Source organism: Actinoplanes palleronii (genome assembly GCF_016862315.1).
Lineage (GTDB): Bacteria > Actinomycetota > Actinomycetes > Mycobacteriales > Micromonosporaceae > Actinoplanes > Actinoplanes palleronii.
This window is the reverse complement of record NZ_BOMS01000083.1, coordinates 1-56,517: the sequence shown is the minus strand read 5'-3', so window position 1 is coordinate 56,517 and position 56,517 is coordinate 1. Positions and strand designations below refer to the sequence as shown.

The following is a 56,517-nucleotide window of genomic DNA, read 5'->3' as shown; positions in this document are numbered from 1 at the left end:
GCTCATTGTTGAAAACCGACAAATCCGGCAGCTGTCACACCGCCGTGACCGGTCTGCTCCGGGCCAGCTTCGGCCTCGGCAGCACCACCGGCGACGTCGACCGCTTCGTCGCCGGGCTCGCCGCGGTGCTTCGCTCCTGAGTAGCTACCGGCCTCACGCTATGGCCGTGTGCGGTTCAGGCCGATCTAGCAGGCGTGGGTACCTGGCTGACGTGGCTGCGGGACCGGCTTCCGGCCGGTGGCGGCCTCCGTGATGAGGACTGGGCGGCGCGGCATCGTCTGCTGACGCTGCTGCTCGCCGTCGTCGTGGTCGGCGTGACCGTGTTCGGGGCGCTGCGCCCGGATCAGGGTTCGACCCTGCTCTGGACCGACCTGCTGGTGCTGCCGTGCGTGGTGGCCGGCACCCTGGTGCGCCACCGGCGGCTGCAGTCGGTCTGCGTGGCGATCGGCTTCACGGTCGCCTGCGGCGGGTTCGTCTCGCTCAGCAACGGCCTGACCGAGGCGCACTTCTCGTTCTTCATCGCGGTCGCCGCGCTCGCGCTGTACCGGGACTGGGCGCCGTTCGGCGCGTTCCTGGTCGCCACCACCCTGCACCACGCGGTGTTCGGGGTGCTGATGAGCTCGCACACCTACGACCACCACCAGGCGATGTCGCACCCGCTGGTCTGGGCGGTGCTGCACGGCGTCGCGGTGCTGCTCGCGGCCGGTTTCCAGGTGGTCGCCTGGGGCCTCACCGAGTCCGAGGAGCGGCGGGCCCAGGACAACCTCGAGGAGAGCCAGGCCCAGCTCAGCGTCGCCTTCGACGAGACACCCGTACCGATGGCGATGTTCGCCCCGGACGGCCGGGTGCTGCGCACCAACGCCGCCTACCGGCACTGGCTGCGGCTGCCGGACCAGCTTCCGGCCGACTTCTCGGTCCGCGACGTGCCGCTCGTCGCGGTGAACGAGGAGATGACGGCGTTCGACCGGGCGGTCGCGTCCCGGGACCCGATCACCATGACCCGCCAGTACCGGCGCACCGACGACGGCACGCTGATCTGGGTCGAGCTGCACAGCACCCCGCTCTACGACAAGCAGGACAAGCTGCGGTTCATCTTCGCGCACTGCATGGACATCACCAGCGCGCGTAACCACCAGGACGAGCTGCGCCGGCAGGTCCGCCACGACACGCTGACCGGGCTGCTGTCCCGCAAGGCGTTCGAGAACGACCTGGCCGGGATGCTGGCCCGCAAGGAGCCGGTCAGCGTGATCTACCTGGACGTGGACCGGTTCAAGTCGGTGAACGACGGCTCCGGGCACGCGGCCGGCGACGACGTGCTGCGCGCGCTCTCCGCCCGGCTGGCCCGTACCGTGCCGTCCGGCGCGCTGCTGGCCCGGCTCGGCGGCGACGAGTTCGTGGTGGCCCTGGCCGGCCCGCCGGCCGACGGGCTGCGCACCGGGCAGGAGATCCTGGCGTCGATGGGTCAGCCGCTCGACGTGAGCGGCAACCAGCTGCCGGTCACGGTCAGCATCGGCGTGGCGTCCGTCTACGGCGCCGAGCACACCGACGACGTGGTGCTGGCCGCGGACACCGCGATGTACGCGGCCAAGCGGGCCGGCGGCAACCGGCTCGAGGTGTTCGCCGAGGGCATGCGGGTGTCGGTGCACGAGCGGATCGCCGCCGAGGCCCGGCTGCGCCAGGCGCTGGCCGGTAACCTGCCGTGGACGCTGCCGCTCTGGTTCCAGCCGGTGGTCTCCACGGTCACCGGCCAGATCGTCGGCGCCGAGGCGCTGTGCCGGATGCGGACCCCGGACGGGCGGATCCTCAGCCCGTACCACTTCATCGGCGCGGCCGAGGAGACCGGCATGATCGTGCCGCTCGGCGAGCACGTGCTGCGCTCCGCGGTCGATCACCTGCTCTACTGGTCCGGGCACCTGGGCTACGTGTCGGTGAACGTCAGCCCTCGGCAGCTGGCCGAGCCGGACTTCGTGCCGAAGCTGGCCGACCTGCTCGCCGCGCACCCCGGGCTGGACCCGGCCCGGCTGGTCCTGGAGATCACCGAGACCGCGCTGCTGGCCTCGACGGTCGACGTCAGTGAGCGGCTGGCCACCATCAAGCGGCTCGGCGTACGGATCGCGCTCGACGACTTCGGCACCGGGTACAGCTCGCTGACCTGGCTCAAGTCGGTTCCGGCCGACATCGTGAAGCTGGACCGCTCGTTCGTGGCCGGCCTGGCCGAGGACCAGCGCAAGGCGTCGATCATCTCGGCGGTGCTCTGGCTGGCCCGGTCGCTGGGCATGTCCACGATCGCCGAGGGGGTCGAGGAGACCGCCGACTGGGAGGCGCTGAAGGCGGCCGGCTGCCCGGCCGTACAGGGATTTTTCTTCAGCCCGCCGAAGCCCCCGGAAGAGTTCCAGGAGATGTTGTTGAGCGGGGCATGTGTCACTCCTATGGAGCAGTTCACCTGATTGAAACCACAGGAGGGTTCGCGGCCGGTTAGAGTCCCGAAATCCTCGACAACGTTGATCCATTCATCGGCACCGCGGCGACCGACCTGCCCAGGGCACACGGTCTGGCCGCCACTTGGTGGTGGCCCAAGCCGCAGGTGGGTAACACCCACCCCGGCGCGACCTCGCCTTTCGGCATGGTCTCCGCCTGCGCCTACTCCGGCGCCTACCCGACCGGTTACGGCCGGTACGCGAAGAACACCGAGGGCGTGCCCGAGGAGATGTTCGAGCGGACCCAGGCCTCCGGCTTCACCCACTTCCAGCAGTCCGGCACCGGTGCGATCCGCAAGTACTACAACTACGTGCGGGTCACCCCGATGGTCCAGCCGCTGGACGATCTCGGCCAGTCCTGGGCGCTGCACGACGAGCGCGCCGAGCCCGGCTACTACGCCGCGAACCTCGACACCGGGGTGCGCAGCGAGATCACCGTGGGCGAGAAGGTCGCCGTGCACCGGTACACGTTCCCCGACCACCACAGCGCCCGGGTCGTCCTCGACCTGTCCTGCGGCGGCCTGGCGATCGACCTGGGGCGCACGGTTCCGCTGCGCGCCCAGGTGGAGAGCATGGGCCACGGCTGCGCGCAGGGCACCGTGGTCATGGAGGGCGTGCCGCTCTCGGTCTACATCGAGGCGGACACCCCCGGCTGGCGCCAGATGCTCTGGTACGACCGGCGCCTGATCCCGGGCGGCACCCGGCTCGACTTCGACAGCATCCGGCACACCACGCTGCGCCCGTTCGGCCTGCTCTTCATGGGCTCGGCCCGGGCCGGGCAGACCATCGAGGTGCGGATGGGGTTCTCGCTGCGCGGCTGCGAGCAGGCCAAGGAGAACCTGCGGCGCGAGTGCGGCACCGCCGAGCCGGCGTTCGAGAAGGTCCGCTCCGGCACCAGGGCCCGCTGGGGTGACCACATCGGCCGGGTCAAGGTCGAAGGCGGCACCCCGGCCCGGCGCACGGTGATGGCGACCGCGCTCTACCACTCGCTGATCAAGCCGTGCGTCGCCGACGACGAGAGCCCGTTCTGGCCGAACTCCGGGCCGTACGCGTTCGACATCTGCACCATGTGGGACATCTACAAGACGCAGATCCCGCTGCTGCAGGCGATCGCGCCGGACCGGGCCATGGACCTGCTCGAGTCGCTCATCCGGGTCTGCGAGGAGGAGGGCAACTTCCCGATCGGGTACCGGATGGCCCGGGGCGCCGACCGGTTCTTCCGGCAGGCGTCCGCGCTCGCGCACACCGCGATCGCCGACGCGCACGCCCTGGGCCGCAACGGCATCGACTGGGGCTGGGCGCTCGTGCACATGGCCGACGACCTGCGCCGGATGTACGGCGAGGACTTCTTCGAGCACGGCCTGGTGCACCCGATCACCCACACCCTCGACCTGGCCTACGCCCACCACTGCACCGCCAAGCTGGCCCGCGCGCTCAACGACCGGCGCCTCGCCGACGACCTGGAGCGCCGCAGCCACCAGTGGGTGAACGCGTTCGAGCCGACCACCGGCCTGCTGCGCGACTCGGAGTTCTACGAGGGCGGCAAGTGGAACTACTCGTTCCGGCTGCTGCACGACATGGCCGCCCGGATCGAGCTGTCCGGCGGCGACAAGGGTTTCATCGACCAGCTGGACCGGTTCTTCGGCTACGGCGCCGAGCCGGTCAAGCAGCCCGGTGTCGGCCCGCAACCGGCCGAGATGGCGCTCGGCTACGCGCTGAACCGGTTCGAGGGACTGAACAACGAGCCGGACATGGAAGCGCCTTGGGCGTACCACTACGCCGGCCGACCAGATCGCACCGCCGAGATCGTGCACTCCACGCTGACCTGGCAGTTCGGCACCGGCCCCGGTGGCCTGCCGGGCAACGACGACTCCGGCGGCCTGAGCTCCTGGTACGTCTGGGCGTCCCTGGGCCTGTTCCCGGTCGCCGGGCAGAACCTCTTCCTGGTGAACGCCCCCGCTTTCGAGCGGGCCACGATGCGCGTGGGCGACGAGGAGTTCATCATCGAGACGAGCGGGCACCGCGAGACGCCGATCGGCGTCGACGGTCTCGACCACGACCCGCCGGCCCAGTACGTCCAGTCCGCCACCCTCAACGGCAAACCGCTGCACGCGGGTCATCTGGCCGCCACCGACGTGCACCGCGGCGGCCGGCTGCACCTGAAGCTCGGCCCCGAGCCCTCGACCTGGGCGCACGGGATCCGCCCGCCGTCCCATTCCTTCACCCTCTCCAACCCCCCTGCGAACACCTAAGGAATGACCATGAGCCGTCCTACACGGAGACTCGTGATCGCGGTCCGCGCCGACCCGGTGATCTGCGGACACTCGGGTGAGGCGCGCAACCTCGCCGAAGTGGCCCTGACCCGGGGCTTCGACGACGTCCGCCTGCTCACCTGGCCGATCCCGACGCTGCAGGCCGCCGGTCTGCCGCTGAAGCCGCTCGACCGCCTGCTCCCGTACAGCGAGGGCATCACCGTCGAACGCCCGGAAGCGGTCGGCGACTACCGCGTGCCGGACGGCCGCCATCTGGCCGGCCTCACCGGGCGCCTGGTCGAGTTGCTCAGCGACGGCGTGCCCACGGTGTGCCTGTCGATGTACCTGGTCCCGCACACCCAGGTGATCAACGACGCGGTGACCGCGGCCCGGGCCGCCGGCTTCAACCCGCAGGTGCACACGATCGCGAAGGCGGTCGGCTCGGACGTCACCAACGTGATCCGCTCCTGCCTGCGCGAGGGCCGCTTCGGCGCCGCCACCGTCCTGCTCACCACGTTCCTGGCCAGCGACGAGGTGGTCGCGGTCTCGGAGTACACCAAGGACGAGATCATCGCCTCGGCCGAGGAGGTCGACGCGCACTGCGGCACGTCCTTCGCCCAGGCGTGCCAGGACCGGGTCACGGTCAGTTACCCGCCGATCGACTCGTCCGCGTTCCTCGGCTTGGAGCAGGACGCGGTCGACGAGGCGCTGAAGAAGCGCGGCCTGGAACGCGGCAAGTACATCCTGTTCCTGTCCCGCGTCGCCCGGGCCAAGGGCATCTACGACCTGGTCATCGCGTATGGCCAGATGGCCGCCCGGGACGAGTATCCGCTGGTCATCGCGGGCAACGGCCCGGCCCTGGACCACGTCCGCGCGATGACCAAGGAAGACGACCGGATCATCTTCCTCAACGACGTCGACGACGACGAGAAGCCGCTGCTGATGGCCGGGTGCGCCGCCTACGCGCTGCCCACCAAGCCGGAACCGGACTTCGTCGAGACGTTCGGCATCGCCCTGGCCGAGAAGATGCTGGCCGGCGGCGGCCCGATCGTCACCACCCTGACCGGCGGCACCGGCGAGGCGGTCGGCGACACCGCCATCATCATCGAGGCCGGCGACATCAACGCCCTCGGCGACGCCCTGGACCGTGTCGTCCTCGACATGCCGGAATCCGAGAAACGCGCCATGGAGACCCGGGCCCGCGACTTCGCCATGCAGTTCGACCGCGTAGCCGTCTTCGACGACCTCTTCCCCACCCCATAACGCTTCTGCCGGAAAGGAGGCGGCCGCTCCAGGCCGTCTCCTTTCCTGGTACGACCTGTGCACAGCCCCCACCGGTCAGACGCGACGCCGCCCACCACCAGACCACCCCGCGCCTCCCGGGCGGTGCCTGTGGTCACCGCCCGCACCCCCCGGATCAGCAGCGCCCACCCAACGCGGCCGCCACCGCCAGCGGCACGGTCCCGGCTGGTCGTGGGGGCCGTTATGGGGGTGGGGTAGGGGCCGTGAGGGCCAGCTGGGTGGTCTCGGCTGGTCGTGGGGGCCGTTATGGGGGTCGGATAGGGGCCGTGAGGGCCAGCTGGGTGGTCTCGGCTGGTCGTGGCGGCCCTTAACCAGATCGATCGCGGGGTCAGCGGTGCTTGGCCAGCTCGGTCGCTACCGCCAGGACCGTCTCCCGGGGCAGCCGGAGGACGTCGTTCGCGGTGAACCGCAGGATCGTCCAGCCCTGCCGCTGTATCGTCTGTGCCCGGCTGATGTCGCGCCGGAACTGTTCGCGTTCCCGGTGATGATCACCCTCGTACTCGACTGCCAGCCGCGCCGCCGGCCAGCCGAGGTCCACCCGCGCGATCAGGCGTCCGAGGCTGTCCCGGATCTCGTACTGCGGCTGGGGCGCCGGCAACCCGCCGTCGTGCAGCAGCAGCCGCAGGCGGGATTCCATCGGCGATTCGGCTCGCCCGTCGGCGAGGCTCAGCACCGTCTTGAGCAGTGGGATCCCCGGCCACCGGCTGCGCAGCCGGGCCAGCTCCATCACGGCGCCGGCGTCGAGCGTCCCCTGCTGGAGCAGCGCGTCGAACAGCACGACGGCGTGGACGCGGGGCAGCCGTCGCCCGACATCGAAGGCGGTGCGTTCCGGCGTCGTCACCGGTGTCCCGTCGAGCTCGGTGAGGTCGTCGAGGCCGAGCACGGTGTGATGGACCGCGACCCGGGGAAATCTGTTCATCCACCGGTCGCGGGGTGCCACCACGGACACCGGCGGATCGGGGCGCACCAGGGGCGCGCCCCAGAGATGGGCGGCGCTGGCGCCACCGATCGCGGTCCCGGCCGGCATGACGAGTCCCACGGCTGTGCACCGGAGCCGATGGTCGACGGGCAGGTCCCGGTGCACATACACGTCGGGTAGCAGCCGCTGCCATGCCCGGCTGCGCAGCATCTTGCGGCTGAGCGTGCCGTCGCGGATCGCGGCCGATCCCCGGAACGGGGCCTTGGTCAGTGATGTGGGTACCTGGGCGACGCGTGACATCAGGACAGGGTCCCGAAATCCCGCGCCGCCCGCTCGGCCCTGTGGACAACCGGTCTACACGGCGCCCTTGGTCAGGAGGGTGTCCAGTTTGGTGTAGCCCTCGTTCACGCCGGTCTCCATGCCGCTCTGCAGCCAGGCGTCCCGGCCGGCGATGCTGTCCACCAGGGACTGGGCGTGCAGGCGGGTCCGGCCGTCGCCGAGGTCCTCGAAGGTCAGCGTCTCCAGGGACACCCCCTCGGGCATGCCCTCGAACGTGAACGTCTGGACGATCCGCTCCGGGCCGACCTCGTGGAACGAGCCGTGGAACCCGTACTCCTCGGTGCCCTGCACCGCGACGTAGCGCCAGGCGCCGCCGGTGGTGGCGTCCCAGCGGGCGATCCGGGTGACTGTCGAGTCCGGGCCGCACCACTGGGCGAACAGCTCCGGGTCGGTGTGCGCCCGGAAGAGCTGCTCCGGGGTGGCCGTGAAGTCCCTGGTGATCCGGATGATCGGCAGGTCCTTGTCGGCTTCGATACGTGCCTCGCTCATCGTCCTTCTCCCTCTCGCTCGTTCGGGTCCTGGGCGGGCAGGGCGCGCAGCACCGCGTCCAGGCGCTGGTAACGCGCCTCGGCCCGGCGCCGGTACTGCTCGATCCAGCCACCGACCTCGTCGAAGACGTCCCGCTCCAGCCGCACCGACCGGGGTTGCGGCCCCGGCGGCCGGCTGACCAGCCCGGCCTCCTCGAGCACCTTGAGGTGCTTGTAGACCGCCTGCAGCGACATCGGGTAAGGCTCGGCGATCTGGTTCACCGTCGCGTCACCGGCCGACAGCCGCGCCACCATGTCGCGCCGCGTCGGATCGGCCAGCGCGGCGAAGACCCGGTTCAGCTCATCCGCCGCCATGCCGTCCCTCGTTTCAACTTATCGGTTGAAAGGCAACCTAGCACAATCAACCGATGAGTTGAAAGACCAGTTCCCGATATGCGTCCTTGATCGGCAACTCCCGTTCGACGCAGATCCGCCGGCGTTTCGTCAGGGCGTGGATCCACCACAGCCCGACACCCCGCCGCTGCCAGGCCGGCACCCGTCCCCGGCCGACGTGCCGAGCCGCACCCGCTCGTCGAGCCCTACGGGCGCAGAACGATCTTCCCGCGGTTGTGCCCGGTCGCGCTCTGGTCCTGGGCCCGCCCAGCCTCCGACAGGGGGAACGTCGCGGCCACCGTGACCCGCAACGTCCCGGCCGCCGCGAGCCGGGCGTGCTCGGCGAGCAGTGCGGCGCTGCGTTGCCCGTCGCCGGAGAACACCACGCCGAGGTCCCGGGCGGCCGGATCGGCGATCGTGACGACCCGCTCGGCGGTGCCGCCGCGCAGCTCGATCGAGTCCGGCAGCACGCCGTACCCGGCCGCGTCGAACACCGCGTCCACGCCCTGCGGCGCCAGCGCGCGGACCCGGTCCACCAGCCCCGCCCCGTACGCCAGGGGTGTCACCCCCAGTGACCGCAAGTGATCGTGGTTGGCCGGTGACGAGGTTCCGATGACGGTCACGCCGGCGGCGACCGCGAGCTGGACGGCGATCCCGCCGACCGCGCCGGCCGCGCCGTGCACCAGCAGGGTCTCGCCCTCCTTCACGGCGAGCAGGTCCAGCACCCGCTGCGCGGTCTCCCCGGCGACCGGCAGCGCCACCGCCTCGTCCCAGCCCAGGCCGGCCGGCTTGCGGGCGACCACGGTGGCCAGGGCGTACTCCGCGTACGACCCGGTGTCGGTGAACGCGATCACCTCGTCGCCGACGGCCAGGCCGGTGACGTCCGGGCCGAGTTCGTCGATCACCCCAGCCGCCTCCGCGCCCGGGACGGCCGGGAACGTGGTCGGGAACACCTGCTGCATGACCCCACTACGGATCTTGAAGTCGAGCTGGTTCAGGCCGGCCGCCCGTACCCTGATCCGCACCTGACCCGGGGCGGGCCGCGGCGTGGCCACCTCCCGTACCGAAAGAACCTCCGGACCACCGAACTGCTCGAACATGATCGCCTTCATGGCGCACCCGCCTCTCTCGAAGTCGTCCGCCAGGCTGCCGCCCGCGGACGGCGTTGAGGAGCGGACGGCTCTGGCTAGGATCAGCAGTCCTTGGCTGCTCGCCGGCGATTGCGCCACGATGAGGGCATGGACCGACCAGGGCTCGCCGACTTCATCCGCCGCTGCCGGCACCGCCTGCGGCCGCAGGACGTCGGGATGACGGCCGGCCCGCGCCGGCGCACCCCAGGCATGCGCCGCGAGGAGGTGGCCCTGCTGGCCGGGATGTCCGCGGACTATCTGATGCGTCTGGAACAGGCCAGGAGTCCGCAGCCGTCCACTCAGATGCTCCGCGCTCTGGCGCACGCGCTGCGGCTCGACGAGGACGAGCGCGATCACCTGTACCTGCTGGCCGGGCACCGTCCGCCGGCTGGGCGACTGGCCGGCAGCCACGTCCGCCCGGGCCTGCTGACCCTGCTCGACCAGCTGACCGCGTCCCCGGCCCAGATCGTCAGCGACCTCGGCGACCTCCTCGCTCAGAACGCGCTGGCCGAGACCCTGTTCGGCGACATCTGCGCGACCGGCCCGCACGACCACGAGCAGGACCACAACATCGTCTGGCGCTGGTTCCACGATGACCGGATGCGATCAGCGGTCCCGCCCGAGGACCACGACGAGGCCAGCCGCTTCCACGTCGCCGACCTGCGCGCCGCGGTCACCCGCCGGGGCAACGACGCGGTGTCCGCCGCCCTGGTGCAGCGGCTACGCGACGGCAGCGCCGAGTTCGCCGAGATCTGGGACCGGCACGAGGTCGCGGTGCGCCGCACCAGCCGGCTGCGGCTGCAGCACGCGACCGTGGGCCTGCTCGAACTCGACTTCGAGATGCTGCTGACGCCCAGCGAGGACCAGCGCCTGATCCTGCTGACCGCGCCTCCGGGCACGCCGTCCGCGGAACATCTGGCGCTGCTGCGGGTCGTCGGCCAGGAGTCGTTCACCGGCGCCTGACCGCAAAAGATCAAGATCAAGATGTCGTGCGTCCGCTGTGGTGCAGATCGTCGCTCCCGCCGGGACCCCTGCGGGCTTCGCTGGCCGCTGGCGCGTCCAGAACGCGAAGCCCTCCGGGGCGACGCCCGTGGGTGGTCGCGGAAACCCCCTGGTGGCGCCGATGCCACCACCGACAGCCGTTTCCACAGTCAGCGCCCGTCCACAGGCCGCCCATCACCCCCACCCCCTCCCCGCCACACTGTCCAAGGGGGAGCCCCCAGGGAGGGCGGGCTCTGCGCGAACGTGTGAAGAAATGGTGCACTACGCGCAAAACATCCCCTACAGGAGGGGCTCGCCACCTTGCGTGTTGAGCTGTGGCGCACTCCGCACCAAAAGTCCCCACGCAGCGGGCTGTTGCCAGCTTGTGTGTGAACTTTTGGTGCGGAGCGCGCCGAAAGTCCCCATGCAGCGGCTGTTGCCGGCTTGTGTGTGAAGTTGAGGTGCGGAGCGCGCCGAAAGTCCCCACGTAGTGGCTGTTGCCGGCTTGCGTGTGAAGTTGAGGTGCGGAGCGCGCCCAAACTTCACACGCGTAGTGGTTTTGCGCCCGTTCGTGAGCATTGCTGGTTTTGCCGGGAGTGCGTTTACCTGTGGAAACATCGCGAGTTGGCCGCGAGCTCGCTCGCTGCGGCTGAACCCTGCGGCGACGTTCGCCTGCGGGGCCCGTCCCGGATGGTGACGGTGCCTCGACGGGCATCGAGGGCGGTAGGAACGGATAAGCGATGGCTGGTCAGGTGCGTGTGGCCGGTCGGGGCGGGCGGTGGGCATCCGCGATGCGGGAACGCGTGCAGTTGCCGCCCCCATGAGGGCGGTGGCCGCACGCGATCTGGCATTGCGTGCGGCCACCGCCTCGAACTCGACCGATCGCGTGTTCCTGCCGCCCTGTCAGCGCCGAGCGCGTGCTTCTACCGCCCTGTCAGCGCCGAGCGCGTGCTTCTACCGCCCTACGACCGCCGAGCGCGTGCTCCTACCGCCCAGCCGCACCGCGCCGCGCCGCACCGCGCCGCACCGCGCCGCACCGCACCGCACCGCACCGGGCCGGGGCGGGCCGGGGCGGGCCGGAACGCTGGCTCCGCGGCGACTGCGGCCACCACACCCGGACCGGCTCGGCGGGGTTCGGGTAGGACCGGATTGTTAGGGTGATGGCAGGTCATGAGCGCCAGCATTGAGCCCCGGCTTGCTGGCCGGCAACCCTCCGTTCGTGGGTGGGGTGCCCCGGGTGATGACCGGGCCCGGCGCGCGGTGCGCTGGGCAAGCCGCGAAGGGAGCCATGCTGTGCTGCTCAATAACCTGCTCAAGAACCTCGACGCACCGACCCTCGAGGGACGTCTGGTCCGCCTCGAGCCCCTGGCCGAGCGGCACGCCGCCGACCTGGCCGTCGCCGCCGAGGAGGATCGCGGGTCGTACCGGTACACCTGGGTGCCGGCCGCCGACGAGATCGACGGATATCTCGATGCCCAGCTCGCGCGGGCCGAGGCGGGTGTGTTGAAGCCGTACGCGCAGGTCGAGACGACCACCGGCCGGGCCGTCGGCGTGACCGGACTCTGGGACCCGCGGCCCTGGCCGGACCGGGACGAGCTGTGCGCCATCGAGATCGGGTTCACCTGGCTGGCCGCGTCGGCGCAGGGGTCCGGTATCAACACCGAGGCCAAGTACCTGCTGTTTCAGCACGCGTTCGAACAGTGGAACGCCGTCCGGGTCGACCTGAAGACCGATGCCCGCAATCTCCGCTCCCGCGCCGCGATCGAGCGGGTCGGCGCCCATTTCGAAGGCGTCCTCCGCTCCTGGTCGAAGTCCTGGGCTCCCGGCGAGGAGGGCCGCCTGCGCGACTCCGCGATGTACTCGCTCCTGGCCTCCGAATGGCCCCACTGCCGAGCCCGCCTGAAAGCCCGCCTCACCACTCCCTGACCCCAACGGACCCTCAGCCCCCGCTGGCGGCAAACACCGACCTCGCGCTACAGCGGCTTCGTGTAGACCCGGTAGTCCGCCGGGCCGGCCAGCAGCGGCGCCAACTGCGGATAGTGCTCCTCCAGCTGACCGACCCGCTCCACCCGATACCCGAGCCGTGAATACCACGAGTGCAGGAACTCCTTGGACTCCAGCACCCACTCCCGCGGCACCAGCAACTCCAAGCGCATCGTGGTGTCGCCCCGGGACCGGCAGTACGACTCGGCCCATCGGATCAGCCCACCCCCGACGCCGTTCCCCCGCAGCGACGGAGAAGCCGCCAGCATCCCGAACTCGCCCACCCCACCGCCCGTCCGGCGTACCCGGACCACTCCCGCGAGCTGCCCGTCCCGCTCGTCCCAGGCCAACTCCCCGGCCTGGGCCAACGCGGTCACCTCGGCCAGGCTGGTCCGCTCGGCGCCGTCCACCCACAACCCCTTCTCCGACTCCCGGTAGACGAGGTTGACCAGGTCGGTGGCGGCCGCAAGGAGGGCCGGTTCGGTGACGGTGAGCTGCGAGATCACACCCTGCACCGTACGGGGTGACCTCGACCCGCCGCACCACCCCGGCGGTCGCGCAGCGATCTCGAGCGGGATCACCTCGCGGTGTCCGGCGGGGGCTGTGCCCAGGTCGTACCAGATAGGTTTTCGGTTATGCGAATCTCGATCTGGCCGGGCGCCGGGCAACCCTGGGCCGACATCCTCGCCGCGGCCCGTCACGCGGAGCAGACCGGCTGGGACGGCGTCTGGATCGCCGATCACTTCATGCCCAACGACGGCCCCGGCCGTGATCCGCACCAGCCGACCCTGGAGGCCGGCTCGCTGGTCGCGGCGCTCGGCGCGGTGACCGAGCGGGTGCGGATCGGGACGCTGGTGTACGGCAACACCTACCGGCACCCGGCCGTGCTGGCCAACATGGCGGCCACCGTCGACCGGATCACCGGCGGCCGGTTCACGCTCGGTGTCGGCGCCGGCTGGCAGATCAACGAGCACGAGCAGTACGGCATCGAGCTGCCCGCCGTGAAGCAGCGGCTGGACCGGTTCGTCGAGGCGCTGCGAGTGCTGCACGGCCTGCTCCGCGATCCGGTGACCACTCTGGACGGCGAGTACTACCGGCTCACCGACGCGATCAGCGAGCCGAAGCCGGTGCAGGACCCGCTGCCCATCATGATCGGCGGCGGTGGTGAGAAGCGGATGCTCGGTGTCGTCGCCGAGTACGCCGACCTGTGGAACACCTGGGGCCTGCCCGAGCTGATCGCGCACAAGTCCGCGGTCCTGGACCGGTTCTGCGCCGAGCGCGGCCGTGACCCGAAGTCGATCGCCCGCACCGCGCAGGCGCTCACCGTGGTGGACGGCCCGCTGCCGGAGGGCCTGCCGGTGCCGGTCATCGGCGGCAGCCCGGAGAAGCTGGCCGACGCGTTCGCGGAGTACCGCGCGGTGGGCCTGGACGAGCTGATCATCCCGGACGGCTTCCTCGGTGCCGGCGCGGAGAAGCTCAAGGCCATGGACACGATCCTGGAGCTGGTCAACAGATGACGGCCTGACTTCTTATGTCGCCTCGGCCGCCGCCGACTAATCAGGGCGCGACCCGCACGGTGCGCGCCGAGGCGACACGAAAGGCCGGACACTGATGGAGCTGCCCGAGATCGGAACCCCGATTTTCCTGTCCCTCGGGGAGGGCGTGAACTTCCGCTCCCGGTTGGAGTCGGTTGACGAGAACACCTTCAGCGTGGCCGCCCCGCTGGAGACCAGCGGGCCGGAGGGTTTCCTGCCCGGCTACGAGTTCGAGGTGTTCTGGGTGCCGCCGCGCACCCGGGTGGTGATGCCGGTCCTGTTGAAGAGCGTCACCGACGCCGCGCCGTACCGCTGGAACCTGTTCTCCACCGCGGAACCGGAGATCAGCAACCGCCGTGAGTACGCCCGGGGCGGTGGCGGCGCGCCGCTGCGCCTGTTCGGCGAGTGGGGCCCGCAGTACCTGCAGGGCCGGATGCTGGACATCAGCGAGGGCGGCCTGCGGTTCTGGGTCGCCGAGAACAAGCAGATCAAGGAGGGCGACACGATGCGCGCCCTGGTCTGGCTCGGCAACGGTGAGACCGAGGTGTCCGGCAAGGTGTACGCGGTCCGTCCGTCCGAGGACGGCGCCGGCCTGGACGTGGTGCTGATCTTCAAGACCGTCGACCCGCTCGCCCAGATGATCCGGCAGTACGTGATGGCCTGGGAGATCGGTGAGCGCCGCCGGGCGAGCATGGAAGCGTGACCGCGGCGGGGGCGGGACCGTTCACAACTGTCTGACCACCCCGGCCTGGACCGACGCGAGTTTGTCCGGGTTGGCGGTGTTGAGGATCGCGGTGACCCGCCCCTGAGCGTCCAGGTCCAGCGTGATGGTGCCGAGCACCCGCCCGGCGCCGCTGATCACCAGGCCGGGGCTGCCGTTCAGCTCGGCCAGCACCGCCGACATCTGGTCGATCCGCACCCCCTCGTAGGGCCGGCCGCCGACCCCGGCCAGCCACGCCGCGACCCGTGCGGCGCCGGTCACCGGGCGCATCGCCTGGCGGACCTTGCCGCCGCCGTCGGTCCACAGCGCCACGTCCGGCGCGAGCAGTTCCATCAGCGTGTTGATGTCCCCGCCCGCGGCGGCGGCGAAGAAGCGTTCGGTCACCGCCCGCTGCCGGTCACGGTCCGCGGGGAAACGAGGGCGGTTCTCCCGTACGTGCTCGCGCGCCCGGTGCGCGGCCTGCCGCACGGCCTCCGGTGACCGGTCCACGGCGTCCGCGATCTCCTGATAGGTGAACGCGAACGCCTCCTTCAGCACGAAGACCGCCCGCTCCAGCGGTGTCAGGTTCTCCAGCACGAGCAGCAGCGCGGGCGCCACGTCCGGCGCCTCGCCGGTGGTCAGCACGGGTTCGGGCAGCCACGGCCCGACGTACGTCTCGTGCCGCGCCGACCGGAGCCGGTCCATCGCCAGGTTCGACACGATCCGCACCAGGTACGCCTTCGGGTCGGCGACCTGGGAACGATCCGCCGCCGACCAGCGCAGCCAGGTGTCCTGCACCGCGTCCTCGGCGTCGGCGGCGCTGCCGAGCAGCCGGTACGCGACCGAGAACAGCAGGTTCCGGTACTCGTCGAAAACGGTCACCGGCGCCATCCCAGCATGGTGTGGCGGGGGAACCGCAGGGTGCGGCGGAACGTCGGCCACGGCGCGGAGCTCACCGTCTCCTTGTACCAGACCGCGGCCCGCCCGGTCAGCCGCGCCCGCGCCGGGGACTCGTCGCCGTGCACGAACTGGATCACCGCGTCGTGCCGGCCCAGGCTGATCGGCACGTGCAGGTAGCCGAAGCGGAAGCGCCTGACCGGCTTCCCGTCCAGCTGCCGGACGATCTGCTGGGCGGTGTGCGCGCCGGTGGGCATCCCGCTTTGACAGGTGCCGTGCATGAGGCCGTACTTCTGGCGGATCGCGGCGGCGTCGCCCACCGCGTACACCTCAGGGTGTGACACCGACCGCAGCGCACCGTCGGTGACGATGCGGCCGTGACCGTCGGTGGTCAATCCGGCGGCGGCGGCCAGCGGTGACACCCGCACCCCGCTGGTCCAGAGCACGGCATCGGCCGGCGCGGTCGCGCCGCCGGCCAGGTCGACACCGTCGGCGCGCACCTTGACGATCTCGCCGAGCCGGACGGTCACCCCGAGCCGGCGCAGGGCGGCGTCCAGGTAGGCCCTGGCCTGCGGGCCGAGCATGGCGCCGGGTCGCTCGCGGCCGAGCAGGGTGACCACGAGGTACGGGAAGCGTTCGGCGATCTCGGTGGCCGCCTCGATGCCGGTCAGGCCGCTGCCGCAGATCACCACGCTGCCGCTGCTCATCTCGGCCAGGCGGCGCGCGAACGACTCCGCGTCGTCCAGGCTGTACGCGTTCTCCGCTGCGCCCGGCACCGCCCCGGTGTCCGCGCTCGCTCCCAGCGCGTAGACCAGCGTGTCGTACCCGATCTCCCGCTCGTCGTCGATCCGGACCGTCCGCCCGACCGGATCGATGCCGGTCACCCAGCCCTGCTGGAACTCGGCCTTCGAGCCGGCCAGCAACTCCGGCAGATTCAGCTCGGCGAGGTGCTGACCGGTGGCGACCTGGTGCAGCCGGAGCCGCTCGGTGAACCGCTCGCCGGCGTTCACAACGGTGATCGACACGTCGTCCCGGCGGCGGGTCCGCCCGGCCAGCGAGGTCACCGTCAGCATGCCGGCGTAACCGGCGCCGAGCACCACGATCCTCTTGGCTTCCCTGGTCATCGTCCTGTCCCTCTCCTCGGTGTTCACCGGGGGACGGACAGGACGACGCCGGCGTGAGCCGCAGTGACCTAGGTCACTTGATCATGGATCCGGTCCACTTGCCGCTGTCCGGGGCGACGGCGATGCAGGTGACCGTGCGGTCCACCTTCCAGGACTGGCTGGACGGGTAGACGTAGTAGATCTCGGCGTCGGTGAACGTGCCGATCGCGTACGGCTCGATCTCCTTGTCGCAGCGCTTCTCCGCCTCGGCCTCGACCTTCGCCTCGCCGGGGAAGACACCGGAGGCCAGGGTGAAGACCGTGTAGACCTCACCCTCGTGCGACTGGGTGCAGGCCACCACCGGCAGGTCGTAGACCGTCTCGGAGTCGGTGAGCGTGGCGATGCAGTCGCCGGCCGCGAGCTTGTCGGTCCGTACGTCGGCCGGCTCGGTCGTCACGGCGGTCGGCCGGGTCGCGGTCGTCGTCGAGGTGTCCTTGCCGTTGTCGACGGCGTTACCGACCGCGACGATGCCGACGATCAGCACGATCCAGGCGATCGACAGGCTCAGCCCGGCGATCGCCAGGCCCTTGCCGCGGTCGCCGCGCTTCGGGATCTGGCCCAGGGCGATCAGGCCGAAGACGATGCCGAGCAGGCCACCGAGGATGCCGAAGATCAGCGACGCGATGGCGAACCCGTTGGTCCGGCCGGAGTCGGGCTGCTGCCCGTACATCGGGTAGGGCTGGCCGGGGTAGCCGGGCTGCGGATACGCCTGGCCCGGGTAGGGCTGCTGGGGGTAGCCGCCGTACGGAGGGGGCGGCGCCGGCGTCTCGTAACTCGGCGCGGCATAGCTGGGCGCGGCGTTGTACATCGGCGTCGTCGGCGGTGCACCGAACGCCGCCGTCGGATCACTGCCCGGCTGATACCCGGCCAGCGGGTCCGGCTGCTGCGGAATGGGTGACAGACCGGGCGCCTGGTTCGGCTGTCCGGGGATTTCCTCGTTCACGCCGGGACGCTAACCCACGAACGGATCATCCCCGGGATCACGACGGTGAAGATTGGGTATCGACCCTGCTGGGACCGGCGTTCGGCCGGCCCCAGCGGCCGATCACTTCAGCAGCCGCTTGTCCGCGCGCAGCGACCGCGGCAGCTCGATGGTGATCCACTCGTTGTTGTCCGCCTGGCCCGGGGTGCGGCCGCTGGAGAACGGGAAGTTGTTGTCGTTCAGCACCGCGAGGTGGGTGTCGTCCAGGATCACGACGTCCTCGATGGTCTGGAACGGGAAGGTGAACGTGGTGCCGAACCCGGCGAGCTTCTTCGGGTTCGCGACGTTCATCAGGTCGACCAGCAGGGTCTTGTCCAGCAGGCCGTCGTGGTTCCGGTCCCGCTTGTCGGCCAGGTAGAGCCGCTTGACCACGGCGGTCGCGCCCTGCCCGCCGTCCCGCTCGATGATCAGGAACCGGTTGTCGTCCACCGCGATGGCGTCACCGATCGCGTTCGCCGTCGACTCCAGCCGGTAGGCGTACCGCTTGCCGGTGTACTTCTGGGCGCGGGTGTCGAACTCGTTGAGCCGCAGCTGCCCCGGGGTATCGCCGGCGACGGTGCCCTCGAGCAGGCCGTAGACGTACCGGCCGCCCGGCGAGGAGGCCAGGCCTTCGAAGCCCTTGCTGCTGCCGGTGGTCGCCGGGACGCCGGTGCGGGTCGCGGTCTCCGGCGCGATCACGCCGTCGAGCGGGATCGGCGCGGTGAGTAGCCGTCCGGCCCGGTCGGCGTGCAGCAGGTAGGGGCCGAACTCGTCACCGAGCCAGAACGTGCCGTCCTTCGCCTTGACGATCGACTCCACGTCGAAGTCCGCGCCGGTCAGCACCCGGTCGGTGCGGGTCAGCTGCCACGGCACCTTGCCGTTCGGGTCGGTCAGGTTGATCCCGCCGACCACGTCGACCGTGCCGGTGGCGAAGGCCGGTGCGAGCCGCTGGATCCGCAGCAGGAAGTCGGCGGAGTTGGCCTGGTTGCCGTACCCGTTGTCGGAGAGCACGTCGTAGGTGCCGTCGTGGTTGTCGACGATGCCGGAGAAACCCTGCACCGGCTGGTCCGCGAACGGCGCGGTGAACCCGTGCAGGTCACCGGTGGCCAGCGCGCCGGACGGCTCGCTGCCGGGGACGAACGTGCCGGCCGGCAGCGAGGCCCAGCCGGTCAGCGTCGGCGTGCTGACCTTCGGGTGGCCGCCCGCGTAGGACGAGGTGCCGGTCAGGGCCATGGCGAGCACCAGCGCGCCGGCGCCGGCGAACGTGCGATTGGCGATCTTTCCCATGGGACCGGACGGTAGGCACACCGGATGAACCACCAGCGACATCAACCACGTTCACATTCAAATTCACGATGTCGTGCGTCCGCCGGGGTACAGATCGCCGCTCCCGCCGGGACCCCTGCGGGCTTCGCTGGCCGCTGGCGCGTCCAGAACGCGAAGCCCTCCGGGGCGACGTCCGTGGGTGGGCACGGAAACCCCTGGTGGCGCCGCCGCCGAGCGGGAGAGCCGTTTCCACAGCCAGCCGCAGTCCACAGGCCGCCCATCACCCCCACCCCCTCCCCGCCACACTGTCCAAGGGGGAGCCCCCAGGGAGGGCGGGCTCTGCGCGGCCGGCGGTGATCACACCCGGCCGGTGGCGCGGTCCAGCAGATCGTCGGCGGGGCAGCGGCCCCGGTGCACGTAGGTCTCGGTGAAGTCGGCCACCGCGTCACGCAGCTCCCGGGTCGCGCCGTTGCGGGCCAGCGACGCGTAGGCGGCCAGGAAGCAGGCCCGCGCCGCGTCGGCGAGAACCGGATCGGTGAGCGCGTCCCGGGCCGCGCGTTCCCACAGCCGCGGCTCGCCGGCCAGGTGCGCGGTCGCCGCGTACGCCTCCTCGGCGGCCCGCGGGTCGTCGAGGAGCGCGGTGACCACCGCGGCCGGAACCCGCCACCCGTCGCCGGGCTGCCGATCAGCGACGTCGATCTCCAGGTGCCCGCGGGCGGCCACCGGCGGGTGCAGGCTCAGCAGGTGGCGTTCCAGATCGGCCTCGGTCAGCCGGGCACCGCCGCGCAGCCGGTCCCGCAGGCTGCGCCCGGTGACGGTGGGGGAGTCCAGCACATAGGCGGCCCACGCCAAGCGCGGATCCACCACCCGCCTCGGCTCCAGCACCTCCGCGAGACTGTCCGGCACCCGAGGCCCCGGAAGCCACCCACCCGTCCCGCTCCCGTGCCGTCCCCCGCCGCTCCCGTCCCGCCCGCCGGTGCCGCTGCCCCGTTCCCCGCCGCTTCCGTGCTGTCCCTCGTTGCCACCGTGTCGGGGGCCGACCGTGCCGGGCTGATACCCGGTGCTTTCCTGCCCCGCGCCCTCTTGCCCGGCGCCGGCACTGCGGTGCGGGTCCGGCAGGACCGGGAGGTCGCGGCGCAACGCCTGCCGCACGCTGCGCCACCCGCTCGGCCGCCCGTCCCGCAGCGGCGCGTTCGCGAACGCGGCGGCCAGCACCGGCGCGAGCGTGTGCGCGAGCACCCACCGCCGTTCCAGACCGAGCGGTCCTCCGCCGTCCAGCCCGGCCTCCAGACCGATCCGGATCCCGGCAGTGGTGCTGTCGGAGACGTGCGCCGGCCCGTCCGGGTTGGCGGTGTCGGCCGCGACCGGCAGCACGGTGAGCCCGTACCCGTCCATCACCCGCCCGGCCGCCGCGAGATCGTCGGACATCCGGCGGAGCGCGACGTCGAAGCCCGGCGACGGGGGACCGCTGACCACGGCAACCCGGGGTGACCGCGCGTCCAGGAACCCGTGCCGCAGCGTGCGCCGGCCGGCGGGCACACACGCCGGATCCAGGAGCAGATCCACCGCCACCCCGACGAATCCCGGCATCCCGGGATCAAAAGCCCGCGCCGCGAGGAACTCCTCAGCAGCCTGCTCGGTCAGGGTGGTCACGCGATGCCTCCGCTTGCGTCCGAGGGGGTGGAGCTTCCTGATCGACATCCGTCGTCCGTCGATGAACGATTGCCGGCCAGCTTTTCGCCCGGCGTCGCCCACCGGCCGTCCGCGGGCCGATCCATCGGTCCGCCGGGCAGCTTCCGGCGAGCCGGAGCCGGGAGCGGTCGGCGCGCCCTGGGACGTCTCCGCTGCTCCCGGCCTACCGGTCGCCGTGCCAACGAGCATAGCATTCCTATCTGTCCGATAGGAATAGCGCCGCCAGGTGGAATCCGCCTCCTTGGCCGAATCCCGCCTTCCTCGCCTTGCCTCGCCTCCCTCTCCTGGCCTCCCTCTCCTCTCCTTGCCTCGCCGCGTCCCGTCTCGGCCTTCCCTGCCTCGTCCCGTCTCAGCCCTCCTTGCCCTGACCTGCAGTCAGCGGGATAGCCTCCTAGGAAGCCCTAGGGGTCCTGGCCCGCACCCCCGAGAACGGAATCAGGGCGCTCTCCGGGAAACCGCCGGTCCTCCCGGGCCATCCCGCGGCCATAGCGTCAGCTCATGTCATCGAACCTGGTCACCGTCCGCCGGGCCGCGCTCGCCGCCCCCGCGCTGCTGCTGCTCTACGGGATCCTGCGCTTCGCCGACGGCCTCGACGGCCACCGGGGCTCCGGCCCGCTCTGGAATCTCGGCCACCTGGCCTTCTTCGCCGGCATGGTGCTGTTCGGGTTCCTCGCGGTGGGCCTGCGCGGGCTGGTCCCGCCGTCCGGTCACCGGCTCGCCACGGTGGCCACCGTCGCCGCCCTGGCCGGCGTGGCCTGCTTCCTCTGGGTGATCACCGGTGACCTCTCCGCCGGGTTCCGGACGGCCGCCCCGCTCCCGGCCGAGCTCGAGATGGCCGGCCCGATGCTGTTCCCGCTCGGCGTACTGGTGCTCTTCGGCCTGCTGGTCGCCGCCCGCCGCCTCCCGGTCTGGACCCCGCTGCTGTTCGGCGCGGGTATCGCCGCGATCACCGTCGACCTGGACCTGCTCCCGTTCGCGGCCCTGGTCATCCTGGCCGCGCTGACCCCGCTGCGCCGCGTCGCGGGCCCCCGGCACCTGCGGCCCGGCCTGGCGACCGTCCTGCACTGACCCGTGAGCGGTCCTCCGATCGTCCACAGTGTTGTTCCTCAACCGGGAAAATGTCGGTGGGTACTGGCAGGATTCGAGGCATGGAGATTCTGCCCGGCGAGGGCGTTGGTTTGGTGAAGGTCGGCGAGACCCGAGACGTGGTGGAGTCCAGGCTGGGCCCGCCGGTGCACCCCGGCATCTCGGCCCGCTCGGTCTACGCCACCGAGCCGATGCTCGTCGTCGACTACGACGGCGACACCGTCGAGGTGGTCGAGCTGGGCTATTCCGGCGAGGGCGGCGAGGAGGCCACGCTCGACGGCGTCCAGCTGACCTATCGCTTCATGGACGACGTGCTCGCCGAGCTGACCGCTCTCGGTCACCGAGCCGAGCGCTACGACATCGGTTACATGTTCCGCGCCGGCTTCTACCTCTACTCGATGGCCTCGCTGAGCGCCCAGTCCCTCGACCCGGAGGCCTCACCCGACGACCCCCGCGCCGTCGTCGAGGGCGTCGGCATAGCCCCGGTCGCCCACCTGCTGGGCTCCGCCACCGAACCCCACTGACCCCACCCGCGCGTGTGACGTTGTGGCGCGCTCCGCACCCAAACTTCACACGCGAGGCCCGTTCGGCCCCCGGTGTGGTCAGAAGTTGATGGTGACGCCGACCGACTGGCAGGCCGTGGTCAGGTCGGTGCTGAGCTTCTCGAAGCCGGAGTCCGCGGCGGTGCCGATCGGGTCCGGGTCGGCGGCGGCCTTGGAGACCTCGTCGGCGACCGCCCGGGCCGCGCTCGTCACCTTGCTGTCGGTGGCGAACAGCAGCGCCTCGTCCACCGCCTTGTGGAACTTGGCGAAGGCGTTCTGCACGTCGGCCGGCTCTACGTGACCGTCGGCCTTCTGCCCGTTCGCGATGGTGTTCTTCATGGTCGAGGCGGTCTTGTTGAGCATCTCGCAGAGCGCTTTGTCGTTCGCCGGGGCAGCGCCGGCCGGTGCGGAAGCCGCGCCAGTGGTCGCGGCCGGTGCTGAAGCGGCGCCGGTCGATGCCACGGCGCTCGGTGCGGCACTCGGTGCCGAGCCGGCCTCGGTGTCCGCATCGTCGCAGGCGGCGAGGCCTGCCAGGGCGGCGCAGAGCAGAACGGCGGGAACGATCCGGGAACGCATCACGGGCACGGACGGTAGCCGACGTTCCTGAGAGGGTCCACCAGGGGACCGGCGCGGACCTTCCTATCCTGGGCGGATGACTGATCGGGATCTGAGCGGCGAGCTGCTGGCCGCGGAGCAGCGTCTGCAGCACGCGCAGCGGGCCGGCGACGTCGACGAGTTGGATCGGCTGCTGGACGACCGGCTGGTGGCGATCGGCCCGGACGGCGCCACGCTCGGCAAGAACGACGACCTGGACGCGTACCGGGCCGGCACCTCGGTGATCGACGAGCTGACCCAGGTGAGTCTTGACTCGCTGGTGGTGGACACCACCGGGGTCACGTTCGTGGTGTGCGACGTGGCGGGCACGCTCGGCGGCGCGCCGTTCCGGGCCCGGCTGCGATACACGCGGACATGGTCGTACCAAAAAGAATGGGGTTGGCGGATCGTGGCCGCGCACATCGTGGTCCTCTGATCCGGACCGCTCGCGGGCCGCAATTGGCGCGGCACCTCTGGTATACAACTCGATACACCGCGTGACGGGCCTCGCTCGACTTTGTCGCACACGATGACTGGTTGAAATGTTTCATTCACGGTGCGATGCTGACGTGACCGGGTGGGAGCGTTCACCCTTAGAATGCGTTTCAATCCGCCGTTCAAGTGAGGGGGCACGGGGTTGGCTCAGCAGTCGCGCAACGGCCGCGCGCCGTCGGTCAAGGACGTCGCGGCAGCCGCCGGCGTCTCCCTCGGCACGGTGTCCAACGTGCTCAACCGGCCGGCCGTGGTCAGCACCGGCACCCGCGAGCGGGTCGAGCGGGCGATGGCCGAGCTCGGCTTCGTCCGCAACGAGTCGGCGCGCCAGCTGCGCGCCGGCACCAGTCGCGCGCTGGCCTACGTGATGCTCGACGGCGGCAACCCGTTCTTCCAGGACGTGGCCGAGGGCATCGAGAACGCCGCGGACGCCGCCGACCTCTCGCTGTTCGTCTGCAACAGCGGCGGCCGCGCCGAGCGGGAGTCCAAGCACCTCGACCGCCTCGTCCAGCAGCGGGTCCAGGGCATCCTGATCACCCCGGTCGACCCGGACGCCCCGCACCTGGCCGAGATCGCCCAGCGTGGCATCCCGTTCGTGATGGTCGACCGGCTCAGCACCGCCGGAGACCACTGCTCGGTCGCGGTCGACGACGTGCTGGGCGGCCGGATCGCGGTCGAGCACCTGATCGATCGCGGACATGAGCGGGTGGCGTTTGTCGGCGGCCCGGACAGCATCGGCCAGGTCCGCGAGCGTTTCCAGGGCGCCCGCGAGGTGTGGGCGGAGTTCGGCCGCCCCGCCGAGGACCTGATCCACCTGCCCACCGAGGCGCTCACCGTCAGCGAGGGCCGCTCCGCCGGCGAACGCCTGGCCGGCCTGCCGTCCCGCCGCCGCCCGACCGCCGCATTCTGCGCCAACGACCTGCTCGCCCTGGGCCTGCTGCAGCACGCGGTGACCGCCGGCCTGCGCGTCCCGGACGACCTGGCCATCGTCGGCTTCGACGACATCGACTTCGCCGCGGCCGCCGCGGTCCCGCTGACCTCGGTCCGCCAGCCCCGCCAGGAGCTGGGCCGCACCGCCGCCCGCCTGGTGCTCGACGAGGCCACCAACCCGGACCACGTCCACGAACAGGCAACCTTCGTCCCAGCCCTGGTCGCCCGCTCCTCAACGGGCACCATCCGCCGCTGACTCTCGGCCCGCGGTCGCCTCAAGCCCGCCGACGCACCTTCCAGCCCCAGCCACCGGTCCTCGGCTGGCCGTGAGCGGTGTCTCGGTGCCGTTGAGGCACCTCCCGGCGCCAGCCGCTGGCCTTCGGCTGGTGGTGAGGGGTGTCTCGGTGCTGTTGAGGCACCTCCTGGCGCCAGCCGGCTGGTGGTGGCGGTCGTTTGAACGACGTTCAGGCAGCCGCTAGCGCCAGCCGTCGGGCTTGGGCTGATGGTGATGGCTGCTTCGGGTGGGTTGAGGCAGCCGCTGGTGCCAGCTGCTTCGCGTTCGGTGTTCGAGCCGGGTCAAGGGAATGCTGGGCTGGGGGTGAGTCTGGATTGATCGGGTGTTCGGTTTGCTGGCAAGCTGTCCGGCTGTGGAAGCACTCCGGTTGATCCTGCTGTTCGTGCACCTTGTCGGCTTCGCTCTGCTGCTCGGCGGGGGGATAGCGCAGCTCCTGTCCGGAAAGATCCGGATCAGTCCGGCGGTTCTGTGGGGGTCGATCATTCAGCTGGTCAGCGGCCTGGGGCTGGCCGCGCCGCTGCGAGGCGGCGGTGATCACGAGCCGGACCCGGCCAAGCTTGCCGTCAAGCTCGTCATCGCCGTAATGATCTTCATTATGGTGTTCATCCCGCGCAAGCGGGACGAGGTCAACAAGGGGCACTTCATCGGCATCATCACGTTGACTCTGGTCAATGCCGCGGTCGCCGTTTTCTGGCGCTGAGCTACAACGCCACCGGATTCCGGAGGGCGCTGAACCGCAGGGCCACCGGATTCCGGAGGGCGCTGAACCACGGCGCCACCGGATTCTGGAAGGCGCTGAACCGCAGCGCCGCCGGCAGTGCCGGACGGCGACGGGCTCGTGACGCCGGCGGCCTCCGGAAGGGGAGGCCGCCGGCGTTCTTCACGCGTGCGGGCAGGTGTCGCGGTACTCCTGAATGGCCGTGCCGGACGGCGCCGGGCAGAGGAACTGGTCGTAGCGGGTGTCGTTGTCGATGAAGCGCTTGAGCCAGGAGATGCTGTACTTCGCGATCGTCACGTTCGCCGAGGTCGGGGCGGAGTGGGTGGCGTTGTTCAGCTCCAGGTAGGCCTTGTCGATGGTGCTCGGCAGGCTGGTGTAGAACGGCTCGGCGTGTGACGCGACCGGTGCGGTCGTGTCGTTCTCCCCGCCGAAGATCAGGGTCGGGACCTTGTCGGTGGACCAGCTCTTGGTGCTGTGCCACGGTGCGAGCGGCACCGCCGCCTGCAGGGACGATCGGGTACGGGAGGCCGACAGCGCCCCGCCGCCGCCCATCGAGTAGCCCATCACGCCCAGCCGGGTGGCGTCGATGCGCGTCCGCACCGAGCTCGTGCTGGTCAGGTAGTCGAGGGCGGCCAGCAGCTGGGTGCCGCGGGCGTCCGGGTAGTCGTAGACGCTGAGCGTGTCGATGACGATCACGACGAAGCCCTGTGAGGCGATCCGCGGGCCCAGCCAGGCGACCGCGGACTGCGAGTTCGTGAAGCCGGGCGCCACGGCGATCGCGCCGAACGTGCCCGCGGTGGTGTCGGTCGGGTAGTAGATCGTGCCGCCGCCGAAGCTGCTGGTCCGGGCGACGGTGGCGGTGGCGGTGGCGAACGATCCTCGGGTGGCCTCGATGCTGGCGGTGGTCGGCGCCGGGCCTCGCTCATAGGGATTGGCGGCGGCCTGCGCGGGGCCTGCCGGAAGGGCGATGGAAGCTGCCAGGACGGCAGCGGCCACAACTGATCGGACGGACATGGGTGCTCCCAGAGGGGGATGGAATGGGAGAACCGATCTAGATCGATGCTGGTAAATATTATTAACAAGATCTTTACTCGTGGGTAATCCCGACGGGTACAACCCATCGGCGGTATGTCAGCGCACCGAGCCCAGTTGTTTCACGTGCTTGAGCACCGGCGCCGACTCGATCCGCTCCACCCCGTCGAGTGAGCCGAGGCGCTCGGTCACGTACCGGTAGAAGGCCGGCATGTCCGGGCAGATCGCGGTGACCTGCACGTTTGTCGGCCCGGTGGTGGCCGCCGCGAAGACCACCTCCTCGTGCTCGCGCAGTGCCGCGCCGACCGAGGCGACCCGGGACGGCGCCACCGAGAGCCACATGATCACCGCGGCGCGGAACCCGAACAGCTCCGGCTCGGTCTCCACGTCGGTGTAGAGCGACCCCGACTCGAACAGCTCCTGGACCCGGCGGCGCACCGTCGACTCCGGCCAGCCGGTCCGGCCCGCGAGCTCGGCGTAGCTGAGCCGGCCGTCCCAGGCGAACGCCTCCAGCAGTGGCGCGTCGGCGGCGGTGAGGTGCGCGGCGCTCGCGCCGGAGGTCCGCCGCGGGGTCAGCTCGGCGATCTGCCCGGCGGTCAGGGCGTCGTCGCGCAGGTCCGGGCCGACCGCGCCGCCGACATAGTTGTGGATCACGCAGTGCGCGCTGACCGCGACCAGGCGTGGGGTGCGCGGGAGCTTCTGCAGCAGCAGTGCCTCCCGATCGGCGGCCGCCGGGACGTAGACGCTGCAGGCGATCTCGGTACCGCCCGAGGTGATCGAGACCCAGGCGGTGTCCGGACGGCGGGCCAGGGCCATGGCGATCGACAGGGCCGCGTCCGGCGTGGCGCGCAGGCGCAGTGCCCAGGTTTCGTACCCGAGCTCTATGGGGTTGGGCAGACCGACGACCCGCAGGCCCGCATCGGCGCGCAACCGGCGATAACGCCGGGCGACGGTCTGGTCGGAGACGCCGAGCACCGCGCCGATCTCGCGGTATCCGGCCCGGCCGTTGATCCGCAGGGCGTGCGTCATCTGGCGGTCCAGCTCGTCGATTTCCACAGGATCACCGTATCCCGATGTCGAGATCCGCAGGAAACAGCGTTCTGGTTGGGGAGATCGGAGCCGGGACCGGCATTGTGCTGGGCATGCGTAAATGGTCACCTCTGATCGCCGTCTGTCTCGGCACGTTCCTGCTGCTGGTGGACGTCACCATCGTCGTCGTGGCGCTGCCGGCCATCGGCGACAAGTTCGACGCCGGCTACGCCGACCTGCAGTGGGTGCTCGACGGGTACGCCCTGTCGCTCGCCGCCCTGCTGCTCGGCGCCGGCTCGCTCGCCGACCGGTACGGCCGCCGCCGCACCTACCTGATCGGTATCGGGCTGTTCGCCCTCTCCTCGCTGCTCTGTGCGGTGGCCCCGAACGAGCAGGCGCTGGTCGCCGCGCGAATCCTGCAGGGTGCCGGCGGCGCGGCCATGTTCGCCACCACGGCGGCCCTGCTCAACGTCACCTACCAGGGCCGTGACCGCGGTGTCGCGTTCGGCGTCTGGGGCGCGGTCAACGGCGCCGCGGCGGCCGCCGGTCCGCTGGCCGGCGGGCTGCTCACCGAGCACTTCGGCTGGCGCTGGATCTTCCTGGTCAACCTGCCGGTCTGCCTGATCGCGGTCTGGTTCACCGTGCGCGGCGTGAGTGAGTCCCGGGCGCCGCAGGGTGGCCGCTTCGATCTGCCCGGCACGGTGAGCTTCACGGTCGCGGCCGCCGCTGTCACGTACGGTCTGATCCGCGCCGGAGACGCCGGCTGGACCGACGGCGTGGCGCTCGCCGCGTTCGGTGCCGGGCTTGTCGCGCTGGCCGCGTTCATCGTCGCCGAACGGCGCTCGGACCACCCGATGCTGGACCTGGCGCTGTTCCGGCGGGGGCCGTTCGCCGTGCTGATCGTCGCGGCGTTCCTCACCCAGGCCGCCGCGTTCGGCTACCTGCCGTTCGGCACGGTCTGGCTGCAGCAGGTGCTCGGCAACGGCCCGGTCGACGCGGGCCTGGTCGGCGCCCTGCCGATGGCCGCGGCCTCGCTGGTCGTCGGCGCGGGGGCCGGCCGGCTGCTGCAGCGGGTCGCGCCCCGCTGGACGGTCGGCGTCGGCCTGCTGCTGATCGCGGCCGGTGACCTGCTGCAGGCCCGGCTGGACGCGGACAGCACCGGCTCGGCGCTGATCCCCGGCCTGATCGTGGTCGGCGTCGGGGTCGGCTCGGTGCTGCCGTCGCTGTCGTCGGCGGTGCTGGCCGAGGTGCCGCGGGAGCGCAGCGGGATGGCAGGCGGGGCGCTGAACACGTTCCGGCAGCTCGGGTTCGCGCTCGGGGTGGCGGTGTTCGGCACCATCTTCGCGAACAAGGTCAGCGCCGGGCACGGTCAGCCGGCCGCGTTCGCGGACGGTCTCAACGCCATCCTGCTGGTCGCGTCCGGTACCGCGCTGGTCGCCGGCGTCCTGGTGCTGATCTTCGTCCGGCACCGGGTCACGCACGCCGAGGAGCCGCAGTTGGTAAAAACGGCCTGAGCCGGGACTTTCGGCCCGTCGAGTCGGGTGGTCGGACCCGGGTGCGGCCACCGCTCGGAGAGGAGTGTTCAGGGCAGAGAGATTGATGAAGGAGGCAACGATGACCACCGTTGGACACCACGCGGCGCAGCTCGAGCAGGTCGAGGCCCCGGGTTCGATACTCACCAAGTCAGCTGCCAAGGCGATCGCCGTTCTGCGGGTGGCGACCGGGTTCGTCTTCCTGTGGGCGTTCCTGGACAAGGTCTTCGGCTTCGGGTACGCCACCCCGTCGGCCAAGGCCTGGATCAACGGTGGCTCGCCGACCAAGGGCTTCCTGTCCAGCGTGGAAGCCGGCCCGCTCAAGGGCATGTTCCACAGCCTGGCCGGCACCACGTTCGCGAACTGGGCCTTCATGCTCGGCCTGCTCGGCATCGGCCTCGCCATGATCCTGGGTATCGGCCTGCGGGTCGCCTCGGTCTCGGCGATCCTGATGATGGCCATGATGTGGCTGGCCGAGTGGCCCCTGGCCAGCGGCTCGAGCAACCCGATCGTCGACTACCACGTCATCTACGCGATCAGCGGCGTCATCTTCGCCCTGACCTACGCCGGGCACACCTGGGGCCTGGGCCGCTGGTGGGCCACCCTCCCGCTGATTCAGAAGAACCGCTGGCTGATCTGACAGCCGAGACAACCACCGCCCGGACCGCCGCGGTCCGGGCGGTTCCGTATGTCTTGACCGCGCGGAAGGGTTGTGCGTAACCTGTCGGTAACTCTGAAACGTTTCACGTCGCCATCCGGAGCGGCGCCGTCCGGCGTACCGCTCTCCGGGACACGACCGTCCGGCACCCGGCCTGAAGGAACGCCATGACCAACCCCGCAGTCACCGCGCTCATCGCCCGCTCGAACCGTCTCGGCGCGGATCCGCGCACCACGAACTACGCCGGCGGCAACACCTCCGCCAAGGGCGCCGGCGCCGACCCGGTCACCGGCGCGGACGTCGAGCTGCTCTGGGTCAAGGGCTCCGGCGGCGACCTGGGCACCCTGACCGAGAAGGGCCTGGCCGTGCTGCGGCTGGACCGGCTGCGCGCACTGCCCGGCGTCTATCCCGGCGTGGAGCGCGAGGACGAGATGGTCGCCGCGTTCGACTACTGCCTGCACGGCCGGGGCGGTGCCGCGCCGAGCATCGACACCGCGATGCACGCCCTGGTCGACGTCGCGCACGTGGACCACCTGCACCCGGACGCCGGCATCGCGATCGCCACCGCCGCCGACGGGCCCGCGCTGACCAAGGAGATCTTCGGCGACCGGGTGCTCTGGGTGGACTGGCGCCGCCCCGGGTTCCAGCTCGGCCTGGACATCGCCGCCGTGCAGCAGGCGAACCCGCAGGCGATCGGCGTGATCCTGGGCGGGCACGGGATCACCGCGTGGGGCGCGACCAGCGACGAGTGCGAGGCACACTCCCAGGAGATCATCGACACCGCCGCGGCGTACATCGCGACGCACGGCCGCGGCGCGCCGTTCGGCGCGATGTCCCAAGAGCCATTAACCGCAGGGGTACGACGGAAGCGCGCCGCGGCCCTCTTCCCGGTGATCCGCGGTCTCGCCTCCACGGACCGCCCGCAGGTCGGCCACTTCACCGACGCCGACGTGGTGCTCGACTTCGTCGGCAGTGAACGCCTCGCCGAGCTGGCCGCGCTGGGCACCTCCTGCCCGGACCACTTCCTGCGCACCAAGGTCAAGCCGCTGGTGCTGGACACCGCCCCGGACGCGCCGATCGAGCAGGTCACCGAGCGGCTCCGCGAGCTGCACGAGGCCTACCGCGCCGACTACCGCGCCTACTACGACCGGCACGCCACCGCGGACAGCCCGGCGATCCGCGGCGCCGACCCGGCGATCGTGCTGGTCCCCGGTGTCGGGATGTTCTCGTTCGGCGCCACCAAGCAGACCGCCCGGGTGGCCGGCGAGTTCTACGTCAACGCGATCAACGTGATGCGCGGCGCCGAGGCGATTTCCCGGTACGCACCGATCGACGAGTCGGAGAAGTTCCGCATCGAGTACTGGTCGCTCGAAGAGGCGAAGCTGCAGCGGATGCCACAGCCGAAACCGCTGGCCACACGGGTCGCGTTCGTGACCGGCGGCGGCTCCGGCATCGGCCGGGCGATCGCGCTGCGGCTGGCCGCCGAGGGTGCCTGCGTCGTGGTCGCCGACCGCGACGCGGCCACCGCGGAATCCGTGGCCCGCGAGATCGGCGGCACCGACACGGCCGTCGCGGTGGTCGCCGACGTGACCGACGCGGCCGCGGTCGAGGCCGCGCTGGACGCCGCGGTGCTCGCATTCGGCGGTGTCGACCTGGTCGTCAACAACGCAGGGCTGTCCATCTCCAAGCCGCTGCTGGAGACCACCGAGCAGGACTGGGACCTGCAGCACGACGTGATGGCCAAGGGCTCGTTCCTGGTCGCGAAGGCGGCCGCGCGGATCCTGATCGGCCAGGCGATGGGCGGCGACATCGTCTACATCTCCAGCAAGAACTCGCTGTTCGCCGGGCCGAACAACGTCGCCTACGGCGCGGCCAAGGCCGACCAGGCGCATCAGGTCCGGTTGCTGGCCGCCGAGCTCGGCGCTTTCGGGGTACGGGTGAACGGCATCAACCCCGACGGTGTCGTGCGCGGCTCGGGCATCTTCGCGGCCGGGTGGGGCGCGCAGCGGGCCGCCGTCTACGGCGTCCCGGAGTCGGAGCTGGGCGCGTTCTACGCCCAGCGCACCCTGCTCAAGCGGGAGGTGCTGCCGGAGCACGTGGCGAACGCGGTGTTCGTGCTGACCGCCGGCGAGCTGTCGCACACCACCGGGCTGCACGTGCCGGTGGACGCCGGTGTCGCGGCCGCGTTCCTGCGATGAGCCACCGGTTCGCCGCGGTCGACCTCGGCGCGTCCAGCGGGCGCGTCGTGGTCGGCACGTTCGCCGACGGTGCCCTCGCCCTCGACGTCGTGCACCGGTTCGCCAACGAGCCGGTGTCCGCCGGGGGCACCCTGCACTGGGACATCCTCAGCCTCTACCGGGGTGTGCTCGACGGGCTGCACCAGGCCGGCCCGGTGGACGGCATCGGCATCGACTCGTGGGCGGTCGACTACGGGCTGCTGGACTCGTCCGGCGCGCTGCTCGGCAACCCGGTGCACTACCGGGACGCGCGCACCGACGGGATCGCCGAGCGGGTCAGCGACCTGTACACCATCTCCGGGCTGCAGCGGCTGCCGTTCAACACCGTCTACCAGCTGCTGGCGGCACGCGACACCCCGCAGTACGCGGCCGCGCGCACGATGCTGATGATCCCGGACCTGCTGGCGTACTGGCTCACCGGTGAGATCGGGGCGGAGTACACCAACGCGTCGACGACCGGGCTGCTCGACGTCCGTACCAAAGACTGGTCCTGGCCGTTGATCGCGGACCTGGGCCTGCGCGCGGAGCTGTTCCCGCCGATCCGCCGCCCCGGCGACGTGATCGGGCACTGGCAGGGGACGCCGGTGGTCGCGGTCGGCTCGCACGACACGGCGTCCGCGGTGGTCGCGGTGCCGGCCGCCGGCCGGGATTTCGCGTACGTGTCGAGTGGCACCTGGTCGCTCGTCGGCCTGGAACTGGCCCATCCGGTGCTGAACGACGCGTCCCGCGAAGCGGACTTCACCAACGAGGGTGGCGTCGACGGCACGATCCGCTACCTGCGCAACGTGATGGGGCTGTGGCCGCTGCAGGAGTGCATGCGCGAATGGGGCGCCGCGGACATCACCGTCCTGCTCGCCGACGCCGAGCGTGCCGCACCGCTGGAGTACGTGGTCGACCTGGACGATCCGCTGTTCCTGCCGCCCGGCGACATGGCCGGCCGATTGCGGAACGCCGCCGGGCTGCCTCGCGACGCCACACCGGGCGTGGTGACCCGCTGCATCCTGGACAGCCTGGCGCTCGCCCACCGGCGCGCGGTCCGCCGGGCCGGTGAACTCGCCTACGTCACGCCGGAGGTCGTGCACCTGGTCGGCGGCGGCGCCCGCAACGAGCTGCTCTGCCGGCTGACCGCGGACGCCACCGGACTGCCGGTGCTCGCCGGGCCGGTCGAGGCCACCGCGCTCGGTAATCTGCTGGTGCAGGCGCGCGCCGCGGGAATCGTCCCGGACTCCCTCGATGCGCTGCGCGCGCTGGTACGGCAGACTCAGCAGATCGTGCGCTACGAGCCGTGCGGTGACGACGCCCCCTGGCGGGCCGCCGCCGCGCGAGTGGGGAGGTGACCGTGCGGATCGCGTTGTTCGCGACCTGCCTCGCCGACACCCTGTACCCGGAGGCGGCCAAGGCCACCGTCCGGTTGCTGGAGCGGCTCGGCCACGAGGTGGTGTTCCCCTTCGAACAGACCTGCTGCGGGCAGATGCACATCAACACCGGATACCAGCGGGACGCGCTGCCCCTGGTGAAACGGTATGTGTCGGTCTTCGACCCGTTCGACGTGATCGTCGCGCCGTCCGGGTCCTGTGTGGGGTCGATCCGGCACCAGCACGCGACGGTGGCGGCGAACCTCGGCGAAGCCGGGCTGGCGGCGCGGGCGCACGACGTCGGGTCACGCACCTACGAGCTGTCCGAGCTGCTCGTCGACGTGCTCGAGGTGGAGGACGTCGGCGCGTACTACCCGCACACGGTGACCTATCACCCGACCTGCCACAGCCTGCGGATGACCCGGGTCGGTGACAAACCGCTGCGGCTGCTGCGGCAGGTCCGCGGGCTGACCCTGGTGGAGCTGCCGCTGGCCGAGCAGTGCTGCGGGTTCGGCGGCACGTTCGCGCTGAAGAACGCCGAGACGTCGTCGGCCATGCTCGCCGACAAGATGACGAACATCGTGTCCACCGGCGCCGAGGTGTGCACGGCCGGCGACGCGTCCTGCCTGATGCACATCGGTGGCGGCCTGCAACGAAAGGACGCCGGCGTGACCACCGTGCACCTGGCCGAGATCCTGGCGGCGACCTCATGACGACTTTTCTCGGGATGCCGGCGACCGCGCCGCGCGGTGTGGGCAACCTGCGCGGTGACGAGACGTTTCCGGCGGCCGCGCACCACGCGCTCGCCGACGACCAGCTGCGGCGCAACCTGCGGCACGCGACCACCACGATCCGCGGCAAGTCCGGCCGGGTGATCGCGGAGCTGCCCGACTGGCAGGAGCTGCGGTCCGCCGGGTCGGCGCTGAAGGCGTTCGTGATGGCGAATCTGGATTCACTTCTGGAGCAGCTGGAAGCCCGGGTGACCGCGGCCGGAGGCGTCGTGCACTGGGCCGCCGACGCGAACGAGGCCAACGCGATCGTCCTCGATCTGATCCGCCGGACCGGCTCCGAGCGGGTCATCAAGGTCAAGTCGATGGCCACCCAGGAGATCGGGCTCAACGAGGCGCTGGAAGCCGGTGGGATCCAGCCGATCGAGACCGACCTCGCCGAGCTCATCGTACAACTGGGCAATGACAAGCCCAGCCACATCCTGGTGCCGGCGATCCACCGGAACCGGGCCGAGATCCGGGAGATCTTCCTCAAGTCGATGCCCGGGGTCGACCCGGACCTGACCGACGACCCGCCGGTGCTGGCCGCCGCCGCGCGGAAATACCTGCGCGAGACGTTCCTGTCCACCACGGTCGCGGTGAGCGGGGCGAACTTCGGCATCGCGGAGACCGGCACGCTCGCCGTCGTCGAGTCGGAGGGCAACGGGCGGATGTGCCTGACCCTGCCGGACACCCTGATCACCGTGATGGGCATCGAGAAGGTCGTGCCGAGCTGGCCGGACCTCGAGGTGTTCCTGCAGCTGCTGCCGCGGGCGTCGACCGGGGAGCGGATGAACCCGTACACGACCATGTGGACCGGGGTGACACCCGGCGACGGGCCGCAGAACTTCCACCTGGTGCTGCTCGACAACGGGCGCAGCGCGGTGCTGGCCGACCCGGCCGGGCGGGCGGCGCTGCACTGCATCCGCTGCTCGGCCTGCCTCAACGTGTGCCCGGTCTACGAGCGCACCGGCGGGCACGCGTACGGGTCGGTCTATCCGGGACCGATCGGCGCGGTGCTGTCGCCGCAGCTCACCGGGGTGGCCGACAACGCGTCGCTGCCCTACGCGTCGTCGCTCTGCGGCGCCTGCTTCGACGCCTGCCCCGTGAAGATCGACATCCCGTCGATGCTGGTGCACCTGCGCAACAAGGTGTCGCACCCGGCCGCCGAGCGGGCAGCGATGCGAGCCGCGGCCTACACCATGGACCACCCCAAGCTGTACGCCCGTGCGCAGCGGGCCGCGAAACTCGCCCGGATCGCCGGGCGTCGCGGTCGTGGCCTGCCACCGCCGTTCTCCGGGTGGACCGCGTCACGGGACCTGCCGGAAGTCCCGCAGCAGACCTTCCGCGACTGGTGGGCGTCGCGATGACGCCGGTCGTCCGGGGCCGGAGGACAGCGCGGTGAACTCCTCGGAGGGGCGGGGTGAGCGGTGAACTCCAAGGACCTGATCCTGGGGCGGGTGCGGGCGGCGCTGCGGGACGCGCCGGGGCCGGTCGAGGTGCCGCGCGACTATCGGCGTTCGTTCCCGGCCGCCGACCTCGAGGTGCTGGTGGACCGTCTGGTCGACTACAAGGCCGAGGTGCACCGGATCGGTGAGGACGCGATCGCGGCGACGGTGGGCGGGCTGGTGGGCGGTGCTGTGGTCGTACCGGAAGGGTTGCCTTTGTCGTGGCGCCCGCAGGGTGCCCTGGTCGACGACAACCTGACGCCGGACCGGATCGCCGGCGCCGCAGCGGTCCTGACCGGCGCGGCCGTGGCCGTCGCGGAGACCGGGACCATCGTGCTGGACGCCTCGCCGGACCAGGGGCGGCGGATCATCAGCCTGCTGCCGGACGTGCACTTCGTGGTGCTGCGGGCCGCGCAGGTGGTGGCGTCGGTGCCGGAGGCGGTCGCGCGCCTCGACCCGACACGGCCGCTGACCTGGATCAGCGGTCCGTCGGCCACCAGCGACATCGAGTTGAACCGGGTGGAGGGCGTCCACGGTCCCCGCCACCTCCACGTCCTGCTCCTGGACAGCTAGCGGTCCCCGGCCGGCCGCCAGGGGTGTCTCGCGCTGCTCGGCACACCCCTGGGAGCCGGCTGGGGTCAGGTGGCGTGGGTGAGTTCGGTGGAGAGGGACTCCATCGTGGTGGCCAGGTCGTGGGCTTCGGTGTGCAGGTCGCGCAGCAGGTCGATGGAGTGCGCCGGGTGCTGGTGGGCGCGGTCCTCGAGGGTGCCGCAGAGGGCGGCGAACCGGGTGGCGCCCAGGGTGGCCGAGGAACCCTTCAGGCCGTGCGCGAGGCGGGCCAGGTTGCGGGTGTCGCCGGTGGCGGCGGCGCGTTCCATCCGGTCCAGGGTGCCGGGGAGCCGGTCGGCGAAGTTGTGCAGGATCTGGGCGAGGCGCGCACGGTCGCCGGAGGCACCGGCGAGGTCGTCGACACAGGCGCGGATGCTCTCCGACTCGGTGCGGCCGGTGGCGGTCGCGCGGATCAGGGCGGCGCTGGTGGCGGCGGCTCCGGCGGCGGCAGCGGCCCGCGCGGCATCGGCGGTGAGTCCGGCGCGGGTGGTCTCGGCGGTGAGTCCGGCGCGGGCGGCGTCGGCGGCGAGACCTGCGCGGGCGGCTTCGGCGGGGCGGATCGGGGTGGGCTTGGCGTTGTCGTCGGTGGCGGTGCCCGCGGCGGCTGCGGCGTCGGTGAGGATGGTGTCGAGTTCGCGGTCCTGGATCGGCTTGGCGAGGAAGTCGTCCATGCCGGCGCGCAGGCTGGCGGCCTTGTCGTCGACCAGGGCGTTCGCGGTCAGCGCGACGATCCGCGGCGCGCCGTGCGGCGGGGGATCGGCGCGGATGCGTTCGGTGGCGGCCAGGCCGTCCAGGATCGGCATCTGCACGTCCATCAGGACCAGGTCGTACCGGCGGGCGTGGACCGCGGCCACCGCGGCCGCGCCGTCCGCGACGATCTCGACCCGGTGGCCGCGGCGTTCCAGCAGCAGCTCCGCGACCCGCTGGTTGACCGGGTTGTCCTCGGCGACCAGCACCCGCAGCGGCCGGGCGGCGGGCGCGCCGACCGGGACCGGCGCGGCGGCCGGCAGGGTGGCCGGGCGCAGCCGCAACGTCACGGTGAACGTCGAACCCTGACCGGGCCGGCTGTCGACGGTGATGCCGCCGTCCATCGCCTCGGCCAGCCGCTGGCTGATCGCCAGGCCCAGGCCGGTGCCCTCGTAGGTGCGCGTGATCGACGCGTCGACCTGACTGAACGGCCGGAACAGCCGATGCAGCCGGTCCTCCGCGATGCCGATGCCGGTGTCCCGCACCGCGATCCGCACCGTCATCCGCTCGCCGTCCCCGGGCGCGGTCCGGTCCGCGGCGGGCGCGGTCCGGTTCGCGCCGGGCCCGGTCTGGTTCGGGCCGGGCCCGGTCTGGTTCGGGCCGGGCCCGGTCTGGCTCGGGCCGGGCGCGGTCCGGTTCGGGCCGGGCCCGGTCTGGCTCGGGCCGGGCGCGGTCCGGTTCGTGGCGGGTTTGCAGGAGACGTGCACGGTGACCGCGCCGTGTGCGGTGAACTTGACCGCGTTACCCAGCAGGTTCACCAGGATCTGGCGGATCCGGCCGCTGTCGCCGGCGAGCGCCTCCGGGCAGTCCTCGGTCAGGTGGCTGGACAGGTGCAGGCCCTTGGCGTCCGCGGTCAGCGCGACCAGGCTCACCGCCTGCTGCACGCAGGACCGCAGTGCGAACGGCCGCTCGTCCAGGCTGAGCTCGCCGGCCTCGATCCGGGAGAAGTCCAGCACGTCGTTGATGATCACCAGCAGGGCGCCGCCGCTGGTGTGCACGGTCTCGACCAGCTCCCGCTGGCCGGTGTCCAGCTCGGTGTCGAGCAGCAGGCCGGTCATCCCGATCACGGCGTTCATCGGTGTACGGATCTCGTGACTCATGGTGGCCAGGAACGCCGACTTGGCGGCGGTCGCGGCCACCGCCTCGTCGTGGGCCGTGAGGACCGCCGTCATCGACGCGTTCACCGCCTGCGCCATCACGGCCAGCTCCTGCGGCCCGGTCACCTCGGCCCGCCGGCTGAGATCACCCTCCAGGACGCGCTGCGCGGCCGCGGTCACCTGCCGGGCCGGTTCGGTGATCCGCAGGGTGAGCAGGCGGGCGCCGAGCGCCACCAGCGCGGCGGTGCCCAGCGAGACCCACAGGATCAGCCGCCGGGTGCCCTCGGCGCGATCGCGGTTCGCGTCGATCCAGTCGTTCAGCCGGTGGTTCTCGTGCTCCCACATCTCCTCGACCAGGGTCTTCGCCGGCGCCATGTCACTGCCGGGAGCCGTGGCGGCGCCGACGGCCACCGCCCGCGCGATCGCCGTGACGGGTTCGTCGACCATGGGCTCCAGCCGTGCCAGGTACTGCTGGTAGTCCGGGTCCCCGGCGGACTGCGTCCGCAACTTGTCGAGCCGGGCTTCCACCAGCGTGACGTTCTGGTGGACCGCCACGACCCAGCCCGGGTCGGCGGGATGCTGATAGTTCTGGGTCACCTGGTCCAGGCCCTTGATCGCGTCACGAGCCCCGCCGAGCCAACCGAGCAGGTCGTGCGAGTGGCGCAGCGGGGTCCGGCCGTCGACCAGGATCCCGATCCGGACGTAGGCGCTGGTCCCGACGACGGCGAGGGCCACCAGCGCGAGCAGGAACCCGGCCGACAGCATCCGCCCCACGGTCCACCAGGTGAGCCGCCGGTCCGCGATCCGGTCACCGTTCTCCGCCATGGCGATTACTCTAGGTAGCAAGCGAGGGGGCTGCCGTGACTTCCGTTCTGGTGGTGGATGACGATCCGACCGTGCTGGAGATCGTGGAGACGGTGTTGCGGTCCGGCGGGCTCGAGGTGTCGACCCGGCTGACCGGGCGGGACGGGTTGCGGGCCGCGCACGAGCACGTGCCGGACATCGCGGTGCTCGACGTGACGATGCCGGGGATGACCGGGCTCGAGGTGTGCCGGGCGCTGCGGGACGACGCGGAGACCGCGGACATTCCGATCATCCTGCTCACCGGGCGCGGGCAGTGGCTCGACGTGGCGTCCGGGTTCGACGCCGGGGCCGATGACTACCTGGTGAAGCCGTTCACCGCGCAGGACCTGCTGACCCGGGTGGAAGCGCTGACCGCGCCGGGCCTCGCCTGACGAAGACCCGGCACGACCGGCCCTGCCGGCCCTGCCGGCCCTGCCGGCCAGTGGAGGCAGGCTCACCGCCGGTGAGAGTCCGCGATCGGTGCTGAGGGGGCGGCGGGGGGCCGCGTTCGGTGGGGTTCGGGGGCGGTGGCAGGACGCGATCGGGAACTGCGGACGTCTGGCGCCCACCTGGGGGCGGCAGACGTCCGCGAACGGGCATCGCGGACCCGCACCGCCCCTGCAACGACCGGCCCGTGCCCACTCGTGCCCCGGCGACCGCGCCCGGCCAGGCATCGACCACAAGGGTCAAGCCACGGTCAAGCCACGGTCAAGCCACGGGCAGGACCACTCGGAGGTACGCCGTACCGCCCGCACTGTGCACGCCCACGCTGCCGCCGTGCCGGCCGATCACTGCCCGGGCCAGCATCAGCGCCATCGCGTTGCCACCGGTGCCCGCCGAGGTGAACAAGCGGTCGCTGGCCTGCTCGTCGGGGAGCGGGTAGGACACCCGCCAGTGGTCCTCGACCCGTTCGGCGGTGGCCTCGGCGCCGCCGTCGAGGGCCCGTACCGCGCTGAGCAGCCGGTCGAAGACCTGGCGCAGCCGGTCCCGGTCGCCGAGCACCGGGCCGGCCGGTGGGACGGCGTGACAGGCCGCGCCGGCCACCTCGGTGAGCAGGGCGGGCAGGTCGAACTCGGTGCGGGCCAGCGGGATCGTCCCGCTCTCGATGCCGCTGATGGTGGCGATCTCGGCGGTGGTCCGCTCGATCCGGCGCAGGTTGCGGGCGATCAGCGGGAGCGCCTCGTCCAGCAGCGGGTCGCCGGTGCGCTCCGGGAGCATCTCCAGCATGCCGAGCGCCGCGGTCAACGGGGTGCGCAACTCGTGCAGCAGCGCGCTGACCATCTCGGCCTTGGTCGCGGCGAGTTCGGCCAGCGCCCGGTTGTGCCGGCGCAGCCGGTGACGCATCTGCGCCTCGGGGTCCGGCGGGGGCTCGTCCGTCGTACGCAAAAGGGTTGTCACTCACCCGGCGCCGGGAGCACGTCGCCGTGCGCGCCCACCGGGCCGCGCCGGCCGTAACCGCCCAGGTCGGTGCCGCGCGGGATGAAGCCGGTGGGCTCGAGCTCGATGTCGAACTCGCCGGTCTCGGTGCCGCTGCCGCCGCCCGCGCCGGACGGGCGGGCGCCGCCGCAGTCGCCACCCGGTCCGCCGCCGCCCGGACCGCCGGACGGACCCATGCCACCGGGTGCCATGCCGGACGGGCCGCCGCCACCAGGAACCATGCCGGACGGGCCGCCACCGCCGGGTGCGCCCATGCCCGAGGGCATCCCGCCGGGCGCGCAGGCGGACGGCGACGTGCCGGTGTCGGCCGGGGTGTCCTCGTCGTCGCCGGAGGAGTCACCGCACGCGCCGATCAGGAGAGCCGCAGCCAGCGCGGTGACGGCGACCAGGGCGCGGCGCGGGTGCGTGGTCTGCAAGGGTGCTCCTGGGATTTCGGTCCGTCCGGGTACGTGAACAGCCACAATCTACGATTATGAGCAAGGTATCGGGGCAAAACCGGTCTAAACGGCGCATTCGGTTGATCGGTGCCGGGATCGTCGTGGTGGGCGTGGCGACCGGTGTGGTGCTCGCGGTCGTCCGGAACCGGCCGGGCGCGGACACGTCCGCCGAGGTCGTCGCGGTCGCCGTGGACAAGGGCGCGGTCACCCTGGACGTCGCCACCACCGGCACGGTCGAACCGGCCACCACCCGGGAACTCTCGTTCGCGGTGGCCGGCACCGTCGAGGCGGTCAAGGTGCGCGCCGGTACCAAGGTCAAGGCCGGGCAGCTCCTGGCCACCGTGGACGACACCGACGCCGCGGGCGACGTGGACGCCGCGGAGAGCACCCTGACCGACGCGCAGGACCGGCTCGCCGACGCCAAGGACTCGGCCGCCTCGGTCACCGCCTCGGCCACCGTCTGCGCGGCCGCCACCACCGGTGGCAACGGCGGCAACGGTCACCTGGCCGCGGCCGGCACCGCGGCGGCGCGCGCGGGAGAGGCGAGCGCCGCGGCCGGCACCGCTGCGGCGAGCGTGGGAGAGGCGAGCGCCGCGGTCGACGCCGCCGCGACCAGCTGCACCACCCGCGGCTACCCGGACACCGGCAACGACTCGATCCTCAACGCCCAGCAGTCGGTCAACCGGGCCGCGCAGGCCGTCGACAAGGCCGAGGACGCGCTCGACGGCACCGTGATCAAAGCGCCGATCGCCGGCACGGTCGTCGCGGTCACCGGCAGCGTGGGCGACCAGGTGAGCAGCGGCACGACGTTCGTGACGCTGGCCGACACGTACGCGATGCAGGTCCAGGCGGACTTCCCGGAGGCGGACGCCGGCTCGCTGAAGGTGGGGCAGACCGGCACGGTCACCCTCGCCGACCACGACGACGCGCTGACCGGCACCGTGGTGCAGGTCGACCCGGTCGGCACCTCGGACGGCACCCTGGTCCGGTACGGCGTGGTGCTCTCGTTCAGCTCCCCGCCCAGCGACCTGCTCGTCGGGCAGACCGCGCAGGTGCAGGTACGCGTCGGCGAGGCCACCGGCGTGCTGCGCGTCCCGTCCACCGCGGTGCACGACATCTCCGGTGGCAACGGCACCGTGCTGGTGCGCAACGGCAGCCAGTCCGCCCAGCGCACGGTCGCCGTGGGGCTGCGCGGGGACCAGTACACCGCGGTGACCGACGGGTTGGCAGTGGGAGAGCAGGTCGTACGTTCCTGGTGAACTCCGAATCCGCCGACAGGCCACCACGAACCGGTCGCAGCGGACATGATTGCAGTGTGAAAGCCCTTCGCAGGCCCAGCACGGCAGTGAACGCCCTGCTGGCACTACTGATCGTCGGCGCCACGATCTGGGGCGTGAACCTGATCCGGGCCACCTCGTCCGGCAACCAGGCCAGCGCCGCCGACGTGCGCACCGTCGCCGTCTCGCAGGGCACGGTCACCAAGACCGTCAGCGCCGACGGCACGGTGGAGAGCGCCTCGACCGCCGCGGCCACGTTCACCACGGCCGGTACGGTCACCGGCATCAAGGTCAAGGTCGGTGACCTGGTGACCAAGGGCCAGCAACTGGCCGTGGTCGACCCCACCGACGTACAACGGGATCTTGCCCTGGCCGCGGCGAACCTGGACGCGGCGAACGACGCGCTGGACCGGGCGCAGGCCGCGGACACCGACACCACCACCGCGGAGAACGAGGTCGTCTCGGCCGCGCTGGCCGTCGACGACGCGAAGGCCGCGGTCAAGGGCACCACGCTGACCGCGCCGATGGCCGGCACCGTGACCGCGGTCAACGGCTCGCTCGGCGGCTCGTCGGGCGGGTCGAGCTCCTCGTCCAGCGGCGGCGCCGGCGGCTCGGCGAGCACCACGACCACCTCGTCGGGCGGCTTCATCGACCTGGCCGACCTGACCCAGCTGCAGATCACCGCGGCGTTCTCCGAGTCGGACGCGACCGCGCTCAAGGCCGGGCAGCCCGCCACCATCACCTGGAACGCGCTGGAGAGCGCGGAGACCACCGGCAAGGTGGTGTCCGTCGACCCGACCGCGACGACCAGCAACAGCGTGGTCACCTACGGCGTGACGATCAGCCTGCCGGACCCGCCGGACGGCGCCAAGTCCGGGCAGACGGTCAGCGTCGCGGTGGTCACCGGCAGCGTGGAGAACGCGGTACGGGTCAACTCGGCGGCGGTCACGGCCAGCGGGCGGCGGTCCACCGTCACCGTGCTGACCAGCACCGGGACGCAGGAGACCCGGCAGGTCGAGATCGGCCTGGAGGGCGACGACACGTACCAGATCACCTCCGGGCTGACCGCCGGGGAGAAGGTGGTGCTCCCGACCAGCAGCACCACCACCAGCAACTCGGGCACGCGCACCGGGACCGGCTTCGGCACCGGCGGGGGCCTCAGCGGTGGTGGCGGCGCTCCGCCCGCCGGTGGCGGTCGCTGAGCCATGGCTTCGACCCGGCCGGTCCTGGACGTCCGTGACCTGAGCAAGGTGTACGGCGCGGGCGAGACCACGGTGCGCGCCCTCGACGGCGTGTCGTTGCAGGTGGAGCGCGGCGCCTACCTGGCGATCATGGGATCGTCCGGGTCCGGCAAGTCGACGCTGATGAACATCCTCGGCTGCCTGGACATCCCGACCCACGGCCGGTACCTGCTCGACGGGGTGGACGTCAGCCGGCTCACCGACAGCCAGCTCGCGCTGGTGCGGAACCGGCTGATCGGGTTCGTGTTCCAGGCGTTCAACCTGATCCCGCGGACGTCGGCGGTGGCCAACGTGGAGCTGCCGCTGGCGTACTCCGGGATGCGGGCCGCCGAGCGTCGCCGCCGCGCGATGTTCGCCCTCGACGTGGTCGGCCTGGCCGACCGCGCCGAGCACGAGCCCAACCAGCTCTCCGGCGGCCAGCAGCAGCGGGTCGCGGTGGCCCGGGCACTGGTCACCGAGCCGGCCCTGCTGCTGGCCGACGAGCCGACCGGCAACCTCGACAGCCACTCCACCGAAGAGGTCCTCACCGTGTTCGACGACCTGCACGCGGTCGGCCGTACGATCGTGCTGATCACCCACGAGGAGGAGGTCGGCGCCCGCGCCGACCGGCTGGTGAAGCTGTTCGACGGCCGGGTCAGCTCGGACGTCCGGCAGGACCACCTCGGACGGCACGCCGCGTGAACGCCACCGAGATCCTCCGGTTCGCCCTGCGCGGGCTGTCCGCCAACAAGCTGCGCTCGGTGCTCACCATGCTGGGCATCCTGATCGGCGTGGCCGCGGTGATTCTGCTGGTCGCGGTCGGCAACGGCTCGGCGCAGGCGATCGCCGACCGGATCTCGGCGCTGGGCACCAACACCCTGACCGTGATGAGCACCAGCCGGGGGAGCAGCAGCGGCGGCGGCCTGAGCCTCAAGGTCGCCGAGGCGCTGCAGGACCCGGTGCTGGCGCCCGACGTCAGGTCCGTGTCGCCGGTGGTCAGCACGTCGGCGACCCTGACGTACGAGGGCAGCGACCACGACGTCAGCTCGTTCGTCGGCACCACACCGGACTGGTTCGGCGCCTCCAACTTCCCGGTCGGCTCCGGCGCGCTGTTCACCGCCGACGACGAGGCGCAGGCCCGCCGGGTGGTGGTGATCGGGCAGACCGTCGCCGAGGAGCTCTTCGCCGGCACCGACCCGGTCGGCCTGCAGGTCACCGTCGGCGGGGCGCTGTTCACCATCGTCGGCGTGCTCGACGAGAAGAGCTCCAGCGGGTTCAGCGACTCCAACGACACCGCGGTCGCGCCGATCTCCGCGGTCCGGCAGGTGCTGGCCGGGTACGGCGCGCTCAGCTCGATCCTGGTCGAGGCCCGCGACAGCGACCTGGTCGACACCGCGGAGACCGAGATCGCCACCATCCTCGACCAGAAGATGCCGGCGAGCAGCGACGGGACCACCGCGTACCGGATCCAGAACGCCTCCCAGCTGCTGGAGACGCAGACCGAGACCGCGGACACGTTCACCACCCTGCTCGGGGCGGTGGCCGCGATCAGCCTGCTGGTCGGCGGGATCGGGATCACCAACATCATGCTGGTCACGGTGACCGAGCGGACCCGGGAGATCGGCATCCGCAAGGCCCTCGGCGCGCCCCGGCGGGTGGTGCTGAGCCAGTTCCTGATCGAGGCGACCCTGCTCAGCGTCATCGGCGGCGGCCTCGGGGTGGCCGCCGCGCTGATCGGCAGCCGGTTCTCGATCGTCGGCGTGCAGCCGGTGATCGTGCCCAGCTCGGTCGCGCTTTCGCTGGGTGTCTCCGTGCTGATCGGACTCTTCTTCGGCGGGCTGCCGGCAGCCCGTGCGGCTCGGCTGCGGCCGATCGACGCCCTGCGCTACGAGTGAGGAACGCACCATGAAAGACGACACCGAGGTGCTGCCGCGCACCCCGTCCGAGACCGAGCACCAGGATCTGAACAGCGCCATCGCGCAGGCCGCGCCGAAACGGTGGTGGAACCGGACCACGCTCGTGCTGACCGGGGCGGTGCTGCTGGTCGGCGGGTTCCTCGGCGGCGTGCAGGTGCACAAGCAGTGGGGCGGCAGCAGCTCAGACACCGCGGCGGCGACCGGCGGCTTCCCCACCGGGGCGGGCATGCCGAGTGGCGGGGGGATGGGTCAGAACCAGAACCGCGCGGCGACGCCGGGCGGCGCCACCGCGGGGACCCTCACCAAGGTCGACGGGAACACCCTCTACCTGCAGACCGCGGCGGGTCAGACGATCACCGTACGGGCGTCGGACACCACGGCGGTCACCACGAAGGCGGCCGTCAAGGACCTGACCACCGGCCAGGCGGTCACGGTCACCGGTGTCGCGGACTCCTCCGGGGTCATCACCGCCACCGCGATCACCACCGGGTGATCTTTTTCGGGCACTTCCTGTGGATCGGGGAGCAAATCCAGAGCATCGCCGTCCGGCAGCCGATGAACACCTCAGTCCGGGGCGGCAGGCGCCACGGCGGACCCGAGGAGTTCCGTTGACCTCGATCGGCAGCATCAGCACCAGCGGCAACGCGGCGTTCTACCAGGTGGACCGGGCCCAGTCCGCGGTCGAGAGCCGGTCGAAGCCGAAGGACGACCCGATGGCCCGGGTCGCCGACGCGCTCGGGCTCAGCCACGACGAGCTGAAGTCGCAGCTCGGCACCGGCAAGAGCCTGAGCGACGTGGCCACCGACCGGGGCGTCACCCACGACGAACTCATCTCGGCGATCAAGTCCGGCATCTCCACCTCGTCGACCTCCGGCACCTCGGGCAGCGCCGACGCGATGGCCGAGCAGATCGCCGCCGGCAAGGGCGTGACCCCGCCGCCGCAGCCGGCCCCCGCCCCGCGGGGCGAGAACGCCGGCCTGCAGGACCCGGACAAGCTCAAACAGGTCAGCGACATGCTGGACATGGACACCACCGACGTGACGGCCGCGGCGACCAGCGCGTCCAGCCTGGTCAGCATGCTGCAGACCAAGGGCGTGGACCTGACCCAGCTCAAGGACGTCCTCAACCGCAGCGGCGACCTGCTCGACGTCCGGGCCTGAACAACGCGGTCCGGGTCACCGGGCGGCGTCTGCCGCCCGGTCCCCGCCGGGGGTCCACCAGTTGGCCCGCCCCAGCAGGACCATCGTGGCCGGGACCAGCAGGCCGCGGATGACCGTGGCGTCGATGGCTACCGCTACCGCCAGGCCGACGCCCATCATCTTGACCACCGGGCTCGGGCTCAGCACGAAGCCGGCGAACACGCACACCATGATCAATGCGGCCGAGGTGATCACCAGGCCGGTGCCGGCCAGGCCGTCGCGGACCGAGCGGGCGTTGTCGCCGGTGGCCAGCCAGGCCTCGCGGACCGCGGTGAGCAGGAAGACCTCGTAGTCCATGGACAGTCCGAAGAGCAGCGCGAACAGCATCATCGGCACGTAGGACTCGATCGGCGTCGGCCCGTCGAGCCCCAGCAGCGCGGCGCCCCAGCCCCAGGCGAAGACCGCGGTCAGCACACCGTAGGCGGCGGCGACCGAGAACAGATTCATCACCGCCGCCTTGACGGCGACGACCGGGGCACGGAAGGCGAGATACATCAGGAAGGCGGCGAGCAGGACGACAAGACCGATCACGTACGGCATCCGCGCGCCGACCCGCCCGGCCAGCTCCGCCTTCACCGCCGTCGGGCCGGTCACGTGCACCGTCCACCCGGCCACCGGGGTCGCCCGGAGCGTGTCCACGATCCGCACCGTCCGCGGATCGGCCGGTGCGCTGTCCGGGATCACCCGGATCGTCGCCACCAGCCCGTCGGCGGAGAGCCGGGCCGGCGGGGCCTGCGTGACGCCGGGCACCGCCAGGATCGCGGCCTGCAGAGCCGCGACGTCCGCACCGGCGCCGCGCTCGGCCACCACGGTGATCGGGCCGTTGACGCCGGGGCCGAACGCGTCGCCCAGCACGTCGTACCCGATCCGGGCCGGGCTGCCGGCCGGCTCGTCGCCCGCGTCGGTCTGGCCCAGCGTCATCTGGGCCGCAGGCGCGGCCAGCACCAGCAGCAGCGCCACCGGCGCGAGCGCGTAGGGCCACGGCCGCCGGGTCACCCGGTCAGCGAGCCGCCCCCACCCCGAATCCGGCGCGGTGGTCCCGGCCGCGCCACCGCGACCGGCTCGGCGGCGACCGATCGGCAGGGCGTCGATCTTCGGGCCCAGCACCGCCAGCAGCGCGGGCAGCAGGGTGACCGCCGAGGCCACCGCGACCAGCACGATCAGCCCGGCCGTCCATCCGAGCGTGCCCAGGATCGGCACCCCGGAGACGGCCAGCCCGGCCAGCGCCACGATCACGGTCCCGCCCGCGAACGCCACCGCGCTCCCCGACGACGCCACCGTCCGCACGATCGCCGCGTCCCGGTCGACGTTCCGGGACGGCATCGCCCGGTACCGCGTGATCAGGAACAGCGCGTAGTCGATGCCCACCCCGAGCCCGATCATCGTGGCGACCGTGGTGGCCACCGCCGGCATCGGCGTCAGATGCCCGATCAGCCCGATCCCGCCGATACCGCAGACCAGTGTGATCAGCGCGGTGAGCAGCGGCAACCCGGCCGCGACGAGCCCGCCGAACGCGACCACCAGCACCAGCAGGGCCACACCGAGCCCGACGATCTCACTGGTCCGGGTGCTCGTCTCGGCCCGCGCCAGCGCCCCGCCCGGCAGCACCTCGAGCCCGGCGTCCCCGGCCGGCTGCGCCGCGTCCAGCACCGCGTCGACGAGTGCGCCGCCGACGTCGCGCGGCCCCACGTCGAACTGCACCGCGAGGTAGCCGGTCCGTCCGTCCGCGCTGAGCGACCCGGAGGCCGCGCCCGGCGCCGCCACCGACACGACGTGGTCCAGGTCCGCGATGCGGCTCACCGCGGTCTCGATGCTTTTCCGGTACGACGGGGAGTCCACCCGCCCGTCCCGCGCCCGCAGCACCACCGACCCGCTCGCCCCGTCCCCGCCGGGGAAGTGCGCGGCGATCAGGTCCCGCCCGCGCTGGCCGTCGCTGCCGGGCAGCGTGGTGTCGTCGTCCACCGGCCGCCCGAACCCGGCCACCAGCCCGGCCACGACCAGCGCCGTGACCAGCCACCCGGCGATCACCCACCACGGCCGCCGCACCGCCACCCGCCCGATCCCGGCGAACACCCGATAGGTCCCGCTGCCCTCGTCCGCCGCACTCATCGCTGGTTCTCCCCACAGTCGCGCCCGGCCCTGCCGCCGGCCGTCGCGCCGGTCCCGGTGTCGCGGGGCACGGCGACGTCCGTGCCGTCCACGGTGATCTGGAGGCCGTCCTCGGCCGCCTCGGCGCCCCGGTAGTGCAGCCCGCCCGGCAACTCCGGGAGCGGGATCGTGCGCGGGGCCGCCTTCTCGCCGAGCTGCGCCGCCGGCAGCCGTACCCCGATCACCGGGATCTCCACCTCGACCGGCCGGACCACGAGCGCATCCCCGGCGATCTCCGGCACCGCGTGCACGACCACCGGCACGTCCCGCCCGAGCACCTGCGTGGTGACCGCCATCCGCAGCCGCCCCGCCCCGTCGTAGCCGAGCCCGCTCAGCCCGGCGACCCCGGTGGACGCGGCTGTCCCCGCGTACGACATCGTCGCCGTGACCGTGAGGGAAGCGGCCCGGAACGCATCGCCGGCCGTGCGCACCTGCCGCGCCGTGGCTCGCAACCCGCCGCTGAACCGCCCCACGGTGACCGAGGCGGCCGTCACCCGCACCTCGTCGAAGCGGCCGCGCGCGAGCTGGGTCAGGAACGGGATCCCGCCCAGCGTCACCTCCGGCGGCTCGGTCAGGCCGGCCGCGCAGCGCAGTCGTTCGGCGAGCCGGTCCGCGGCGCTCGTCGCGGCGTACCGGTCACCGGCGGACCCGGCCGCGACCAGCCCACCCAGCACCGCGCCGGTAATGATCAATGATTTTCGCACCCGGTCATGCCATCAACCGCCGGTGACACCGGGGTGCGAGCCGGATGAGAGTTCGTTAGGAACCCCGGGCAGGGCGAACCAGACCGTGGCGCCGGCACCCGGGGACGACACGATGCCGGTCTCGCCGCCGTGGGCGCGCACCGCCTCGGCCACGATCGCCAGGCCGAGCCCGGCGCCGCCGGACCGGGCGCGGGACTCCTCGGCCCGCCAGAACCGTTCGAACGCGTGCGCCGCCGCCTCCGCGCTCATCCCCGGACCGGTGTCACGCACCGCGACCCGCACCCGATCCCCGGTCACCACCACGCTGACCTGCGCGGCCGCGCCCGGCGGCGTGTGGGCGCGGACGTTGCCCAGCAGGTTGGCGAGCACCTGCCGCAGCGTGCCGTCGTCCCCGGCCACGATCACCGGTGGGCCCGCGGGCACGGACACCGTCCACGGGCGGGACGGCTCCACCGCGCTCGCGTCCGCGACCGCGTCCCGGATCAGCGCGGTCAGGTCGACCGGGTCCCGCCGGGCCGGCGGGTCGGCGTCCAGCCGCGCGAGATACAGCAGCTCGTTGACCAGGGCGCCCATCCGCCCGGCCTCCTCCTCGATCCGGCGCAGCACGTCCGGCCGGGCGCCGAGGTCGATCACCCCGGTGCGGATCAGCTGGAGATATCCGCTGATCGAGGTGACCGGGGTGCGCAGCTCGTGCGAGGCGTCCGCGACGAACGCCCGCATCCGCTCCTCGGATCGTTCCCGGGCGGTCATCGCCGCCTGGATCCGGGTCAGCATCCGGTCGACGGCGGTGGACAGCCGCCCCACCTCGGTACGGGCGGCGGCGCTGCCCGCCGGTGGCGCGCCGGCCCGGCGGTCCAGGTCGCCGCCGGCGATCGCGGCGGCGGTGGCGGCGATCTCGTCCAGCGGGCGCAGCCGCCGGTGCACCAGCCAGCGGGCCAGCAGGGTGAGCAGCACCAGCACGACCGCCCCGGTCAGCGCCGCGATCAGGACGAACCGGGCGACCGTGTTGCGGACCGGCGCGAGGGGCAGGCCGACCAGCACCCGGGAACCGCCGGGGAGCGGCACGAGCCGCACCCGGTACCGGGCCCCCGCCGTGTCGGTGATCGTCTGCACGGTGACGCGGGCCGGGTCGGCGCGGTCCAGCAGCGGGTCCGCCGGCAGCGGTGAGCCGCTCGCGAAGCGCAGGGTGCGCCCGTCGGCGCGGCGGTACTCGATCAGGTATTCGGTCACCGACACCACCGAGCGCAGCTCCGGCCCGTCCGGGACCAGGACCGTGGCCCGCTGCCGCACCAGCTCGGCCGCGGCGGCGAGCTGCTCGTCGGTGCGCTCCAGCAGGTACGACCGCAGCGCCACCGCCGCCGTACCGCAGGTCACCAGCAGTCCCGCCGCGGCCAGCGCCACCATCGACGTGACCAGCGAGAACCGCAGGGTCCGGCGGGTCACGGCGCAGCGGCGCGCAGCGCGTACCCGAAGCCGCGATGCGTGACGATCAGCGGCGGCCCGTGCCGGTCCAGTTTGCGGCGCAGATAACCGACGTACGTGTCGACCACGTTGGAGACCGCCGGGCTGTCGAACTCCCAGACGGCGGCCAGGATCTGCGCGCGGGACAGCACCCGGCCGGAGTGGGTCAGGAAGTACCGCAGCAGCTTCAGCTCGGTGGGGGAGAGCGGCACCTCGGTGCCGGCCCGGCGCACCTGCAGCGTCTCCTGGTCGAGTTCCAGGTCCGCGTACCGCAGGACCGGGTCGGGGGCCGCCGGGCCGCGGACCCGCCGCAGCACCGCCCGCACCCGGGCCAGCAGCACCTCCACGTCGAACGGCTTGGTCACGTAGTCGTCCCCGCCGTACGCCAGACCGGACAACTGGTCGGCGCGCGCGTCCCGGGCGGTGAGGAAGATGATCCCGGCGTCCAGCCCGTCGGCCCGCAGCCGCCGGCACACCGCCAGCCCGTCGCCGTCCGGCAGCATCACGTCGAGAAGCACCAGGTCAGGAGGCCGGGCGGCAGCGACCGCGACGGCCTCGGCCGCGGTGGTGGCGGTGTCCACCCGGAACCCGTGGAACCGCAGCACGGTGTCCAGCAGGTCGACGATGTTCGGCTGGTCGTCGACGACGAGGACGCGGGGGCTGACGCTCATGACCCGCCCATCACAGCACGGGTGTGTGAGAACGCGATGAGAATCGGTCAGCGGGCGCGGCGGCGGAGCAGGATCACGGCGATCGCGGCGGCGAAGAGGTCGAGCAGGATCAGCACCCCGGGCCAGCCGAACAGCAGCATCACCAGCGGGACCAGGATGAACAGCAGCGCACACAGGATCGGTACGGCCGGTGACGCGGGTTCCGGCCGGGCGGGCACCGGGCCGGCCATCCGGGCGGCGAAGGCGGAGTCACTCCGCAGCTGGTATTCCAGCTCGGCCAAGCACCGGCGCTCATAGTCGTTCAGCATCGAAGTCACCCCCGGGGGTCTCCAGTGCCCGGCACGTTTACCCCGGTTCCGAACCGCCCAAACGGGTTGCACAATCACGCAAACCCCATGAAAGGGTCAGGCGAGCCCGTCCCGGTCACCGAGCAACGCGGTGAGCAGTGCGACCCGCTCCGCGATGCCGGCCACCGACACCCACTCGGTCCGCGCGTGCGCCCCGCCGCCCCGGGGCGCCAGCCCGTCCACGGTCGGCCGCCCGAGTGACCCGGCGGTGTTGGTGTCCGCGGCGCCGTCGGCCGGCCGGCCACCGAGGTCCTGCCCGATCCCGGCCGCGATCGCGGCCACCCGGGCCAGCAGCCGGACGCCCGCCTCGCCAGGCTGCCAGGTCGGCCGGTGCGACAGCAGCCGGGTACCGACCGTGGCCCGTGGCCGGATCGCCCGCAGTGCGGCCAGCTCGCCGAGCACGACCCGTTCGTCCTCCGGGTCGGCGAACCGCAGCCCCAGGTCGGCGTGCGCCGCGCCGGCGACCACATTGGTGCGCCCGCCACCGGCGATCACCCCGGTGTTGACCAGCACCGGCCGTCCGGCGCCGAGCTCCCGCACCCGCAGCAGCTGGTCCACCAGCTCGTCGATGGCGTTCGCGCCGGCCTCCGGGTCGAGCGCGGCGTGCGCCTCCACCCCGGTCACCTCGATCCGGGCCCGGGTGCTGCCGCGCCGGCCGGTCTTCAGGTCGCCACCCGGGTGCGGCGGCTCCAGCCCGAGCACCGCCCCGGCCCGCCGGGCCTCCGCCTCGACCAGCCCGGTCGCGGTCGGCGACCCGATCTCCTCGTCGGCGACCACCACGATCCGCAGCTCCGGATGCGGCCGGCCGGCCACCGCCGTCACCGCCGCGAGCAGCGCCGCGATCCCGGCTTTCGTGTCGTAGACGCCGGGCCCGCGGATCACGTCCCCGTCCACGGTCCACGGCAGGCCGGCGAGGGTGCCGACCGGCCACACCGTGTCGTAGTGGGTGAGCAGCAGCACCGGCGGGCCGCCGGGCACGTCCCGGGCCGGGAGTGTCCAGATCAGGTGGTCGCCGGTCGGGTGTTCCTCCCGGGCCGTGTGCAGGCCGGCCGCGGCCGCGTCCGCCTCGAGCATCCCGGCCAGCGCGGCGAGCGCCGCCGGATCACCGGTGGGCGACTCGGCGTGCGTGTAACGGTGCAGCGCGGTTATCACGGAAGACGACATATACGAACGCTAAGTAGTGCCATCCTTGTTGTCAACGAGCGGGTATGCCGACAGGATGAGGGTTATACGTTCCCTATCTTGGCGAGGGAGATCGGATGGACGTGACCGTGCGCGACCTGGACGGCATCGCCGAGTGGACGGCGGCGGCCCGGCTCTACCGCGAGGTGTTCGGGTACACGGATCCGGCGTTCGGCCTCACCCCGCGCCTGCTGGCGGCGCTGCGCCGCAACGGTGGCTCGGTGATCGGGGCGCTCGGCGAGGACGGCGCGCTCGTCGGGTTCTGCTTCGGGTTCAGCGCGGTCGAGGACGGCGAGTTCTACCACTACTCGCAGGCCGCGGTGGTCGCGCCGGCCGCACAGGGCAGCGGCGTGGGCCGGCTGCTGAAGCACGCCCAGGCGGCGGTGGCCCGGCGCACCGGCGCGCGGACCATGCGGTGGACCTTCGATCCGTACGCGCTGCGCAACGCGCACTTCAACTTCGCCGTGCTGGGTGCGACCGGGATCCGGTTCGGCGCCGACTTCTACGACGAGCCGGGCACCGACCGGGTGCTGGTCAGCTGGGATCTGGACCCCGCCGGGCGCACGTGCCGGGACGGCTCGGACGCGGTCGTGGTCGCCGCCGGGGACCGGTTCGCCGCGCCCGATCCCGCCGACCGGGCCTGGCTGCGGCAGGAGCTGGTGGCGCGGTTCGCGGCCGGCCGGCACCTGGTCGGCGTGGTCCGGCCGGACGGTGATCCGGCCCGGGTGGCGTACCAGTTCCGGCCGGGGGACGCGGCGTGACCGCGCACTCGACGCCCGCGGACCGGTTCGACCGGAACGTGCAGCGCCGCTCGGCGAAGGTGCTCAAGCAGCGGGTGCTGGAGCAGCAGCGGACCGAGTTCGATCAGGCGCTCGGGTGGGCGGCCGAGCAGGACTCGATCGAACGGACCGCGGCGCTGATCGTGTCCGCGCGGCGGCGGTTCCTGATCGGGTACGGCAAGTCGCAGAGCTACGCGTCGCTGCTCGCCGCCGACCTCAGCGCCGGGCTGTCCGGGGTGCACCTGGTCGACGGGGCGCCGCTGCGGGCGCTCGACGTGCTCAGCGACATCCGCCGAGGAGATCTGCTGGTCGCGGTCTCGCTGGAACGGTACCGGCGGGAGACGGTCGAGGTCGCTTCCGCTTACGTACGACACGGGGGTGAGCTGGCGCTGATCACCGATGCCGAGGATGCCCCGCTCGCCGGGCTGGCCGCCGCGCGGATCGTGGTGGCACCGCGCAGTGCCTCGTACGTCAACTCGCCCACCTCGATCGTCCTGGCGCTGCACCTGCTCGCCACCTTGACCACCGCCAGTGCCAAAGGCGCCGGCCGGCGCCTGCGGGAGCGCGACGCCCTCGCCGCCGAACTCGGCCTGTACGGTCTCCCGGCGGAGGAAGCATGACGCGAACGACGCACGTCGCGCTCCGCCGGGTACGCCTGCCGCTGGTGCACCGCTTCCAGACCAGCTCGCACGCCAAGCGCGACCTGGAGCACATCCTGGTCGCGCTCACCGACGCCGACGGTGTCACCGGCTGGGGCGAGATCGCGTCGCCGAGCGGCCCGTTCTACAGCGCCGAGACGACCGAGAGCTGCTGGGCGGTGGCCCGCGATCACCTGACCCCGCTGGTGCTCCGCACCGAGTGGGAGCATCCGGCCGAGCTGGCCGCGGCGCTCGGCAAGGTCCGCGGGAACCACTTCGCGCGGGCCGGGTTCGACATGGCCGCCTGGGCGCTGTGGTCACTGCGGCGCGGGATCCCCCTCGCGACGGCACTGGGCGGCACCCGGTCCCGGGTCGAGGCGGGCGTCTCGCTGGGCATCGAGCCCACCGTCGACGCGCTGCTCGACCAGGTCGCGCTGCGGGTGGCCGAGGGCTACCGGCGGGTCAAGCTGAAGATCGCGCCGGGCTGGGACGCCGAGCCGGTCCGGGCGGTCCGGTCCGCGTTCCCGGAGCTCGCCCTGCACGTCGACGCGAACGGCGCCTACCCGTCCGGCGAACGCGCGGTCTTCCGCGAGCTGGACACCCGCGGGCTGCTGATGATCGAGCAGCCGTTCGCGCCCCGCGCCCTGGTCGCGCACGCCGCGCTGCAGGCCGAGCTGGCCACCCCGATCTGCCTGGACGAGTCGGTCGAGGACGTCGACGACCTGGTCACCGCGCTGCGGCTGGGCGCCGGCCGGATCCTCAACATCAAGGTGTCCCGGATGGGCGGGCTCACCCCCGCGGTCCGCGCCCACGAGCTGGCCCGCGCCGAGGGACTGCCGGTCTGGTGCGGCGGCATGCACGAGTTCGGCATCGGCCGGGCCGCGAACGTGGCGCTCAGCGCGCTGCCCGGCTTCACCCTGCCCTCGGACGTGTCCGGCTCGGACAAGTACTACGCCCGGGACGTCACCACCGCGCCGATCGTCTGCCGCCAGGGTTTCGTCGCGGTGCCGGCGTCGGCCGGTCTCGGCTGGGAGCCGGACCTGCCGTTCATCGACGAGCACACCACCGGCCGGGCCTCCTTCCCCGGGTGAGGGTCGGCGCAGGTCCGGGCGCTCGCACAGGCTCAGCACAGCAGATTCTGAGGAGCCTTTGAGGTACGGGACGGTGGTCCGTCAGGGGGAAAGCGCTTACCGTAACCATCGAAGTTCACCGATACGTAACCCTGCGGCTGCGAACCGTTCAGGCGGGCTCTCGCGGCCGGAAACCCTCGGGAGGTCGCCCCACTATGCACCGGATCGCGTTGTTCGGGATAGATCTCCTCGCTGTGAGTGTGCTCGTTTTCGGGCTGTACTTCCCCCGGCATCGGCGACGGGACCTGGTGGTCGCGTTCCTCGGCGTGAACGTCGGTGTGCTCGCGGTGGCCGGATCGCTCAGCGGCAGCACGGTCAGCGCGGGCCTCGGCCTCGGGCTGTTCGGCGTGCTGTCGATCATCCGGCTCCGCTCCACCGAACTGGACCAGCACGAGGTGGCGTACTACTTCTCCGCGCTGGCGCTGGGCATCCTCGGGCCGCTCACCGACGGCGAGCTGTGGGTCGGCCCGGCGCTGATGGGCCTGATCCTGCTGGTCATGTACCTCGGGGACCATCCCCGGCTGTTCCCGTCGTACCGGCGGCAGGTGCTGGTGCTGGACGCCGCGTACACCGACCAGACCGCGCTGCTGGCGCAGGTCGAGCGGGTGCTCGGGGCCCGGGTGCACGCGGTCACCGTGGAACGGGTCGACCTGGTCAACGAGACGACCGTGGTCGAGGTCCGCTACTCGGCGATCGGCAACCTGGTCGGGGCCGGCCGATGAGAACTCTCGAACCGATCTCGCTCCTCGAGCTCACCGAGAAGGCCGAGCTGCAGACCAGGGTGGACCGCAAGTACGTGCTGCGGCTGGAGGACGCGCTGGCCCTGCTGCCCGCGCTCGACCCGGCCACCCGGGTGCTGGAGATCGACGGGCGGCGCCGGTTCCGCTACCGCTCCGCCTACTTCGACACCCCGGACCTGGTCAGCTTCCGGCTCACGGCCCAGCGTCGCCGGCGCCGCTTCAAGATCCGCACTCGTACGTATCTGGACTCCGCGCAGTGCTGGCTGGAGGTCAAGACCGAGGGCTCCCGCGGCGGCACGGTGAAGAGCCGGCTGCCGTACCAGGCGGCCGACCAGGACACCGTCGACCCGGGACGCTGGTTCGTGGAGAGCGTGCTCGGCGACCGGGCCGGCATCGTGCTGGTGCCGACCCTGGTCACCCACTACAGCCGGACCACCTTCTACCAGCCCGCGGGTGACTCCCGGGCCACCCTCGACACCGATCTGAGCTGGACCGCGACCGGCGGGGCCGAACTGCGCGCACCCCGCCTCGCGGTGATCGAGACGAAGACCGGCGCTGCCGCGTCCCCGGTCGACCGGCTGCTCTGGAGTCGCGGGCACCGCCCCGCCCGGATCTCCAAGTACGCGACCGGGCTCGCGGCGCTGCGCCCGGAGCTGCCGTCAGCCCCGTGGCGGCGCACCCTGCGCCGCCACTTCACCTTCACCAACTGACCGAGCACACCACTCGGCCGTCTCACCCCGCGCGTGGGGACTTTCGGTGGGCA

The 56,517-nt window shown here is 72.1% G+C and carries 54 protein-coding genes and 1 riboswitch (1 of these 55 only partly in view); of the genes, 32 read left to right on the top strand and 22 right to left on the bottom strand.

Annotation, left to right across the window (positions count from 1 at the left end):
* The 4 genes in view from Apa02nite_RS26715 to Apa02nite_RS26700 are tightly spaced (at most 54 nt apart) and all read left to right on the top strand, a layout consistent with a single transcriptional unit that may run on beyond the window.
* A protein-coding gene (locus tag Apa02nite_RS26715; RefSeq protein ID WP_203827406.1) for an aminotransferase class V-fold PLP-dependent enzyme crosses the window boundary here: on the top strand, positions 1-140 show its 3' portion. It extends 1,084 nt beyond the left edge of the window; the window shows 140 of its 1,224 coding nt (coding positions 1,085-1,224); its start codon lies beyond the left edge, outside the window; its stop codon occupies positions 138-140.
* Between the two features lie 54 nt (positions 141-194).
* Complete coding sequence (locus Apa02nite_RS26710) at positions 195-2,447, top strand: putative bifunctional diguanylate cyclase/phosphodiesterase (RefSeq protein ID WP_239164583.1); 2,253 nt, start codon at positions 195-197, stop codon at positions 2,445-2,447.
* Positions 2,448-2,488: 41 nt separating this feature from the next.
* Entirely contained in the window at positions 2,489-4,729 is a 2,241-nt protein-coding gene (locus Apa02nite_RS26705) for a glycoside hydrolase domain-containing protein (RefSeq protein WP_203827427.1), read from the top strand.
* Positions 4,730-4,738: 9 nt separating this feature from the next.
* Positions 4,739-5,992 (top strand): glycosyltransferase, encoded by a 1,254-nt coding sequence (locus Apa02nite_RS26700; RefSeq protein WP_203827405.1) that lies wholly within the window; start codon positions 4,739-4,741, stop codon positions 5,990-5,992.
* Between the two features lie 367 nt (positions 5,993-6,359).
* Here the strand turns inward: Apa02nite_RS26700 and Apa02nite_RS26695 are convergent, their stop codons facing one another.
* From Apa02nite_RS26695 to Apa02nite_RS26680, 4 genes are all read right to left on the bottom strand, one after another.
* Positions 6,360-7,250, bottom strand: a complete 891-nt coding sequence (locus tag Apa02nite_RS26695; protein ID WP_203827404.1) for a DUF559 domain-containing protein — start codon at positions 7,248-7,250, stop codon at positions 6,360-6,362.
* Positions 7,251-7,304: 54 nt separating this feature from the next.
* Complete coding sequence (locus tag Apa02nite_RS26690) at positions 7,305-7,778, bottom strand: SRPBCC family protein (RefSeq protein WP_203827403.1); 474 nt, start codon at positions 7,776-7,778, stop codon at positions 7,305-7,307.
* The gene (locus Apa02nite_RS26685; protein WP_067699971.1) at positions 7,775-8,131 is read right to left on the bottom strand and encodes an ArsR/SmtB family transcription factor; all 357 of its coding nucleotides are present in this window, start codon (positions 8,129-8,131) and stop codon (positions 7,775-7,777) included. Before Apa02nite_RS26685 ends, Apa02nite_RS26690 begins: the two co-directional genes overlap by 4 nt.
* Before the next feature lie 224 nt (positions 8,132-8,355).
* Positions 8,356-9,261: an NADP-dependent oxidoreductase gene (locus Apa02nite_RS26680; RefSeq protein WP_203827402.1), complete on the bottom strand. Its 906-nt coding sequence runs from the start codon at positions 9,259-9,261 to the stop codon at positions 8,356-8,358.
* A gap of 126 nt (positions 9,262-9,387) precedes the next feature.
* Here Apa02nite_RS26680 and Apa02nite_RS26675 point away from each other — a divergent pair, with 126 nt between their 5' ends.
* Positions 9,388-10,242 carry a helix-turn-helix transcriptional regulator gene (locus Apa02nite_RS26675; RefSeq protein WP_203827401.1) on the top strand — a complete coding sequence of 285 codons (855 nt, stop codon included), beginning with the start codon at positions 9,388-9,390 and terminating at the stop codon, positions 10,240-10,242.
* Positions 10,243-11,426: 1,184 nt separating this feature from the next.
* Positions 11,427-11,542: riboswitch (SAM riboswitch) on the top strand.
* 11 nt (positions 11,543-11,553) lie between these two features.
* Positions 11,554-12,186: a GNAT family N-acetyltransferase gene (locus Apa02nite_RS26670; protein ID WP_239164582.1), complete on the top strand. Its 633-nt coding sequence runs from the start codon at positions 11,554-11,556 to the stop codon at positions 12,184-12,186.
* Between the two features lie 47 nt (positions 12,187-12,233).
* On the opposite strand, the gene Apa02nite_RS26665 is transcribed toward Apa02nite_RS26670, so the two are convergent.
* A complete protein-coding gene (locus Apa02nite_RS26665; protein ID WP_239164581.1) occupies positions 12,234-12,749 on the bottom strand; it encodes a GNAT family N-acetyltransferase in 516 nt (171 codons plus the stop codon).
* A gap of 129 nt (positions 12,750-12,878) precedes the next feature.
* Here Apa02nite_RS26665 and Apa02nite_RS26660 point away from each other — a divergent pair, with 129 nt between their 5' ends.
* On the top strand, positions 12,879-13,760 hold the full coding sequence (locus Apa02nite_RS26660) for a TIGR03560 family F420-dependent LLM class oxidoreductase (RefSeq protein ID WP_203827399.1): 882 nt from the start codon (positions 12,879-12,881) through the stop codon (positions 13,758-13,760).
* 94 nt (positions 13,761-13,854) lie between these two features.
* Positions 13,855-14,481 (top strand): PilZ domain-containing protein, encoded by a 627-nt coding sequence (locus Apa02nite_RS26655; RefSeq protein ID WP_203827398.1) that lies wholly within the window; start codon positions 13,855-13,857, stop codon positions 14,479-14,481.
* Positions 14,482-14,502: 21 nt separating this feature from the next.
* Here Apa02nite_RS26655 and sigJ read toward each other — a convergent pair whose 3' ends face one another.
* From sigJ to Apa02nite_RS26630, 5 genes are all read right to left on the bottom strand, one after another.
* The gene (gene sigJ, locus Apa02nite_RS26650) at positions 14,503-15,369 is read right to left on the bottom strand and encodes an RNA polymerase sigma factor SigJ (RefSeq protein WP_203827397.1); all 867 of its coding nucleotides are present in this window, start codon (positions 15,367-15,369) and stop codon (positions 14,503-14,505) included.
* Positions 15,357-16,499, bottom strand: coding sequence for an NAD(P)/FAD-dependent oxidoreductase (locus Apa02nite_RS26645; RefSeq protein WP_203827396.1), 1,143 nt, complete (start codon positions 16,497-16,499; stop codon positions 15,357-15,359). The genes sigJ and Apa02nite_RS26645 overlap by 13 nt, the downstream gene beginning before the upstream one ends.
* A gap of 73 nt (positions 16,500-16,572) precedes the next feature.
* Positions 16,573-17,481: a DUF4190 domain-containing protein gene (locus Apa02nite_RS26640; RefSeq protein ID WP_203827395.1), complete on the bottom strand. Its 909-nt coding sequence runs from the start codon at positions 17,479-17,481 to the stop codon at positions 16,573-16,575.
* A 102-nt stretch (positions 17,482-17,583) separates the two neighbouring features.
* Entirely contained in the window at positions 17,584-18,786 is a 1,203-nt protein-coding gene (locus Apa02nite_RS26635; protein ID WP_203827394.1) for an esterase-like activity of phytase family protein, read from the bottom strand.
* A gap of 336 nt (positions 18,787-19,122) precedes the next feature.
* Positions 19,123-20,418 (bottom strand): glutamate-cysteine ligase family protein, encoded by a 1,296-nt coding sequence (locus tag Apa02nite_RS26630; RefSeq protein WP_239164580.1) that lies wholly within the window; start codon positions 20,416-20,418, stop codon positions 19,123-19,125.
* 537 nt (positions 20,419-20,955) lie between these two features.
* On the opposite strand from Apa02nite_RS26630, the gene Apa02nite_RS26625 reads away from it, so the two are divergent.
* Entirely contained in the window at positions 20,956-21,525 is a 570-nt protein-coding gene (locus Apa02nite_RS26625; protein WP_203827393.1) for a hypothetical protein, read from the top strand.
* A gap of 80 nt (positions 21,526-21,605) precedes the next feature.
* Entirely contained in the window at positions 21,606-22,067 is a 462-nt protein-coding gene (locus Apa02nite_RS26620; protein WP_067699913.1) for a hypothetical protein, read from the top strand.
* 78 nt (positions 22,068-22,145) lie between these two features.
* On the opposite strand, the gene Apa02nite_RS26615 is transcribed toward Apa02nite_RS26620, so the two are convergent.
* The gene (locus Apa02nite_RS26615; protein ID WP_203827392.1) at positions 22,146-22,664 is read right to left on the bottom strand and encodes a hypothetical protein; all 519 of its coding nucleotides are present in this window, start codon (positions 22,662-22,664) and stop codon (positions 22,146-22,148) included.
* A gap of 73 nt (positions 22,665-22,737) precedes the next feature.
* Between Apa02nite_RS26615 and Apa02nite_RS26610 the strand changes: the two genes are divergently transcribed.
* The 3 genes from Apa02nite_RS26610 (at position 22,738) to Apa02nite_RS26600 (ending at position 25,096) form a co-directional block, all read left to right on the top strand.
* Entirely contained in the window at positions 22,738-23,115 is a 378-nt protein-coding gene (locus tag Apa02nite_RS26610) for a nuclear transport factor 2 family protein (protein ID WP_203827391.1), read from the top strand.
* A 201-nt stretch (positions 23,116-23,316) separates the two neighbouring features.
* The gene (locus Apa02nite_RS26605; RefSeq protein ID WP_203827390.1) at positions 23,317-24,357 is read left to right on the top strand and encodes a LacI family DNA-binding transcriptional regulator; all 1,041 of its coding nucleotides are present in this window, start codon (positions 23,317-23,319) and stop codon (positions 24,355-24,357) included.
* Between the two features lie 391 nt (positions 24,358-24,748).
* Positions 24,749-25,096, top strand: a complete 348-nt coding sequence (locus Apa02nite_RS26600; RefSeq protein WP_067699902.1) for a hypothetical protein — start codon at positions 24,749-24,751, stop codon at positions 25,094-25,096.
* A 180-nt stretch (positions 25,097-25,276) separates the two neighbouring features.
* On the opposite strand, the gene Apa02nite_RS26595 is transcribed toward Apa02nite_RS26600, so the two are convergent.
* Together Apa02nite_RS26595 and Apa02nite_RS26590 are read right to left on the bottom strand one after the other, a co-directional pair.
* Positions 25,277-26,128 (bottom strand): dienelactone hydrolase family protein, encoded by an 852-nt coding sequence (locus Apa02nite_RS26595; RefSeq protein ID WP_203827389.1) that lies wholly within the window; start codon positions 26,126-26,128, stop codon positions 25,277-25,279.
* Positions 26,129-26,245: 117 nt separating this feature from the next.
* The gene (locus tag Apa02nite_RS26590) at positions 26,246-27,202 is read right to left on the bottom strand and encodes an Lrp/AsnC family transcriptional regulator (RefSeq protein WP_203827388.1); all 957 of its coding nucleotides are present in this window, start codon (positions 27,200-27,202) and stop codon (positions 26,246-26,248) included.
* Positions 27,203-27,288: 86 nt separating this feature from the next.
* Between Apa02nite_RS26590 and Apa02nite_RS26585 the strand changes: the two genes are divergently transcribed.
* The 7 genes from Apa02nite_RS26585 (at position 27,289) to Apa02nite_RS26555 (ending at position 35,745) form a co-directional block, all read left to right on the top strand.
* Positions 27,289-28,689 carry an MFS transporter gene (locus tag Apa02nite_RS26585; RefSeq protein ID WP_203827387.1) on the top strand — a complete coding sequence of 467 codons (1,401 nt, stop codon included), beginning with the start codon at positions 27,289-27,291 and terminating at the stop codon, positions 28,687-28,689.
* Positions 28,690-28,789: 100 nt separating this feature from the next.
* Entirely contained in the window at positions 28,790-29,347 is a 558-nt protein-coding gene (locus tag Apa02nite_RS26580) for a DoxX family protein (RefSeq protein WP_203827386.1), read from the top strand.
* A gap of 185 nt (positions 29,348-29,532) precedes the next feature.
* Positions 29,533-31,563: a bifunctional aldolase/short-chain dehydrogenase gene (locus Apa02nite_RS26575; protein ID WP_203827385.1), complete on the top strand. Its 2,031-nt coding sequence runs from the start codon at positions 29,533-29,535 to the stop codon at positions 31,561-31,563.
* Complete coding sequence (locus Apa02nite_RS26570) at positions 31,560-32,939, top strand: rhamnulokinase (RefSeq protein WP_203827384.1); 1,380 nt, start codon at positions 31,560-31,562, stop codon at positions 32,937-32,939. Before Apa02nite_RS26575 ends, Apa02nite_RS26570 begins: the two co-directional genes overlap by 4 nt.
* 2 nt (positions 32,940-32,941) lie before the next feature.
* A complete protein-coding gene (locus Apa02nite_RS26565) occupies positions 32,942-33,670 on the top strand; it encodes a (Fe-S)-binding protein (protein ID WP_203827383.1) in 729 nt (242 codons plus the stop codon).
* On the top strand, positions 33,667-35,094 hold the full coding sequence (locus Apa02nite_RS26560; RefSeq protein WP_203827382.1) for a LutB/LldF family L-lactate oxidation iron-sulfur protein: 1,428 nt from the start codon (positions 33,667-33,669) through the stop codon (positions 35,092-35,094). Before Apa02nite_RS26565 ends, Apa02nite_RS26560 begins: the two co-directional genes overlap by 4 nt.
* 60 nt (positions 35,095-35,154) lie before the next feature.
* Positions 35,155-35,745, top strand: a complete 591-nt coding sequence (locus Apa02nite_RS26555; RefSeq protein ID WP_203827381.1) for a LutC/YkgG family protein — start codon at positions 35,155-35,157, stop codon at positions 35,743-35,745.
* Positions 35,746-35,810: 65 nt separating this feature from the next.
* Here the strand turns inward: Apa02nite_RS26555 and Apa02nite_RS26550 are convergent, their stop codons facing one another.
* Complete coding sequence (locus Apa02nite_RS26550; protein ID WP_203827380.1) at positions 35,811-38,450, bottom strand: ATP-binding protein; 2,640 nt, start codon at positions 38,448-38,450, stop codon at positions 35,811-35,813.
* A gap of 35 nt (positions 38,451-38,485) precedes the next feature.
* Here Apa02nite_RS26550 and Apa02nite_RS26545 point away from each other — a divergent pair, with 35 nt between their 5' ends.
* Positions 38,486-38,860: a response regulator transcription factor gene (locus Apa02nite_RS26545; RefSeq protein ID WP_203827379.1), complete on the top strand. Its 375-nt coding sequence runs from the start codon at positions 38,486-38,488 to the stop codon at positions 38,858-38,860.
* Positions 38,861-39,176: 316 nt separating this feature from the next.
* Here the strand turns inward: Apa02nite_RS26545 and Apa02nite_RS26540 are convergent, their stop codons facing one another.
* Positions 39,177-39,854, bottom strand: a complete 678-nt coding sequence (locus Apa02nite_RS26540; protein ID WP_239164579.1) for a sensor histidine kinase — start codon at positions 39,852-39,854, stop codon at positions 39,177-39,179.
* 8 nt (positions 39,855-39,862) lie between these two features.
* Complete coding sequence (locus Apa02nite_RS26535) at positions 39,863-40,321, bottom strand: hypothetical protein (protein ID WP_203827378.1); 459 nt, start codon at positions 40,319-40,321, stop codon at positions 39,863-39,865.
* Positions 40,322-40,422: 101 nt separating this feature from the next.
* Between Apa02nite_RS26535 and Apa02nite_RS26530 the strand changes: the two genes are divergently transcribed.
* The 6 genes from Apa02nite_RS26530 (at position 40,423) to Apa02nite_RS26505 (ending at position 45,915) form a co-directional block, all read left to right on the top strand.
* Entirely contained in the window at positions 40,423-41,601 is a 1,179-nt protein-coding gene (locus Apa02nite_RS26530) for an efflux RND transporter periplasmic adaptor subunit (RefSeq protein WP_307871979.1), read from the top strand.
* Positions 41,602-41,657: 56 nt separating this feature from the next.
* The gene (locus Apa02nite_RS26525; protein WP_203827376.1) at positions 41,658-42,821 is read left to right on the top strand and encodes an efflux RND transporter periplasmic adaptor subunit; all 1,164 of its coding nucleotides are present in this window, start codon (positions 41,658-41,660) and stop codon (positions 42,819-42,821) included.
* 3 nt (positions 42,822-42,824) lie between these two features.
* On the top strand, positions 42,825-43,541 hold the full coding sequence (locus Apa02nite_RS26520; protein WP_203827375.1) for an ABC transporter ATP-binding protein: 717 nt from the start codon (positions 42,825-42,827) through the stop codon (positions 43,539-43,541).
* Positions 43,538-44,734: an ABC transporter permease gene (locus Apa02nite_RS26515; protein ID WP_203827374.1), complete on the top strand. Its 1,197-nt coding sequence runs from the start codon at positions 43,538-43,540 to the stop codon at positions 44,732-44,734. The genes Apa02nite_RS26520 and Apa02nite_RS26515 overlap by 4 nt, the downstream gene beginning before the upstream one ends.
* A gap of 10 nt (positions 44,735-44,744) precedes the next feature.
* Positions 44,745-45,248 carry a hypothetical protein gene (locus tag Apa02nite_RS26510; RefSeq protein ID WP_203827373.1) on the top strand — a complete coding sequence of 168 codons (504 nt, stop codon included), beginning with the start codon at positions 44,745-44,747 and terminating at the stop codon, positions 45,246-45,248.
* Positions 45,249-45,363: 115 nt separating this feature from the next.
* Entirely contained in the window at positions 45,364-45,915 is a 552-nt protein-coding gene (locus Apa02nite_RS26505; protein ID WP_203827372.1) for a hypothetical protein, read from the top strand.
* A 15-nt stretch (positions 45,916-45,930) separates the two neighbouring features.
* Here Apa02nite_RS26505 and Apa02nite_RS26500 read toward each other — a convergent pair whose 3' ends face one another.
* The 6 genes from Apa02nite_RS26500 to Apa02nite_RS26475 form a co-directional block, all read right to left on the bottom strand.
* On the bottom strand, positions 45,931-48,063 hold the full coding sequence (locus tag Apa02nite_RS26500) for an MMPL family transporter (protein ID WP_203827371.1): 2,133 nt from the start codon (positions 48,061-48,063) through the stop codon (positions 45,931-45,933).
* On the bottom strand, positions 48,060-48,806 hold the full coding sequence (locus Apa02nite_RS26495; RefSeq protein ID WP_203827370.1) for an LmeA family phospholipid-binding protein: 747 nt from the start codon (positions 48,804-48,806) through the stop codon (positions 48,060-48,062). Before Apa02nite_RS26495 ends, Apa02nite_RS26500 begins: the two co-directional genes overlap by 4 nt.
* 12 nt (positions 48,807-48,818) lie before the next feature.
* Positions 48,819-50,249, bottom strand: a complete 1,431-nt coding sequence (locus Apa02nite_RS26490) for a sensor histidine kinase (RefSeq protein WP_203827369.1) — start codon at positions 50,247-50,249, stop codon at positions 48,819-48,821.
* Complete coding sequence (locus Apa02nite_RS26485; protein ID WP_203827368.1) at positions 50,246-50,938, bottom strand: response regulator transcription factor; 693 nt, start codon at positions 50,936-50,938, stop codon at positions 50,246-50,248. Before Apa02nite_RS26485 ends, Apa02nite_RS26490 begins: the two co-directional genes overlap by 4 nt.
* Before the next feature lie 47 nt (positions 50,939-50,985).
* The gene (locus Apa02nite_RS26480) at positions 50,986-51,246 is read right to left on the bottom strand and encodes a DUF3040 domain-containing protein (protein ID WP_203827367.1); all 261 of its coding nucleotides are present in this window, start codon (positions 51,244-51,246) and stop codon (positions 50,986-50,988) included.
* 96 nt (positions 51,247-51,342) lie between these two features.
* Positions 51,343-52,449, bottom strand: a complete 1,107-nt coding sequence (locus Apa02nite_RS26475; protein ID WP_203827366.1) for a M20/M25/M40 family metallo-hydrolase — start codon at positions 52,447-52,449, stop codon at positions 51,343-51,345.
* Positions 52,450-52,544: 95 nt separating this feature from the next.
* Between Apa02nite_RS26475 and Apa02nite_RS26470 the strand changes: the two genes are divergently transcribed.
* The 5 genes from Apa02nite_RS26470 to Apa02nite_RS26450 all read left to right on the top strand — a co-directional run bounded on the left by Apa02nite_RS26470 (position 52,545) and on the right by Apa02nite_RS26450 (position 56,464).
* Positions 52,545-53,228, top strand: coding sequence for a GNAT family N-acetyltransferase (locus Apa02nite_RS26470; RefSeq protein WP_203827365.1), 684 nt, complete (start codon positions 52,545-52,547; stop codon positions 53,226-53,228).
* Positions 53,225-53,866 carry a MurR/RpiR family transcriptional regulator gene (locus Apa02nite_RS26465; RefSeq protein ID WP_067685613.1) on the top strand — a complete coding sequence of 214 codons (642 nt, stop codon included), beginning with the start codon at positions 53,225-53,227 and terminating at the stop codon, positions 53,864-53,866. The genes Apa02nite_RS26470 and Apa02nite_RS26465 overlap by 4 nt, the downstream gene beginning before the upstream one ends.
* Entirely contained in the window at positions 53,863-54,975 is a 1,113-nt protein-coding gene (gene menC / locus Apa02nite_RS26460; RefSeq protein WP_203827364.1) for an o-succinylbenzoate synthase, read from the top strand. Before Apa02nite_RS26465 ends, menC begins: the two co-directional genes overlap by 4 nt.
* Positions 54,976-55,208: 233 nt before the next feature.
* Positions 55,209-55,736: a DUF4956 domain-containing protein gene (locus Apa02nite_RS26455; protein ID WP_232343928.1), complete on the top strand. Its 528-nt coding sequence runs from the start codon at positions 55,209-55,211 to the stop codon at positions 55,734-55,736.
* Positions 55,733-56,464: a polyphosphate polymerase domain-containing protein gene (locus Apa02nite_RS26450; RefSeq protein WP_203827363.1), complete on the top strand. Its 732-nt coding sequence runs from the start codon at positions 55,733-55,735 to the stop codon at positions 56,462-56,464. Before Apa02nite_RS26455 ends, Apa02nite_RS26450 begins: the two co-directional genes overlap by 4 nt.
* Positions 56,465-56,517: the final 53 nt, after the last annotated feature.

Excerpts from the sequence above, each read along its gene's own strand:
- Apa02nite_RS26700 (WP_203827405.1), top strand. The coding sequence starts at position 4,739 with ATGAGCCGTCCTACACGGAGACTCGTGATCGCGGTCCGCGCCGACCCG.
- Apa02nite_RS26695 (WP_203827404.1), bottom strand. The coding sequence starts at position 7,250 with ATGTCACGCGTCGCCCAGGTACCCACATCACTGACCAAGGCCCCGTTC.
- Apa02nite_RS26690 (WP_203827403.1), bottom strand. The coding sequence starts at position 7,778 with ATGAGCGAGGCACGTATCGAAGCCGACAAGGACCTGCCGATCATCCGG.
- Apa02nite_RS26685 (WP_067699971.1), bottom strand. The coding sequence starts at position 8,131 with ATGGCGGCGGATGAGCTGAACCGGGTCTTCGCCGCGCTGGCCGATCCG.
- Apa02nite_RS26680 (WP_203827402.1), bottom strand. The coding sequence starts at position 9,261 with ATGAAGGCGATCATGTTCGAGCAGTTCGGTGGTCCGGAGGTTCTTTCG.
- Apa02nite_RS26675 (WP_203827401.1), top strand. The coding sequence starts at position 9,388 with ATGGACCGACCAGGGCTCGCCGACTTCATCCGCCGCTGCCGGCACCGC.
- Apa02nite_RS26660 (WP_203827399.1), top strand. The coding sequence starts at position 12,879 with ATGCGAATCTCGATCTGGCCGGGCGCCGGGCAACCCTGGGCCGACATC.
- Apa02nite_RS26655 (WP_203827398.1), top strand. The coding sequence starts at position 13,855 with ATGGAGCTGCCCGAGATCGGAACCCCGATTTTCCTGTCCCTCGGGGAG.
- sigJ (WP_203827397.1), bottom strand. The coding sequence starts at position 15,369 with ATGGCGCCGGTGACCGTTTTCGACGAGTACCGGAACCTGCTGTTCTCG.
- Apa02nite_RS26645 (WP_203827396.1), bottom strand. The coding sequence starts at position 16,499 with ATGACCAGGGAAGCCAAGAGGATCGTGGTGCTCGGCGCCGGTTACGCC.
- Apa02nite_RS26635 (WP_203827394.1), bottom strand. The coding sequence starts at position 18,786 with ATGGGAAAGATCGCCAATCGCACGTTCGCCGGCGCCGGCGCGCTGGTG.
- Apa02nite_RS26625 (WP_203827393.1), top strand. The coding sequence starts at position 20,956 with ATGTCATCGAACCTGGTCACCGTCCGCCGGGCCGCGCTCGCCGCCCCC.
- Apa02nite_RS26620 (WP_067699913.1), top strand. The coding sequence starts at position 21,606 with ATGGAGATTCTGCCCGGCGAGGGCGTTGGTTTGGTGAAGGTCGGCGAG.
- Apa02nite_RS26610 (WP_203827391.1), top strand. The coding sequence starts at position 22,738 with ATGACTGATCGGGATCTGAGCGGCGAGCTGCTGGCCGCGGAGCAGCGT.
- Apa02nite_RS26595 (WP_203827389.1), bottom strand. The coding sequence starts at position 26,128 with ATGTCCGTCCGATCAGTTGTGGCCGCTGCCGTCCTGGCAGCTTCCATC.
- Apa02nite_RS26585 (WP_203827387.1), top strand. The coding sequence starts at position 27,289 with ATGCGTAAATGGTCACCTCTGATCGCCGTCTGTCTCGGCACGTTCCTG.
- Apa02nite_RS26580 (WP_203827386.1), top strand. The coding sequence starts at position 28,790 with ATGACCACCGTTGGACACCACGCGGCGCAGCTCGAGCAGGTCGAGGCC.
- Apa02nite_RS26575 (WP_203827385.1), top strand. The coding sequence starts at position 29,533 with ATGACCAACCCCGCAGTCACCGCGCTCATCGCCCGCTCGAACCGTCTC.
- Apa02nite_RS26570 (WP_203827384.1), top strand. The coding sequence starts at position 31,560 with ATGAGCCACCGGTTCGCCGCGGTCGACCTCGGCGCGTCCAGCGGGCGC.
- Apa02nite_RS26560 (WP_203827382.1), top strand. The coding sequence starts at position 33,667 with ATGACGACTTTTCTCGGGATGCCGGCGACCGCGCCGCGCGGTGTGGGC.
- Apa02nite_RS26550 (WP_203827380.1), bottom strand. The coding sequence starts at position 38,450 with ATGGCGGAGAACGGTGACCGGATCGCGGACCGGCGGCTCACCTGGTGG.
- Apa02nite_RS26520 (WP_203827375.1), top strand. The coding sequence starts at position 42,825 with ATGGCTTCGACCCGGCCGGTCCTGGACGTCCGTGACCTGAGCAAGGTG.
- Apa02nite_RS26510 (WP_203827373.1), top strand. The coding sequence starts at position 44,745 with ATGAAAGACGACACCGAGGTGCTGCCGCGCACCCCGTCCGAGACCGAG.
- Apa02nite_RS26500 (WP_203827371.1), bottom strand. The coding sequence starts at position 48,063 with ATGAGTGCGGCGGACGAGGGCAGCGGGACCTATCGGGTGTTCGCCGGG.
- Apa02nite_RS26485 (WP_203827368.1), bottom strand. The coding sequence starts at position 50,938 with ATGAGCGTCAGCCCCCGCGTCCTCGTCGTCGACGACCAGCCGAACATC.
- Apa02nite_RS26480 (WP_203827367.1), bottom strand. The coding sequence starts at position 51,246 with ATGCTGAACGACTATGAGCGCCGGTGCTTGGCCGAGCTGGAATACCAG.
- Apa02nite_RS26475 (WP_203827366.1), bottom strand. The coding sequence starts at position 52,449 with ATGTCGTCTTCCGTGATAACCGCGCTGCACCGTTACACGCACGCCGAG.
- Apa02nite_RS26470 (WP_203827365.1), top strand. The coding sequence starts at position 52,545 with ATGGACGTGACCGTGCGCGACCTGGACGGCATCGCCGAGTGGACGGCG.
- menC (WP_203827364.1), top strand. The coding sequence starts at position 53,863 with ATGACGCGAACGACGCACGTCGCGCTCCGCCGGGTACGCCTGCCGCTG.
- Apa02nite_RS26450 (WP_203827363.1), top strand. The coding sequence starts at position 55,733 with ATGAGAACTCTCGAACCGATCTCGCTCCTCGAGCTCACCGAGAAGGCC.